This window comes from Verrucomicrobiia bacterium (genome assembly GCA_036405135.1).
In the GTDB taxonomy this organism is placed as follows: domain Bacteria; phylum Verrucomicrobiota; class Verrucomicrobiia; order Limisphaerales; family JAEYXS01; genus JAEYXS01.
This window is the reverse complement of sequence record DASWYF010000018.1, coordinates 1-57,671: the sequence shown is the minus strand read 5'-3', so window position 1 is coordinate 57,671 and position 57,671 is coordinate 1. Positions and strand designations below refer to the sequence as shown.

General features: G+C 56.3%; 40 protein-coding genes (1 of these 40 running past the window's edge). 26 read left to right on the top strand and 14 right to left on the bottom strand.

Annotation, left to right across the window (positions count from 1 at the left end; translation table 11 throughout):
- Both VGH19_08075 and VGH19_08070 read left to right on the top strand, forming a co-directional pair.
- Positions 1-571: the 3' end of a toprim domain-containing protein gene (locus tag VGH19_08075; GenBank protein HEY1171307.1), read on the top strand. 1,259 nt of this gene lie to the left of the window's left edge; the window shows 571 of its 1,830 coding nt (coding positions 1,260-1,830); the start codon falls outside the window, past its left edge; its stop codon occupies positions 569-571.
- A gap of 150 nt (positions 572-721) precedes the next feature.
- Positions 722-1,489 (top strand): SDR family oxidoreductase, encoded by a 768-nt coding sequence (locus VGH19_08070; GenBank protein HEY1171306.1) that lies wholly within the window; start codon positions 722-724, stop codon positions 1,487-1,489.
- A 133-nt stretch (positions 1,490-1,622) separates the two neighbouring features.
- Here the strand turns inward: VGH19_08070 and VGH19_08065 are convergent, their stop codons facing one another.
- From VGH19_08065 to VGH19_08045, 5 genes are all read right to left on the bottom strand, one after another.
- On the bottom strand, positions 1,623-1,964 hold the full coding sequence (locus VGH19_08065; protein HEY1171305.1) for a hypothetical protein: 342 nt from the start codon (positions 1,962-1,964) through the stop codon (positions 1,623-1,625).
- A 12-nt stretch (positions 1,965-1,976) separates the two neighbouring features.
- Positions 1,977-3,110 (bottom strand): response regulator, encoded by a 1,134-nt coding sequence (locus tag VGH19_08060; protein ID HEY1171304.1) that lies wholly within the window; start codon positions 3,108-3,110, stop codon positions 1,977-1,979.
- A complete protein-coding gene (locus VGH19_08055; GenBank protein HEY1171303.1) occupies positions 3,107-5,203 on the bottom strand; it encodes a HEAT repeat domain-containing protein in 2,097 nt (698 codons plus the stop codon). Before VGH19_08055 ends, VGH19_08060 begins: the two co-directional genes overlap by 4 nt.
- Before the next feature lie 258 nt (positions 5,204-5,461).
- The gene (locus tag VGH19_08050; GenBank protein ID HEY1171302.1) at positions 5,462-6,868 is read right to left on the bottom strand and encodes a TonB-dependent receptor; all 1,407 of its coding nucleotides are present in this window, start codon (positions 6,866-6,868) and stop codon (positions 5,462-5,464) included.
- A gap of 1,125 nt (positions 6,869-7,993) precedes the next feature.
- Positions 7,994-8,521: a hypothetical protein gene (locus VGH19_08045; GenBank protein HEY1171301.1), complete on the bottom strand. Its 528-nt coding sequence runs from the start codon at positions 8,519-8,521 to the stop codon at positions 7,994-7,996.
- A 280-nt stretch (positions 8,522-8,801) separates the two neighbouring features.
- Between VGH19_08045 and VGH19_08040 the strand changes: the two genes are divergently transcribed.
- From VGH19_08040 to VGH19_08015, 6 genes are all read left to right on the top strand, one after another.
- A complete protein-coding gene (locus VGH19_08040; GenBank protein ID HEY1171300.1) occupies positions 8,802-11,498 on the top strand; it encodes a hypothetical protein in 2,697 nt (898 codons plus the stop codon).
- A gap of 6 nt (positions 11,499-11,504) precedes the next feature.
- Positions 11,505-11,957 carry a hypothetical protein gene (locus tag VGH19_08035; GenBank protein ID HEY1171299.1) on the top strand — a complete coding sequence of 151 codons (453 nt, stop codon included), beginning with the start codon at positions 11,505-11,507 and terminating at the stop codon, positions 11,955-11,957.
- A gap of 80 nt (positions 11,958-12,037) precedes the next feature.
- Positions 12,038-12,424, top strand: coding sequence for an iron-sulfur cluster assembly accessory protein (locus VGH19_08030; protein ID HEY1171298.1), 387 nt, complete (start codon positions 12,038-12,040; stop codon positions 12,422-12,424).
- A 123-nt stretch (positions 12,425-12,547) separates the two neighbouring features.
- The gene (locus tag VGH19_08025) at positions 12,548-13,168 is read left to right on the top strand and encodes a hypothetical protein (protein HEY1171297.1); all 621 of its coding nucleotides are present in this window, start codon (positions 12,548-12,550) and stop codon (positions 13,166-13,168) included.
- A gap of 226 nt (positions 13,169-13,394) precedes the next feature.
- Positions 13,395-13,994 (top strand): hypothetical protein, encoded by a 600-nt coding sequence (locus tag VGH19_08020; GenBank protein ID HEY1171296.1) that lies wholly within the window; start codon positions 13,395-13,397, stop codon positions 13,992-13,994.
- 553 nt (positions 13,995-14,547) lie between these two features.
- Positions 14,548-17,019 carry a sodium-translocating pyrophosphatase gene (locus VGH19_08015; protein ID HEY1171295.1) on the top strand — a complete coding sequence of 824 codons (2,472 nt, stop codon included), beginning with the start codon at positions 14,548-14,550 and terminating at the stop codon, positions 17,017-17,019.
- Positions 17,020-17,120: 101 nt separating this feature from the next.
- Here the strand turns inward: VGH19_08015 and VGH19_08010 are convergent, their stop codons facing one another.
- From VGH19_08010 to dacB, 7 genes are all read right to left on the bottom strand, one after another.
- Positions 17,121-17,621, bottom strand: a complete 501-nt coding sequence (locus tag VGH19_08010) for a hypothetical protein (protein ID HEY1171294.1) — start codon at positions 17,619-17,621, stop codon at positions 17,121-17,123.
- Between the two features lie 324 nt (positions 17,622-17,945).
- Positions 17,946-21,155 carry an efflux RND transporter permease subunit gene (locus tag VGH19_08005; protein ID HEY1171293.1) on the bottom strand — a complete coding sequence of 1,070 codons (3,210 nt, stop codon included), beginning with the start codon at positions 21,153-21,155 and terminating at the stop codon, positions 17,946-17,948.
- Positions 21,156-21,164: 9 nt separating this feature from the next.
- Complete coding sequence (locus VGH19_08000; protein HEY1171292.1) at positions 21,165-22,289, bottom strand: efflux RND transporter periplasmic adaptor subunit; 1,125 nt, start codon at positions 22,287-22,289, stop codon at positions 21,165-21,167.
- A 31-nt stretch (positions 22,290-22,320) separates the two neighbouring features.
- Complete coding sequence (locus tag VGH19_07995) at positions 22,321-23,742, bottom strand: efflux transporter outer membrane subunit (protein ID HEY1171291.1); 1,422 nt, start codon at positions 23,740-23,742, stop codon at positions 22,321-22,323.
- Between the two features lie 8 nt (positions 23,743-23,750).
- Positions 23,751-24,311: a TetR/AcrR family transcriptional regulator gene (locus VGH19_07990; GenBank protein HEY1171290.1), complete on the bottom strand. Its 561-nt coding sequence runs from the start codon at positions 24,309-24,311 to the stop codon at positions 23,751-23,753.
- 282 nt (positions 24,312-24,593) lie between these two features.
- Complete coding sequence (locus VGH19_07985) at positions 24,594-25,094, bottom strand: hypothetical protein (GenBank protein ID HEY1171289.1); 501 nt, start codon at positions 25,092-25,094, stop codon at positions 24,594-24,596.
- A 114-nt stretch (positions 25,095-25,208) separates the two neighbouring features.
- On the bottom strand, positions 25,209-26,753 hold the full coding sequence (gene dacB, locus VGH19_07980; GenBank protein ID HEY1171288.1) for a D-alanyl-D-alanine carboxypeptidase/D-alanyl-D-alanine-endopeptidase: 1,545 nt from the start codon (positions 26,751-26,753) through the stop codon (positions 25,209-25,211).
- Between the two features lie 50 nt (positions 26,754-26,803).
- On the opposite strand from dacB, the gene VGH19_07975 reads away from it, so the two are divergent.
- Positions 26,804-27,301: a tetratricopeptide repeat protein gene (locus tag VGH19_07975; GenBank protein HEY1171287.1), complete on the top strand. Its 498-nt coding sequence runs from the start codon at positions 26,804-26,806 to the stop codon at positions 27,299-27,301.
- Positions 27,302-27,306: 5 nt separating this feature from the next.
- Here the strand turns inward: VGH19_07975 and VGH19_07970 are convergent, their stop codons facing one another.
- A complete protein-coding gene (locus VGH19_07970; GenBank protein ID HEY1171286.1) occupies positions 27,307-27,672 on the bottom strand; it encodes a hypothetical protein in 366 nt (121 codons plus the stop codon).
- A 141-nt stretch (positions 27,673-27,813) separates the two neighbouring features.
- On the opposite strand from VGH19_07970, the gene VGH19_07965 reads away from it, so the two are divergent.
- Positions 27,814-30,174, top strand: a complete 2,361-nt coding sequence (locus VGH19_07965) for a hypothetical protein (protein ID HEY1171285.1) — start codon at positions 27,814-27,816, stop codon at positions 30,172-30,174.
- A gap of 107 nt (positions 30,175-30,281) precedes the next feature.
- On the opposite strand, the gene VGH19_07960 is transcribed toward VGH19_07965, so the two are convergent.
- Entirely contained in the window at positions 30,282-31,058 is a 777-nt protein-coding gene (locus VGH19_07960) for a tRNA threonylcarbamoyladenosine dehydratase (GenBank protein HEY1171284.1), read from the bottom strand.
- A gap of 272 nt (positions 31,059-31,330) precedes the next feature.
- On the opposite strand from VGH19_07960, the gene VGH19_07955 reads away from it, so the two are divergent.
- The 16 genes from VGH19_07955 to VGH19_07880 all read left to right on the top strand — a co-directional run bounded on the left by VGH19_07955 (position 31,331) and on the right by VGH19_07880 (position 57,441).
- Complete coding sequence (locus VGH19_07955; protein ID HEY1171283.1) at positions 31,331-31,618, top strand: hypothetical protein; 288 nt, start codon at positions 31,331-31,333, stop codon at positions 31,616-31,618.
- A gap of 28 nt (positions 31,619-31,646) precedes the next feature.
- Positions 31,647-31,928: a CopG family antitoxin gene (locus VGH19_07950; GenBank protein ID HEY1171282.1), complete on the top strand. Its 282-nt coding sequence runs from the start codon at positions 31,647-31,649 to the stop codon at positions 31,926-31,928.
- 28 nt (positions 31,929-31,956) lie between these two features.
- Positions 31,957-32,658 (top strand): prepilin-type N-terminal cleavage/methylation domain-containing protein, encoded by a 702-nt coding sequence (locus VGH19_07945; protein HEY1171281.1) that lies wholly within the window; start codon positions 31,957-31,959, stop codon positions 32,656-32,658.
- A gap of 11 nt (positions 32,659-32,669) precedes the next feature.
- Positions 32,670-33,464 (top strand): type II secretion system protein, encoded by a 795-nt coding sequence (locus VGH19_07940; protein ID HEY1171280.1) that lies wholly within the window; start codon positions 32,670-32,672, stop codon positions 33,462-33,464.
- 11 nt (positions 33,465-33,475) lie between these two features.
- Complete coding sequence (locus VGH19_07935) at positions 33,476-34,369, top strand: prepilin-type N-terminal cleavage/methylation domain-containing protein (protein HEY1171279.1); 894 nt, start codon at positions 33,476-33,478, stop codon at positions 34,367-34,369.
- Positions 34,366-35,145 carry a hypothetical protein gene (locus tag VGH19_07930; protein ID HEY1171278.1) on the top strand — a complete coding sequence of 260 codons (780 nt, stop codon included), beginning with the start codon at positions 34,366-34,368 and terminating at the stop codon, positions 35,143-35,145. Before VGH19_07935 ends, VGH19_07930 begins: the two co-directional genes overlap by 4 nt.
- Positions 35,142-35,972, top strand: a complete 831-nt coding sequence (locus tag VGH19_07925) for a type II secretion system protein (protein HEY1171277.1) — start codon at positions 35,142-35,144, stop codon at positions 35,970-35,972. Before VGH19_07930 ends, VGH19_07925 begins: the two co-directional genes overlap by 4 nt.
- The gene (locus VGH19_07920; protein HEY1171276.1) at positions 35,973-39,803 is read left to right on the top strand and encodes a hypothetical protein; all 3,831 of its coding nucleotides are present in this window, start codon (positions 35,973-35,975) and stop codon (positions 39,801-39,803) included. It abuts the gene before it with no gap.
- 48 nt (positions 39,804-39,851) lie between these two features.
- The gene (locus VGH19_07915; protein ID HEY1171275.1) at positions 39,852-49,382 is read left to right on the top strand and encodes a putative Ig domain-containing protein; all 9,531 of its coding nucleotides are present in this window, start codon (positions 39,852-39,854) and stop codon (positions 49,380-49,382) included.
- A gap of 227 nt (positions 49,383-49,609) precedes the next feature.
- Positions 49,610-51,160 (top strand): methyltransferase domain-containing protein, encoded by a 1,551-nt coding sequence (locus VGH19_07910; GenBank protein ID HEY1171274.1) that lies wholly within the window; start codon positions 49,610-49,612, stop codon positions 51,158-51,160.
- 391 nt (positions 51,161-51,551) lie between these two features.
- Positions 51,552-51,761, top strand: coding sequence for a hypothetical protein (locus tag VGH19_07905; GenBank protein ID HEY1171273.1), 210 nt, complete (start codon positions 51,552-51,554; stop codon positions 51,759-51,761).
- Complete coding sequence (locus VGH19_07900; GenBank protein ID HEY1171272.1) at positions 51,730-52,818, top strand: hypothetical protein; 1,089 nt, start codon at positions 51,730-51,732, stop codon at positions 52,816-52,818. Before VGH19_07905 ends, VGH19_07900 begins: the two co-directional genes overlap by 32 nt.
- Before the next feature lie 96 nt (positions 52,819-52,914).
- Positions 52,915-53,724, top strand: a complete 810-nt coding sequence (locus VGH19_07895; protein ID HEY1171271.1) for a ThuA domain-containing protein — start codon at positions 52,915-52,917, stop codon at positions 53,722-53,724.
- A 164-nt stretch (positions 53,725-53,888) separates the two neighbouring features.
- Positions 53,889-55,424 carry a sialate O-acetylesterase gene (locus tag VGH19_07890; protein HEY1171270.1) on the top strand — a complete coding sequence of 512 codons (1,536 nt, stop codon included), beginning with the start codon at positions 53,889-53,891 and terminating at the stop codon, positions 55,422-55,424.
- A 272-nt stretch (positions 55,425-55,696) separates the two neighbouring features.
- The gene (locus VGH19_07885; protein ID HEY1171269.1) at positions 55,697-56,527 is read left to right on the top strand and encodes an alpha/beta hydrolase; all 831 of its coding nucleotides are present in this window, start codon (positions 55,697-55,699) and stop codon (positions 56,525-56,527) included.
- 128 nt (positions 56,528-56,655) lie between these two features.
- Complete coding sequence (locus VGH19_07880) at positions 56,656-57,441, top strand: alpha/beta hydrolase (GenBank protein HEY1171268.1); 786 nt, start codon at positions 56,656-56,658, stop codon at positions 57,439-57,441.
- Positions 57,442-57,671 lie beyond the last annotated feature (230 nt).

Below are 57,671 nucleotides of genomic sequence, written 5' to 3'. Positions count from 1 at the left end.
CCGCGATGTGAACAACCAGGCGGTTTTCGTGCTGAAGGGCAAGCCGCTGAACGTGTGGGATTTGAAACGCGACATCGTCTACAAGAACGATGAGATGTACAATCTCATGTGCGCGCTGGACATCGAGGATAACACGGAGAATGTGCGCTATGAGAAAGTCATCTTGGCGACGGACGCGGACGTGGACGGCTTGCACATCCGCAATCTGTTGATCACGTATTTCTACCGGTTCTTCGACCAGCTCGTGCAGGATGGTCATCTCTATGTGCTGGAGACACCGCTCTTCCGTGTGCGAAACAAGCAGGAGACGATCTATTGCTACAGCGATGAGGAGCGGGAAGCAGCCATCGCCAAGCTGGGCAAGAGCTGCGAGATCACACGATTCAAAGGTTTGGGTGAAATCTCACCGAACGAGTTCAAGCAATTCATCGGCAAAGAAATGCGGATGAGCCAGGTGGAGTACGCGAGCAAGGCGGAGGCGAGCGGCATCCTGACGTTCTACATGGGGCGCAATACGCCGGAACGCAAGGACTACATCATGGAGCATCTGGTGGTGCCGGTGGAAGACTGAGAAAGGGCGAGGTAAGAGGGGCGAAGTGCGAGAGGTGCTGGCACCCCTCATCCTCAATCCTTCTCCCCTCCGAGGGGAGAAGGAGGATTGGTCTTCGATGTTTGTAACCTGGAATTGCCAATGAGCGGCCTCCACTTTAGTTTTATTTTTATGTTCAGCCTGAAAGAGAAGATCACTTTGGTCACGGGTGCCGGTTCTGGCATTGGGCAATCCATTGCAGAGGTTTTTGCGAAGGCGGGAGGCTTCGTCTATGTGACGGATCGCGATGAGAAGGGCGGGGCGGTGACGGTGGCGAAGATCAAAGAGGCGGGCGGTCTGGCGGAATTTCTCAAGCTGGATGTGGCTTCTGAGGAGAGTTGCGCGGAGGTGGCGAAGGCGGTGCATGCGGCGAAGGGGCGTCTCGATGTGCTGGTGAACAATGCGGGCATCGGGCATGTGGGGAATATTTTGCAAACGCAGGTGGCGGATCTGGACCGCATGTATCACGTGAATGTGCGCGGGGTGTTCAATGTCACGAAGGCGTTCATCCATCAGATGGTGGAGCGCAAGTCAGGTAACATAGTGAATCTCGCATCCATCGGCGGCGTCGTCGCGGTGAAGGATCGGCTGGCGTATTGCACCACGAAGTTCGCGGTGGTGGGTTTCACGAAAGGCATTGCACTGGATCATGCGCTGGATGGCATCCGCTGCAATTGCATCTGCCCGGGGCGTGTAGAGACGCCGTTTGTGAAGGCGCGGTTGGCAGAGTATCCCGATCCGGAGAAGGCGTATCGCGAGATGGCTTCCACGCAGGCACTCGGGCGCATGGCGAAGCCGGAGGAGATCGCTTACGCGGCGCTGTATCTGGCGTGTGATGAATCGGCTTTTGTGACGGGGACGGATTTTATCATCGATGGTGGGTGGACGGCGGGGAAATAGGCCGGTTGCACCGGCGGGTCGATATTGGAGAAACTACGAACATCGAACGCCCAACATCCAACATCGAGAGAAAATTAGAGCCTCCTGACGTCGGCTGGGTGAGGGTCCGCCTTGTTACCTCGGCGGCTACGAGTTAGCCCCAAAGGGTTTGGAATTCGTAGAAGATGCGGTCGAGTTCTTCTTTGTGAAGCTGGTTGTCGGTGATGAGGCAGAGGCAGTTGCCGTCGGAACGCATCACGGTGTGGAGGGTGCCTTTTTCAAATTTCCAGTTGAGCTGCGGCACCTGCGCTTTGCGTAATTTAAAAGTCTGGAACACTTCCGCGATTACCTGACAGGTGTTCTCCATTTTCTCGCGGTTCACTCCGTTTTCTTTCGGAATAAGGTAGGTGGTCTTGTCGTTGTAGCGCACGCCAGCACCTAGGATTCCCGCCGCTTGCGTGTTGTCATCCAGCCAGTTGTTGAAGATGGTCAGCATAGAGATGACGGTTTATTTGGTGGCACCAGCCAGCAGGACTTCCGGGGTGACATTGCTGGAGCGGACGAAAACGGTGCAGTTTTTCTGCAATTGAAAAACCATGCGCGTGTTGTTGCCGGGTGCTTCTACGCGATCGCAACGACCTAGGCCTAGGCTGCGTCCAAGATGTTCGGCACGCGTTTGCAGAAGGCGGGCGAGTTCCATCCGTATGTCAGCTTCCGTGGCCTGCCATTCGTAAAGTGCATCGCCTTGATTGGTGCAGATGATGATCTCTTCGATCTTCGGCTGCGGAACGATGGGAACAGTCTTTTGCTGCCGGATGGACGGTGCGGCGATGATCGGCTTCGCAACTGAAGGTGCAGGAGTCGGAGCGGAAGCAGGCTTGGGTTCGGGTGCCTGACTGACGGCGCCGGCTTTGTTCGCCTCGGCCTTCAACTGGATCTCATCACGGACGCGCGCGGCTTCCATGATGAGCATTTCCCACTGACAATTGATCGTTTCCTCGCCGGGGTCGGTGTAGGGCTTCAGGGCAAACTCACCGGTATCAAACGCGAGCAGACGATTGAAGGCATCTTCACCTTTGCTCTGCCCAATATGCGCATGAATGATGTTGCCGTCCTTGATGAAGATGCGGCCCTTGGTGCCCTGCGTGGTGATCTCAAGCACGGAAGATTTGGTGCCGAGACATTCGAGCTGCAAGACTTCCTGCAAACCGACGCGCCGCAACACACCGCGGAAACCATCCTGTTGCTGCACGTCAATGATCTCATTCAACGTGGCGTAAACGGTCTCCATCTGGTCGATGGCCGCGGCCTTTTGCAGATAGAGATCGGCACCGTTAGCGAGGCAGAGGTCGCGATTTGCCGTGTCAACCGAGCCGGTCAAAATCGCTTTGGGAATATTGGGATACTTGCGATGGACGAGTTTCAGGAATTGAAAACCATCCATCACCGGCATGTGCAGATCGATGACAATGAGATCTACGGGACGCTCTTGCAATATCGCCAACGCCTTGCCGGTGGTGGGAGCGATGAGCACTTCCCATGAGCCTTTGGCCCACAGGTTGAAAAGGTTCTCATACATCTCGAGGATGGCCTGATCGTCATCCACGAAGAGAACTCGTTTACGGTGTAAGGGATTGGTCATCCGGCGGCAGCGAGAGTGGTTCTGCGGCGATCCAATTCGAGATTCACATAATGGACGACGCGCGATATGTCGACCGGTTCGAAGCCTACGATTTGGAAAGTGGCGGTCTGTTGGTCGAACTCGAATTGATTCTGAGCAAGGCCGGGCAATTCGAGGATGGCCCCGAGCTGATGATCGGAGACATTATGAGCGCCATCGGCCAAAATGTTCTCCAAGGCACGCGCCGATGCGGCAGCGAGATCGGGATCTTGGCACAGCTCGATCAGGAACGGTGTGGCAGCGGCATCGCGGATCGCGGAGAGGGCGGACTCGGCACCTTGCCAGGAATCCGCATGTTCGTCCTTGGCCTTGATGATGTCCATCAAGAGCGGGATGACCATGCTGCCACCTTGGGCGGCGGATTCCCAATCCTTGACCTCGATGGCGTAGCGGGCAGCCTGATCGGGAGTGCGTGGAGTCCAGCCTGCGGCTTGCAAGGCGAGGGCAGCCATGTGCCGTATCTCTGCGATGTCGTCCGCAAGGCGGGCGGCCAGTGCTTCACCGATGCGGGCTGATTTGATTTTGGAGAGCGCTTTGACGGCAGCCTGACGTGTGTTGCTGGTGCGGCTGGCGGAAGCTTCTGCGAGGGCAGGGATGGCGGGTTCGCCCAAGGAAATGGCGTCGTCCCAGCGTTCGAGCAAGACTAGTTGGCGTCCGCGCAATTCCTGTTCCTTCGTTTCCCAACCGAGTGAGTGCAATGATTTCGCGGAAGCTTTGCGCACGGTCTCGTCTTTATCTTGGATATGTTTGGCGAGGAAATCGGTGGCGCGTTTGTCAGCAAGTCTACCGAGCGCTTCGGCGGCGGCTTGGCGCAGATCGCGATCGGAATCGTCCAGGCACAGGAGGAACGCTTCGAGCGTGGCCTGCTTGCGTGCCTGCATGGGGTCGGCGGCCTTGGAGAGTTTGCTCTCGAGTTCGACCTCTTTCGTGGCTTCGATCTCGCCCATCTTCGAGAGCACTTCCACGGCGGCTTGTCGCACCCAGTAATCCGTCGCTTGCGCACGTTGACGCAAGGCGTTGACCGCGCGTTTGGCTTGCTCGGATTTCTCCCAATCCTTGTTCAGGCGGCGCAACACGCTCGCAGAGGTCTGGCGGATCTGGTCGTGCTCATCGGTGAGCGAGAGAACGAGATGTTCGATGGCGGCGGTATCGCCGATCTTGCCGATGGAGATCACTGCGGCGAGCCGGGTATCGCGATCTTTGTCGTTCAGGCAATTCACCAGATGCGTGATGACGCGGGAATCTTTGAACTTACCGAGGCCCTCGACTGAAGCCATGCGCACATCCCAAGCACTGTCCTTCAAAAGCTTTGCGAGCGGATCGATGGCGCGGGGGTCGCCGAGTTTGCTCAGGGCCTCGATCACGGTTGCTCGCACGCGCGTGTCTTTATCGCGCAGGGCGAGGATGAGCGGTTCTACCGCACGGCTGTCACCGAGACTGGCTAGGCCTTCGACGGCCTTGGCGCGGACGTTGGAATCCTCATCCTTCAATGCTTCGATGAGCGGCTTGACGACCTTAGGATCGCCGATCCAGGCGAGCGCTTCCACTGCCTGCATGCGCTTGTAGTAAACGCTCGTCTTGAGCGTGGCGATGAGCGGCTCGATAGCAGCGCTACCGAGTTCGGAAGCCTTTTCCAGTTTGCCCAAGGCGACCAGTTGCAGCGCTTTCTGCACTTCGTTCGCGGGCGACCAGCCGAGTGAGTCGAGAGCGCTCGCAGCGCGCCAGCGGACGCCACTGCTATCGTCCTTCAATGCGGCGACGAGTGGTTCCATGGCGCGGCGATCACCGATCTCCCGCAGAGCTTCCGCAGCGGCTTCGCGCACGGCGGCTTCGCGGTCATGGAGGGCTTTGACGAGAGGATTGGCGGCGCGTTCGTCCTTGAGCTTGCCTAGGGCAGAAACGGTCAGTCGGCGGACGGCGGGGTCAGCATCGCCCAAGGCGGTGAGCAGGGGGTCCAGCACGCTGATGTCTTCCATAGACGCCAGTTTCTCCACGGCTTTGAGCCGTGTCTTGGCGTCTTTTGACTTAAGCTGCTGTAGCGTCCACCAAAGCATTCGCTGCCCTGTCTCCGATTTATGCCGATGCGATAACCCGCTTGCCGCTAATTGGTTACACAGTATCCCCCGGTTGGCAAGTATGCCCGTCCGTTTGGACCTGTGAAATTCCTAGGACTGAAGATAGCAGGTTTCGTTCTCGTTGCACGCCCAAGTTGCCTTTCCTGCGGGGTTTAGGTGTACAAACAGGCAGTTCGCCCCGTACCCTAGAGCTATTAGGCGATGGTTTTCTCAGTAATGCAATAAAGCTATAAGGCCCTATTTCGATTCTTGGTAGCCGAACAGGCGGCGTTCCTTGATGAGCTTGGCGACTTCTTCCGGCACCATGTTCTCCCAAGCGGGATCATTGGCGCGGAGTTTCGCGAGGCAATCGCGGGAGAAGATGGGCAGGCAGTTCTCGTCGATGTCCCGGAGACCCTCGATGAAGCGGTTCTCCACGAGGTAGGCGTAGAGGTGGCGGAGATTCGGGGCCACGCGCAGGTTGCCTGCCGTGATCATCATGCCGGTCTTCGGTTCCTTGAGCGGATACACGTAGAGCTTCAGGTCGTTTTTGAAGAGGCGACCGAAAGATTCCAGAATGCCGCCTTCGAGATCCGCGTAATACTTCTCGTCGAAGATCTCTTTCAAGCTCGGGACACCCATCGAGATGCCGATCATCTTCTTCGTGTAACGGAAGAGGTAGGAGGCCAGGCGATGGTATTCACCGTAGTTGGAGATGAGGACCGTCTTGCCCAAGGCACCGAGGATGTCCACGCGATCGAGGAAGTCCTTGTGATCGATCTTGTCGCCGTCCGTGAGGTTTTTGAGCGTCATCTCCATGAGGACGAGGACGTCTTCTCCCTGCACTTTCGGTTCCTGCACGAAGAGCGCTTGCGCACTGTTCAGCATGTCGATCGTCACTTTCGTCACGGGGCGGAAGCTGCCGCGCTCCACCATGATCGCCTTCTTGTAGAGGAGATCAGCGGGTTGCACGACTTTGCCATCGGCGGTGAACATCGCGGCCTTCGTGAGGCCGATCTGCACGAGGTGCAACGCCATGAGGCGGTTATCCACACCTTTGAAGGCCGGACCGCTGAACTCGATCATGTCCACTTCCACGCGTTCCAGCGTGAGGTTGTCCAGCAGCGAGCGGATCATGCCTTCCGGCGACGTGTGACCGTAAAGCGCGGCGTGAATGAGATTCACACCGATGATGCCGAGCGCTTCCTGCTCCTGCAGGTTCTCCTTATCGATGAGGCGGACGTGGATGATGATCTGGGATGGTTCCGCACCGGGTTCCGATTGGAACTTGATACCGAGCCAGCCATGCGCTTCATCCTGTCGTGTGTAACTGCGCGCCACGACGGTATCCGCGAAGACGAAGAACTTCGTCGTAGCACCGCGTTTGGCGGAGAGACGTTGGATGAGCAGGTCGTACTCATGATGCAACATCGTCTGAAGACGTTGCCGGCTCACATAACGCTCGCACGCGCCATAGATGGCATCGCTCACGGTCATGTCATAGGCGGACATGGTCTTGGCGATGGTGCCGGAGGCACCGCCCACGCGGAAGAACCAGCGGGCGACTTCCTGGCCGGCACCGATCTCGGCAAAGGTGCCGTATTTGCTGGGGTCCAGGTTGATCTGGAGTGCTTTTTGATGTGTGCTTTGTACTTCTACGCTCATCGTGGTGAGGAACTTAGGTTCGGCCCGATTAAAAAACGAGCCAGAAATGCAGGGCGGGTTGCACCCGCACGCAAATGTAACACTAGTAACACAAGCGGTCACGCCGGTTGCCCTACCACCCATCGGCAAACAGAGCAGGGGACTGAAGCCCCTATTCCATGGCCGGGCAAAGCTGCCGCTTTGCCGTTACATCATTTTTTTATTCTCAATTCCTGATTCAACATTCCCCGAAGTCGCCTTCCCATCTCGTCCGTTTGATGCTCCCTCTTCTCGATGGCATCCTGTTCTGCGGCACTCTAGCCACCAGTCTGCACCTCCCGGATCCGACCCTCGCCAGCCACTCCACAAAGAAACGCAGTCGAAGAACAGAGAATGCTCGCCGAAACACGGCGTTCCCATCTCCCTCTCTTCCATCAATAGATGGAGGAGAGGGCGCGGGGAGAGGAGGTGCTTAGCCCCCTTTCTGCATTCTCCCTTCTTCGTTCTACATTCCTTAAAAGGAACTATGTCAAAGAGCAATGAAACCACCTGACCCCTGTGTTGTATCTGTCTTTTGCTCCCTCCCAATAGGGGAGCGCGAACTTCGCGCTGTCCAAAAACCCGGCTGGTTCCGCAGTGGTATTAGAGATTCCCCGATGGGTCATACAAATCCTACGCCCACCGACGTCCCGTTCCCCCTCCAGCTTACGAGCCCTGATCCAGCACCCGATACACCCGCATATCCTGAAACGGTAGGGCGTTGCTGCCGCGACGCCCTGACCTTTTTTGTCAAGGCACCGTGATAACCAACACCCCACCACCGCCGAAGCCCACGCCTCCCTTTGGGGAAGCCGAACTTCGGCTGGTTCCATAAGGATCGTCACCTCCCCGCCAACGCAGGCACACAACTTCGCACGCGTAAACAATGCATCATCATGCTTGGTGACTTGAGGATTTCGGAGGCTGCTTATTCTCAGACGAGCCAACCACCACTCCTCTCCTTTACCGACAACGAGTTGTCAGCACTGACAAACAATATCAAATCCCCACAAGAAAACCATCACTTTTCGCTAAAATCTGCAGAGAAACCCCAACCTTTTCATCCACAGAAACATACAAAAAACGCCGCATGCGTAAGTGGGTGTTTTATCTTCCGGTATCAATGTTCTCTTTCTTCGCGAACACCTTTTTCTTATCCAAAATCTGCCGCCTTAAATTGATCTGAAATTGCGTCCGCTTCCGCTGCACCAAGCTCTCAAGTTCTGGCAGCGTCAAAAACTTCACGGAAGGACATTCCGGATGCAGGCACACGAATGCAAAGTTGAATTGCGCACCTAACGCTGTGGCCAGATTGAATTCGTTCTCCGTCGCTCCGAAAAAGAATCCCAGCGGATTATCCGGCAGCTTTTTCTTTGTCGTCTTCAATTCTATAAGCGTCACTGCCTTCGGATCCGCAATCTCAACTTCTTTATTAGTGCGTGATGCCCCTTTTATCCGCACCAGGTCAAACGTTTTACGGAAAGCCAGCGACAGCCCCAGCATCTCCAGCAGTTTTTTTCTTCCGATAAGGTCCGGATGAAAGAGGTCTGGCGAAGTGCTCATCACAAACTCCATCCCTTCCAACTCCGTCCGGTTGTTGGAAAGCGTGATCTTGAACGAATGAGCTTTGGCCATCACCCGCAGGATCAACGATCCACCACTTTCAGATCAAGATCAGATGTTCTGTCTCATATGGCGCAGATTCCTCCGTCGTTCCTCCTCACGGCTATCGGCTTTGTTTTCCTGCATGGACAATCACCCCCTTCTGAAATATAAAAATCAGTGTTCACTAAACGACTTTTTCCCAAGGATGCGGAGGAAGGGCGGATTTCAAATCATGAAGATACCGGACAAGGTTAAAGGTTTTGCCACAGCAGGCACGAGGCACTTTTATGCATTATTGCTATGCTTAAGCATGGTAATGGCACCTGCGGGAATTGTTTTCGCTCAAACCTCCGCCTTTACTTATCAAGGAAAACTGACAGATGGCAATCAGCCGGCGCAAGGCAACTATGATTTGAGTTTCAAGTTATACCAGGTGGCCAATGGTGGCGGAAGTGTGGCCGGGCCGATCTCGGTTTCACCTGTCGCGGTGGAGCAGGGAGTATTCAATGTCAGCTTGGATTTTGGATCAGCGGTTTTGAGCGAAGGTAATAATCTGTGGCTGGAGATCGGAGTGCGGCCTCATGGCAGTGCTGATCCGCATGTGATCTTGGCTCCACGCCAGATGTTGCATTCCGCGCCCTATGCTTATCGGGCTCAGGTGGCTGGTGTGTCGATGAACTCGCTGGTTTCGCAGACGGTGGCTCCGGGCGGAGTGACCAGTTCAGCACTGGCCCCCGGTTCGGTGAACAGCGCGCATCTCAGCTCCGGTGCGATTGCTTCGAATCTCGCCAATTCCGGCCAGACCGCTGTGGGCAGTGGCGGGGTGATCATGTCACTCGGCGAGAATGCCAGCTTGGAAGCGGCTGGGTATGTCAAGTTAGGCGAGACTGTCATCCCCGATAGCTGGAGACGCATTCAACCCAACGTTGCACCAGCTGCCCGCCAGGATTCATCCAGCGTTTGGACTGGCAGTGAATTGATGGTGTGGGGCGGAATGACCAACGGAGTGGCTGCCGGAGACGGTGCACGTTTCAATTCCAAATCGCAAAGCTGGCTGGCTTTGCCCTTTTTGAATGCACCGGCAGCCCGCTATGGTCACACGGCTGTTTGGACGGGAGCTGAGATGATTATATGGGGCGGACGCAACCAGTCTGGTCAGGCTTTGAACACAGGGGGGAAATATTCATTGGGTCTGGATGTTTGGAGTTCGTTAAATCTTACTGGCGCGCCACTTGCCCGCTTTGGCCATTCGGCGATCTGGACCGGCAGCCAGATGATTGTTTGGGGCGGGCAGACCGCTGGAGAACAGAGTTTGGATTCGGGTGGCCGTTATGATCCCGCCACTGGTCTGTGGAGCCCGCTTTCACTGGTGAATGCTCCACAGCCAAGGACGGGTCACACCGCCGTATGGACCGGCACCAAAATGATTGTGTGGGGCGGTTGGGATGAGTTCGGCAACTTGTTCGGTACTGGCGGAATTTATGATCTGTCCACGGACACCTGGTCGGAGATGACCTTGGATTCCGCTCCTTCGCCTCGTAAAAATCATACGGCTGTCTGGGCAGGAGAAACCATGATCATCTGGGGCGGGGATTCTAACGCCATCGAAAATTCCGGTGCCCGCTTCAACCCGGTTACGGGGACTTGGATTCCTTTGCCGGTGATTGGCGCTCCAGCAGGTTTGGCAAAACACGGAGCGGTATGGACTGGCAGTCGCATGGTCATCTACGGGGGAGTTGGAGCTGATGGAGAGGCCAAGGGGGGCCTTCATAGTTATCATCCGGCTTCAAATCTGTGGAGCACATCCAGCGTGACCGGTTCACCCTCCGCACGCATACGACCGGCTGTTGTTTGGACTGGTCTGAATATTCTCATTTGGGGCGGAACCGATGTCTCGGGTAATAACCTTGCTGAAAGCGCTTTTCATGATCTTGAGAAAAACGAATGGTCATTGATTTCCAGTGGAGTTTTGCCTGTGTTTACCGGGCCTTGCAGCACTATATGGACTGGTTCAGAAATGTTGGTTTGGAACAATACTTCAGGCCCCGGATACCGTTATGATCCTGTGTTGAACCGTTGGAAAGCCATGTCCATGGTGAACGCCCCCACTACATCCGCACCGGCAAACCTGATATGGACGGGGACGGAATTGCTTGTCTGGGGATTGGCTAGTGTTTCAGGCGGCCGTTACAATCCCACCACGGACACTTGGGCGACGATCTCCTCTGTGGGCGCCCACTCAAGTCGCGCGGGCAGTTCGGTGGTTTGGACGGGATCTGAGATGATTGTCTGGGGCGGGAACAGCATTGTTCCCTTCGCTTCTGCTCTGAGCAGTGGCGCTCGTTACAGTCCGTCTGCCGATCGCTGGACTCCTACCAGCTCTGCGCCGGGATCTTCGCAACGGTCTGAACACAGTGCCGCTTGGGATGGGACTAACATGGTCATTTGGGGAGGAAGATACAGTTATACCGAAGAGATCTTTGTGACTTTTGGACGGCTATATAATCCGGTAACAGACACTTGGAGTAATTTTTCAGGTGGATCCGGTCGCTTTTCCTCCGCCACAGTTTGGACGGGGACTGAAATGATTGTGTGGGGTGGTTGCTCATCCGGTGGGGCCACCGCTACTCCCGCAGGTGTACGTTATAATCCGGCTTCTAATACTTGGACTTCCATGGGAAGAGCGAACTACGATACTCAACTGGCCATCAATCCCTATGGCGAGACGCAGAAGTCAGTGCCCGTCTGGACCGGGAAAGAGATGATACTATGGGGGAATTCCGGCACATCAGGTGCCAATCCCACGGGTTATCGCTATTCACCCGCCACCGATACTTGGGATAAGATGTCTATGAATGGTAGCCCCGGTGTCCGCTTATTCTACGGCGCAGTTTGGACTGGGAAAGAGATGTTGGTATGTGGGGGGACCTATAATTTGAGCACTTACCTCAGCGATCTTTATGCCTATATTCCAAGTCGCTCCATGGTTCTTTATCTCCGTCCATAAATGAGCATGTCGATCCGTCATTTCCTCATTTTTCTGACGCTGGTCCAATTGGCTGCTTTGACTTTCGCGTCTGATATCGCCCTCCCATCCTCGGCCATCTCTAGTGGGGGTGGTAATAGCAGCGGTGGCCCTTATTCGCTATTAGGAACCATCGGTCAGCCTGCCACAATGATTTCCAGTAACGGCCAGTATCGGCTGGATCCTGGCTTTTGGGCTGTCGCCTTGGCTGTCCAAACGGAGGGTGCTCCCGTTCTTTCCATCCAACGCACTGGCAATCAGGTGATTTTATCGTGGAGCAGTTTGACGGATGAATTCGTTCTGCAAAAAACAACCACCTTGGGCGCAAGCCCGCTATGGCAGGATGTTTTGACATCCCCGGTAAGCAATGCTGAATCCCGGTCTGTAACCCTGGCCTTGCAGCCTTGGCACCAGTTCTTCCGCTTGCGCAAGCAACCGTAAACGGCTTTCACCGCCGTTTCCATTCTCCTCAATTCCCGCCCATTGACGCGCTTGCTTATCCCGCGTACGTTTTTCCTGACATGATTGCTGCCAGTGCCAATAAAGCCGCCGCGCCAGCCGGGTTTCGCGTGGGGGATGAGCGCCTGATCAAGGTGACGGATAACGCCGCCCGGAAGGTGAGTTCGCTGCTCACGAAGCAGGGGCGGCCGGAAGGGGTGTTGCGGGTGGCGGTGATCGGGGGCGGTTGCTCGGGCTTGCAGTATAAGATGGATTTGCAGGATAAACCGGCGAATCGCGACATCTTGGTAAACACGGGCGGGATCAAGGTGGTGGTGGATCCCAAGAGCGCGCTGTATGTGACGGGTTCGGAGCTGGATTATTCAGATGCCTTGCAAGACGGGGGCTTTAAGGTGAAGAATCCGAATGCGGCGACGAGTTGCTCGTGCGGCGAGAGTTTCAGTGCTTAGACGGTTTCATTTGCCTGCCTTCGGGCGATGTCAGGCATTCTCAGTTAGTCAGTCAAGTCGTCGGTGAGGGCGCGGGCCAGCCGTATCAAGTTGTAACCTATCTACGCTAGCCAGGCGAAGACCATGACCGATTATTTCGTATTGTTGAATGAACCGCGTCGTCCGTCGATGGATGTCGAGGCGTTGAAGGGCAAGTTTTTGTCGTTGAGCGGCGAGGTGCATCCAGATCGTTTCCATAACGCGGGCGAGGAGGAGAAGGCCGCGGCGAATACGCGTTACACGGAGTTGAACACGGCGTATCGGACCTTGAGTGTCACGAAGGATCGATTGTTGCATTTGCTCACGCTCGAAGCGGGCGCTAAGCCGAAGGAAATCCAGAATATTCCACCCGGTGCGATGGAGTTGTTCATCGAGGTGGGCCAGATTTGCAAGCAGCTCGATTACTTTCTGCTGGAGAAGGGCAAGATGCAGTCGCCGATAGTGAAGGCGCAGCTCTTTCAGCGCAGTCTCGAATGGACGGATGAGGTGCAGGCATTGCAGGAGAGTTTGAGAGAGCAGCAGGATCAGTTGGAGGCTGAGTTGCAGACGCTGAACGCCGCGTGGGAAAAAGCACCGGCTATCGGAGATGCCGCTAGGGCAGGGGCACTGCCGCTCACGCGCTTGGAAGATATCTACCGCAGCTTCAGCTACCTCACGAAATGGAGCACGCAATTGCAGGAACGCTTCGTGCAACTGGCCGTATAAAAGGAGCGCGGCTCTCCGAGCCGCAGCAACATCCGCCAATCAAACAGTGTTAAAAGCAATGCCAACGGGAAATGCTACCACCCTCGCCCCGGGAAAGGAACTTTTCACCAGGCCAAAGTGTGAAAAACTTGGAAGACGTTTCCAACAGTTGAGCCTTATTGCATTGCTACTGCTCTTTACCCCGTCACTTCACGCGGCTGAAACCTGGCCCGACGCCCTCCGCGTCATGCCCCTCGCCGAACACGCGCGCGAGATCAACGAAACGAATTTCGCTCCCCTCATCCTGAATTCGTTCGGCTCGAACACTGTCGTGAAAGGCATCGTTCTCATGCCCGGCGCGACCGATGAATTCTACTTCTTCCATCGCGCCACCACGAAGCTGAGTGCCACGGATACAAACCTTCTCGCCGCACTCATCGCGCTTACGAATCAAAGCCGCATCCGAATCCTCCATCGTCCGCCGTTCCTGCTACTGCATACGGATGAAGACTACGTGGTGCCGAAGCTCGAGGTCACCAGTGATAAAATGGCCGCCCGTCTCCGGGCCACACCTTTTCTCCCGCACATCGTTTATGATGATGTGGACTGGGATTACCTCCACCCGATCATGGCGAAAAAGCTCGATGCGATTTTCTGGCCTCCTCCAAACACTCGCGACTCATGGCACTTCTACCGCCACTCCTTCGCTGGCTGGAATCTGACCGGATGGGAAACCGTGGAAGCCGTCGCGCTTTCCGGCAAAAGCACCTTCCTCCTCCAGCGCTCCTTCTTCAAAGGTCGCCCCCAACTGACCTTCAAGCCCGACCGTCGCAAGTTGAAGAAATGACAGTTTCACGTTCGAGACAGCTCTCTACGTCGCTCACAGATAAGGAATTGGTCCATTTCGACCAGTTTCACGAATGAGATCTGTATAAAAAACGACACCCTGTTTTCATAGGGTAGGGGCAATCAGCGGAAGTTCTCTGTAAGTCCCTCCAAATCAACGTTTCCAGAGGTTGGTACGGCCTGTGCTATCACGAGTATCCATGATGGCAATACAACATTCTGACAACTGGAATGAAGTATTCAAACCTACCGTTCGCATCACTTCGATGCGCGCTAAAAGGCCCATCTCACGTCCCACCTCCGACGCCGGGTTCGAACCGTCGTTCTTCTAAACGTTGAGTTGTTGCCTGGCGGTTGGCGAAAGCCAACCGCCAGTTTCTTTTTCACGATAGCCTCATGGTAGTGGGGCAGGCGCCTTCGCCTGCCTTTGGTCGGACAGGCGCCCCCGCCTGTCGATTCGATCTCGCGTGTCTGTTGGTGTCCATTCGTGGTTCTCCTCCCCAAACAAAATTGTCGTAATCCCATTTCTGGTGCATACTACAGGTAACACCCTTATGCGGAACACGAAGATCACTCTTCTAGGGCTTCTGGGCATTCTGGGATGTAACATCCAAGGTTTTGCCGGTGAGGCGGACATTCATCTCCCCAATCTGCAAGATGTCGTCTTTCCCTTGCCGGGCTTCCAGCTCGGCGGCATGGCCATCTTGTACTCCGGACTCGTCGTCTGTGCGCTCGCTACATTCTATGGTTGGCGACAATACCGCCAGATCGACGCCTTGCCCGTCCACCCGCGCATGCGCGATGTCTCCAACATCATCTGGGAGACGTGTAAAACGTATCTGTTCCAGCAAGGCCGCTTCCTCTCCATGCTCTGGCTCCTCATCGCCGCGTGCATGGTTTATTACTTTTTCTTCCTGCAAGAGAAAGGCATTGGTGCCGTGCTGCTCATCTTGTTCTGTTCCATTCTCGGCATCTTGGGCTCTTACGGAGTGGCGTGGTTCGGCATCCGCATCAACACCGTGGCGAACAGTCGCGCGGCTTTCTCCGCGCTGACGGGCAAGGCGCTGCAAACATTGAATATCCCGTTGCAATCCGGCATGAGCGTCGGACTCTTGCTCGTCAGTGTGGAACTCTTCTTCATGATCTGCATCCTCGCCTTCCTGCCGAAAGATTTGGTTGGCGCCTGCTTCATCGGCTTCGCCATCGGCGAATCCCTCGGCGCCAGCGCACTCAGAATTTGCGGCGGCATCTTCACGAAGATCGCAGACATCGGTGCCGACCTCATGAAGATCGTCTTCAAACTCCCTGAAGATGATCCGAAAAATCCCGGCGTCATCGCCGATTGCACCGGTGATAACGCAGGTGATAGCGTCGGTCCCACCGCCGATGGTTTCGAGACCTACGGCGTCACCGGCGTTGCCCTCATCGCCTTCCTGGCTCTGGCTTTGGTCGCCGCGCCCGCCATCTGCGGCACGCTCATCATCTGGCTCTTCGCCATGCGCATCCTCATGGTGATCACCTCGCTCGTCTCTTATTTCGTGAACGACCGCTTAAGCCATTCAAAATTCAGCACGCAAAAAGATTTCGATTTCGAAGCCCCGCTCACCAGCCTCGTCTGGATCACCTCCATCGTCTCCATCGTGGTGACGTTCGCTGCGAGCTGGCTTTTGCTCAGCAAACTCGCCGGATTCGAAGAGCTCTGGTGGGTGCTCTCCGTCATCATCAGTTGCGGCACTATTGCCGGGGCGGTGATTCCCGAGTTCACCAAGATCTTCACCAGCACTCACTCGAAGCACGTGAAAGAAGTCACGAACGCCTCTCATCACGGCGGTGCTTCGCTCAATGTCCTCTCCGGTTTTGTTGCCGGTAACTTCTCCGCCTTCTGGACCGGTCTTGTCATCCTTGCTCTGATGTTTGTTGCCTACCTCATGTCACAACATCACGCCATGCTTGGTATGATGCCGGAGAAATACGCCTTCGCTGCGCCCATCTTCGCCTTCGGCCTCGTCGCGTTTGGCTTCCTCGGCATGGGCCCCGTGACCATCGCCGTGGATAGCTTCGGCCCTGTCACCGACAACGCCCAATCCGTCTACGAACTCAGCCAGATCGAAGCGCAACCGGGCATCGCGGATGAGATCAAAAAGAACTTCGGCTTCACTCCTGATTTCGAGGGCGCGAAGCATCAATTGGAAAAAGGTGATGGAGCAGGGAACACCTTCAAGGCCACTGCCAAGCCCGTGCTCATCGGCACAGCGGTGGTGGGCGCCACCACCATGGTCTTCGGCATCATCCTTTTACTTGAGCAACTCTACGGAAACGTCGTGCCGCGCCTCAGCCTCGTGCAGCCCGAGATCATCCTGGGCCTCCTCATGGGCGGCTCCGTCATCTACTGGTTCACCGGCGCATCCACGCAAGCCGTCGTCACCGGTGCCTATCGTGCCGTCGTCTTCATCAAAGAAAACATGAAGCTCGATGCCACCACCGCCTCCATTGCGGACAGCAAGAAGGTCGTCGAGATTTGCACCGTCTACGCACAGAAGGGCATGGTGAACATCTTCATCGTCATCTTCTGTTTCTCCCTCGCGCTGCCATTTTTCAGCCCCTACTTCTTCATCAGTTATTTGGTCGCGATGGCCTTCTTCGGCCTGTTCCAAGCCGTTTTCATGGCGAATGCAGGTGGCGCTTGGGATAACGCCAAGAAGATCGTAGAAGTGGACCTGCGCATGAAAGGCACGGAGCTCCACGCCGCCACCGTCGTCGGCGATACCGTGGGCGATCCCTTCAAAGACACTTCCTCCGTCTCACTCAATCCCGTCATCAAATTCACCACGCTCTTCGGTCTGCTCGCCGTGGAGATCGCCGTGACCATGCAGAATCAAACGCTCAAATACGGCATCGGCATCGTGTTCTTCCTCGTGGCGCTATTCTTTGTTTATCGCTCCTTCTACAACATGCGCATCCCGGAAGCAGATATGGGGACAGAGGGCGAAATGGTCATCGGCGCACCGGATGATAAGTTGGAATAAAGACGCGATCTTGAAGAAACAACAGAAGCCTGCCGATGCCCTGGCTTCGGGTTAATGGGGCCTTACAGGCGACATCGGTCCCGATCAGTCTCGGAACTGGTTCACAGCGATTTCCACTGCATACTGTTGCCGTGACGGGGGGCGGGTGCTTTGACCTTGAAGAAAGCCGTGGCTCCAGGCGGTTGCGACATCCCGGCAAAACTCGCTTCGTTGAAACTGCTTCCCGAAGATGCATTGATCCAATGGGACGCCTGCTCCAGACTCGTGAACAGCATCGCCCGGTAGCTTGACGACATCGCTTCGATATACTTCTGAAATGTAACGGCCGATGAATGGGTCGGGATACTGGTGATGATCGCCACGCGATGCGTCTGATCTGCACCGGCATTCCGCGTCATCGTCTCCACGAGCGAGCAGATTTGTGTATTGGCTAGAAGTATCTCGCAACGCTGCCAGTCCCAGACTATCGTCATACCTGCTTGGTAAAGCGGGTGATTCAGCAAGCCGTTGAGGGCCACGCAGAAGTCCACATAGTCGCAGCAGCCTTGGCCAGTGAAGTAGGCTGTCCGGCGGGAGGTATCAAGATCAAATGAGAAACTCATAATAACACCGGTGCTTTGGGTTGGTTGCAGTTAATACCTGTTTTTTATTTGGCGCAACCCGCAATCCCCTTAATCACCCAAAATGCCTATGTAACCAAATTGGACACCCCGGGGCAAATTTTGAATGCCCCGCAAATGCCTGGTAACGTGTGTTTTGAGAAGGTTGATGTGGGTTTCTGCCCGGCTGCACTTACAACCTGCTGGACAATCTTTCCGGGGATGTCGTTAAGCCTGAGGAACTAAACAATAATTTCTATTCTAAAAACTAAAACGGCGGCCAGGACTGATCTTGGCCGCCGCTTCTGATTATATGCTTTATAAGTGCTAGGCAGACGCCTCCGGCGAAGCGTCGGGACTCGGCTGCACAGGCGTCGCAGCTTTGCTGGTCACGGTCTTTTTCTTCGGGCTGATGAGGATATACACCACCGGCACGATGTAGAGCGTGAGGAAGGTGGATGTGATCATGCCCGCCACCACCGCCACACCCAGAGGACGACGGCTGACGGATGCTTCACCCAATCCCATAGCCACCGGCAAGATGCCGATCACGGTGGAGAACGCCGTCATCAAGATCGGGCGCAAACGCGTGCGACCGGCCTCAAGCATGGCATTCACGGCGTCCATGCCTTCTTCCATCTTCTGGTTCGCGAATTCCACCAGCAAGATGGAGTTCTTCGTAACCAGTCCCAGCAGCAGCACGATGCCGATGAGGCTGTACACATTCAACGTCATGGAGGGGATCTCCGGCAGATTCGTGGTGAGCCACGCGATCGGTTTCGGCAATGCCTCCAGCGGCGCGTAGAATTTGATCACCGCGAATTGGTTCACCATGCTCAGCAGGAAGATGCCGCCGAACGCGCCGAAGAGCGCGAGGGGCAGGGCGAGCATGATGACGAACGGATGGCGCAAACTCTCGAACTGCGCCGCCAGCACCATGTAAACGATGAGCAGTGCGAGGATGAGCACCTGGATGGACTCCGTTGTGCCGGACTTGATCTCGTCCGCCTCCCCGTCCCAGCGGTATTGCACGCCGGGCGGCAGAGACTTGGCGAGGATCTCTTCCGTTTTCACCACCGCTTCACCGAGCGACATGCCTTGTACCTGTGCAGCGATGGTCACGGCACGTTGACGGCCGAAACGATTGATCGCATTCGGCGAGCCTTGCTGCTTCTCCACCACCACGCTGGAAGCAGGGATGAGCTGCCCATTGCTGGAGCGGAGGTAGATATCCTCCAAGCTCGCCGGCACCAGACGGCCTTCCCGCTCAAGTTGCGCGATGACCTTGTATTCCTTGCCCTTTTGATTGTAGCGCGAGACATCCAGACCACCCCACATGAGCTGCAAGGCTTCGGACGCTTCGCGCACGCTGATGCCGAGATTCGCGGCCAGATCGCGGTCGATATTGATCGCGAGCTGTGGCTGCTGGAAGTTCAGGTTCAAGCGCGGTTGCGCAAGGAAGCCAGCCGCAGCCAGTTCGGCACGCACCTGATTGCCGACGACTTCGAGCTGTTCCAGGTCCCCGCCCTGCAAGACCAATTGGTATTGCTCGGCCGAGAAACCGGTGGACTTGGGCAGCACCGTGATCGCCTGCACGCCTTTGATCTCGCTGATCAAACGCGTGAACATGGACCCCATTCCGCCCGGGCGTGCGATCTCGATGGCGGATTTACGTTCTCCATCCTTCAACTGCACGAACATGATGCCGAAGTCCGGTTCACCTGGCGCACCACGGGCGAGGGCGACCGCAGAGAACATACCGACCGTCTCGGGATATTCCTTAGCGATCCTCTCGGCCTGTTTCACGAACTGGTCCGTGTATTCGCTGGTCGCGCCTTCCGGGCCGAACATGATCACGAACACGTAACCTTTGTCGTCATCCGGCAGGAATTCCTTCGTCAGTTTCGTGTAGAGGCCGTAGGTGCCCAAGAGCGTGAGCAGGGCCACGAACACGACGAGGAACTTGCGCTTCACCGCCCAGCCAAGTGAACGGTGGTAGACGCGATCCCACGAACTGAACATGCGCTCCAGGAAGTTATACACCTTGCCATGCGAAGCGGGCTCATGCTTCAAGATACGGGCGCACAGGGTAGGGGTGAGCGTCAGCGCCACGAAGGCCGAGATGACGACGGAACCCGCCGTTGCGACTGCGAATTCCTTGAACAGAATGCCCGTCGTACCGGATTGGAACGCGATCGGCAGGAACACCGCGACCAGTGTGATGGTGATCGCCACAACGGCCGTGGTGATCTCCTTCACGCCTTTCAGCGCTGCCTCCATCGGCGTCATACCGGCTTCGATATGACGATAGATGTTCTCCAACACCACGATCGCGTCATCCACGACGACACCCACCGCCAGCACCATCGCCAGCAGCGTGAGGATGTTGATGCTGTAGTTCAGCACGTAGAGGATCATGAACGTGCCGATCAATGAGATCGGCACGGCGATCATCGGGATGAGCGTCGAGCGGAAGTTCCTCAGGAACGCGAGCATGATGATGAGCACCAGCACAAAGGCGATGAGGATCGTTTCCTGCACCTCTTTGATGGACTGGCGTACGAAAGTAGAGGAGTCGTATGCGATGGTCGTCTCCACGCCGGTTGGCAGGAAGGGCTTGATGCGCTCGACTTCCGCTTTTACGGCATCCGCGACTTCCACGGCGTTCGCCTCGGATTGCTTCACGATACCCAGACCCACGGCGGGGCGTTGGTTGTAACGCGCGATCGTACGCTCTTCTTCCACGCCCATCTCTATCTTCGCAACTTCAGCCAGACGCACGGGGGCGCCGTTCTGATAGCGCACGATGAGCTTCTCGAACTGCTCGGGACGGTTCAATTTGCCGAGTGTGCGGACAGACATCTCGCGGTCGTAGTTCTCCAGGCGGCCGGAGGGAAGCTCGATGGAGTTATCACGGAACAGGCGGGTGATGTCTGAGGCGGTCACTTCGCGGGCCGCCATCTTCTTTGCATCAAGACGCACACGGATGGCCTGACGCTTTTCCCCGCCGAAGTTCACACCACCCACACCGGGCAGCGTTTGCAGACGGTCCTTGAACTGGCGTTCGCCGATTTCCGTCAGCTCCAGCGTGGAATAACGGTCGCTATATAGGGCTATCCAGAGAACTTCCTGCGCATTGGCGTCCTGCTTCGCGATGATCGGCTCCTCGATGTCTTCCGGCATCAACTGGCGCGAGCGGGCGATACGGTCGCGAACATCTTGTGCGGCCACGTCCACCTGGCGGTCCAGCTCGAAACGCACCGTGATGATGCTGACCTCTTCACGGGAGATGGAGGTGAGCGTCTTGATGCCGGGGATCGTGTTGACCTCCTGCTCGATACGCTCGGTGACCTCGGATTCCATGACCTCGGCGCTCGCACCACGATAAACCGTGGTGATGGTGACGATCGGCGGATCCACGTCAGGCAATTCGCGCACCGGGAGGCGCAGGTAACCGACCACGCCGAAGAGCACAATCAAGAGATTGAGCATCCACGCGAAGATCGGCCGACGGATACAAAGTTCAGGCAGTGACATACGACAAAGTTATTTGGCAGCCGGGGAATTGGTGGCAGGAGCAGCAGCCGGAGCCGTTGCAGGGGCATTGGTGCCTTCCGCCGGAGCATCCGGGCTGTGCACCACGTTGGCACCATCAACAAGTTTCTGGGTGCCGCTTACGACGATCTCTTGCGTGACGACGAGGCCGGAGGCGATCTCCACCTTGCCGGGCATGCGCACACCGAGTTTCACCGGTTGCACGCGAGCCGTGCCATTGGTGACGACATAGACGGAAAAGGATTCCAGACCGGCGACGAGTGCGCCTTCCGGAATGACCACGCCATTATCGCGACGGCCTGTGACCAGTTCCACACGGGCGAACATGCCGGGCTTGAGCAAGCCTTCTGCATTCTCCGCGAGCAAACGGATCTGCGCCGTGCGCGTGGTGGCATCGACTTCGGGATTGATGAGATCCACCTTGCCGGTGAACACCTTGTCACCATATGCACCCACGCGGACGCGTGCTTCCTGTCCCACTTTCACATGAGCGAGCTGGCGTTCCGGGATGCGGAAGGTGATCTTCACCTTGGAGAGATCCACGAGCGTGACGAGAGTGCCACCTGCGTTGACGAATTGCCCCAAGCTCACCATGCGCGGACCGGCGATGCTATCAAACGGCGCGTAAAGTACGCGATCGGCGAGGCGTTCTTCCTCCACCTGACGCGTGGCCTTGCGCACATTCACCTGGCTGGCGAGTTGGTCCACTTCCTGTTGGGAGATGGCCTTCGTGCCCGCGAGTTGTTTGGCGCGATCAGCGTTTTGGCGGGCGAGGTCTTCCTCAGCCTTCACCTGGGCGACTTGCGCGGCTTCCTTGCTGGAATCCAGCTCGAACAGTTTCGCGCCTTTCTTCACCAAATCACCTTCTTTGAAGAGGATGGTCTGGATGAGGCCGGACACCTCCGGCTTGATCTCGACGCGTTCATTGGCCTCGATGGAACCGACGGCAGTGACGGTATCTTCCACAGCTTCGATGACGGGCTTGCCGAAGATCACGCCGGTGGGCGGTTGCGGCGGTGGGGCATCACCACCAGATTGCTTGCACCCGGTCAGGACCAGACCGGTGACCGCGACGAGCGGCAACGCGAAAAACAGGGAACGGGCAGGTTTCAACATACGGTGTGTTTTCAGGTTCAAAATTCAGAAATTATTCCCAGCCACCGCCGAGGGCCTTGATGAGCCGGACGGTGCCGAGGACTTGTTCATTCGCTACACGGACACGCGCCAGCTCATTGATGAGCCGGGCGTTTTCAGAATCGATCACTTCGAGGAAGTTGATGGAGCCAGCGCCATAACGATCCAGCGAGAGCTTCGCCGCAGAGGTGGCAGCATTCGCGGCTTCATTGCGGGAATGCGCTTCGCCGCTGAGGAATTGCAGGGCGGAGAGGCTGTCCTCCACTTCCTTGAACGCGACGAGGATGCTTTGCTTGTAGTTTAGCACGCTCTCTTCATACGTCGCGCGCGTGCGCTCCACGTTCGCTTTGTTACGACCACCGGCGAAGATTGGAATCGTGACGCCCGGTCCGAGTGACCAAGTGCGGCTGTTCCAATCAAAGAGATCGGTCAACTCACCGCTCAGATAACCGCCACCGGCTGTGAGGCGCACAGAAGGGAAGCTCGCGGCTTGCGCGATACCGATCTGGTGCAGCTTCGCTGCCATATCACGCTCAGCAGCCGCCACGTCCGGACGACGCTCCAGCAAGCTGGACGGCAAGTCGGGCGCGATCTGCGGGATCTTCGCCGGTCCTTGCGTGACTTTGACTTCGAACTTCGAAGCCGTCGTGCCGCAGAGCAGGGCGAGCGTGTTGATGATCGCCGCACGATTGCGTTGCGCAGCACCAAGGTCCGCTTCCGCCGAGGCGACTTCCACTTTCGCGCGTTGCACTTCAAATTCACTGCCGATGCCTGCGCCAAGGCGTTGATCGAAAATTTTCAGCGCTTCCCGACGCAACTCGATGGCGCGATTCAACAATTCGATCTCACGATCCAGCGATTGCAGCGCGAAGTAGTTCAATGCCACATCTGCTTGCAGACCGAGCAACACCGTCTGATGCGCGGCCACGGAGCTGAGCGCGAGTTGCTGCGAATACTGGAACGAGCGCTTCACCTTGCCCCACAGATCGACCTCGTAGCTGAGATCGAACGGCACCGTCCATTGCGACTGCGTGAAGCTCGGCACGGGGAAGGGGATAGGCGCGGGCGCATTCGCGGACGTGCGATAGCGCGCCCAGTTTGCGCCGCCATTCACCGAAGGATAAAAGCTGGAACGCGAGACGCGAGCGTTCGCGCGGGCTTGCTCCACGCGTTGGAACGCGGCTTGGAGGGAGAGGTTATCTTCCGCTGCCTTCGCTTGCAGTTCGTTCAGGGCGGGGTCGTTGAAGACTGTCCACCATTCACCACGTGGCACGTGGTCCTTCGGCTCGGCGGTCTTCCAGCGCCAGGCTTCGGGGGCTTCCACCTTGGGGCGGGTGTATTCGGGACCAAGTTTGCACGAAGTGGCAAGTATTCCAGCCACCAAGGCCATCGTGGCGGCAGAAAGCTGACGTCGGTTCAATACCTTCTTGGGCATAAAAGGGACTAGTTTTTAAAGCGGATCTGGACCGTCTGATCGGACATGGCGAGCAGCTTCGCATGAAAGCGCGCACGCTGGGCATCGTCCAAGGGGAAGATTTGCAGCATCTCCAGGAGCCACAAACCATCGGCCGCCATCATCACCATCATGGCGTCATCAAAATCGACATCGGAATCCTGGAACTCCTTGAACACCCGGCGATAATGGGCACGCACGGGATCAAGCAGCTTGGGATTGTTCGCCCCGGCGGCGAGGAGGGGAGCGCAGGTCTCACGCATGCCGCCTTCCACCTGAAACGCGGCATCCACATATGAGCGCAGTTTCATGGCAGCATCACCACCGGCTTGGAGAGCAGCTTCCGCCCGTTGGGCTTCGCACTTGCCCACTTGGCGAGCAATCATGGCTTCCAGCAGGGATTCTTTGGTGGGGAAGTTGTAGAGCAAGCCGCCTTTGGAGATACCAGCCCGTTCGGCCACCGCATCAAGGGTCATATGGACAGCACCGGACTCCCGCACGACCGACTCAGCGGCGTCGAGAATGGCGTCCTTGGAACTTGGGCGGCTCATAACTTTACTTACCAGACGGTAGAAAACCGTCTAGTCGGTAAAGTTTCAGCTAAGTAAATAAGAGTCAAGTGTCTGATTTAAGATTTTTTGAAAGGTTGGGGAGAATGGCGAGAGCAAAATTTGCTAAGTGCGTAGGTAGGGCGTGTCTGTCCTCAGCGCTCCCGCCGTCAAAGCCTGCGAGTTTCAAACGTCAAAGGCCGTCGTAACGACTGCAACTTACAAGTAGAGATTTTGAAGTCTGAATATGCGCAAGGCCCTGAATTTCTTAGCCATGGCTGAAGGCTAAGAAGTTGAAGCCGGGGGAGGTGTTTGCGTTAGATGATAAAATTTTGCGACTAATTTATCCATCTTAGCCATCTTGCTTTTCATGACTTCCATTCGTGCGTCTCGTATTTTTAAGCAAACTTGGAAGGCCTCAGCAAAGTCCTCTTTACGCCCAAGTGAATCGGCAGATTTAGCAAGCATCCCTAATGCTATAATCCAATCTCTTTGGCAGGCTTCCAAAAATGATGAGACTTTCTCGGGACTATGTTCATCTAAACTGTCGCCTATCCCATCTTGATAACGACAAATAGAGTCGATTGCATCCATTGCTTTAAATCTCATTTCTTTCGATCCAGTACAGAGAAAAAACACGAAGAATGCCTGTAATAATTGTTCTTTGGGATATGGCAATAGTTTTGCATCAACAGGGAAAATTTTTGGAGTCTCTTCCCTCTGCATCATTGCTCCATATTTTTCTACCATTTCTTTCCAGTGGTTATTGATGAAATCTATGTCCATATGTTTTCCCTCGCTTCTTTTTGATATTAAAAACGCTAGCGAGGTGCTCAGTATTCGTGCAAGGAGAAACCGATGGATTAGGCAATCGGTTCCACTGACTTATGCTATCCAGCACTACTTCACCGTCTTAAACCCCGACTCCGCCAACCACAGGACAATCTGATCCAGATCATTCCGTGCCGATGGTCCATTCACCGGCGCGATGTGTGCGTTAGAGAGTAGGGAGAAGACGAAGCGTTCGCCGGTGCGATTGGTCACATAACCGGAGAGCGCATTCACATAACGCAGTGAACCGGTCTTTGCCTGTACGTTGCCTTCCGCGAGCGTGCCTTTCATACGCAGACGCAACGTGCCATCTTTCCCTGCGATGGGCAGTGAATCGAGGTAAGCGTCCTTGTAAGTATGCTTGGCCATGTATTCGAGCAACTTCACCGTGGCGCGTGGCGTGACGAGTGCGCCGCGTGAAAGGCCAGAGCCTTCTTCGATCAATACATCGCCAGCGGTCACACCGATCTTTTGCATGAAGGCACTCATGCGACGCACGCCGATGTCTTCAGTGGTGGCGGATAAATCTTTCGCGTGATCCGCATGACGCGCGGCGACTTGGAGGAGGAGCAGTTGCGCGTAGAGATTTTGTGAGGGCTTCATCATGTGCTTCACCAGTTCTCGCATCGGCGGGGAGGAAACGCTGGTGAGTTCGATCAAATCATCCGGCTTGCTGAGACTGCCCGCTTTGTCATCCGCGGTGATGCGGCGCACGTCGCCTTTCACTGGGATGCCACGCTTGATCAGCGCATCTTTCACCGCTTGCGCGAACCACAGGGCAGGGCGGGGCACGGTGACGGCTTCTTCCACGGCCTTGCCGCCCAAAGGCACGCGACCCGTAACGGTAACAAGGTTGGAGCCCGGCTCACGCGTGACAGTAATGGAAGCGCGCGCATTCGTCGCGGCGGTCTGCACGCGATTGATGAATTGCAGCAAAGGTGTGAACGGTTTCAGTTCGATGTGCGCAGTATCGCCCAGTTTTTTGCCGGGCGTGATGGCAAGGTCCACGGTGTTGTCTTGATACGTGCAGGCGGAGACTTCGGCACCGTAATAATATTGCAGATCATCCCACGTCCACGCATTGCCGAAGGAGGGACCGCGAAAGAAGCTTTCATCGGCCACGATGTCGCCATGAATGCGCTTGATGCCAGTAGACACAATCGCGTCGATAAGCGGGCGCAATGCAGCTTCGCGATCGCCCTCGTGGAAGCGGGAGGAGAAAGAGAAATCACCGCGTCCGATGATGACGAGGTCGGTGCTTAACGTGCCGCTCTTGGAAGGTTTCTTTTTTGCGGCGATAGAAGTGATGATGCGGTAGTCCGGTCCTAATTCCTCCAAAGCCAGCGCACCTGTATAGAGTTTGTTGTTGGATGCAGGTTTCAGGCGTTTCTGCGAATCATGCTCAAACACCAGCTTGCCCGTATCGAGGGATTTGATCTGGATGCCCCATTGGGAGGAGGCGAAGCGAGGTTGCTGCACGAATTGCGTAAGGCGTTGTTTGAGCTGGTCGGATGAGGTGGCGGAGTTTGTCTGTGCTTGCGCCCGCACGGCATTGAACCAGCAGAGACAGGTGGTGATCAGCAGGGCGGAGAAGACTTGGCTTGGGTGACGCATCACGCAGAAGCATTTTGCCAAACGCGTCCGGATGCAATATTGGATTGTGTGTGGACGCGATCGAGCCGCCTGACATACATCATTTGAATGCCGCCCGGGGCTGGTTGGAACTGGGCAATGCGGAGGAATCGTGGCTTGAGCTTGAGGAGATATTGCCGCGTTGGAACGAACATCCCGATGTGCTAAACCTCCTGTGGGATCTTTATGCAGCAGAGAAAGCCTGGCCCAAGGCGCTTGCAACCGCACGCCAGATGGTCACGCGTTATCCCGATAGCGTCGCCGGTTGGATCCACCAATCCTACGCACTACATGAGATGAAGCAGACCATGGAAGCGCGGGATGCGCTTTCAAAAGCGGTCGGCCGTTTTCCAAAAGAAGGCACCATACCTTACAATCTGGCGTGCTACGAGTGCCAGCTAGGGGAGATCAATACGGCCAAACGCTGGCTGGCCTTGGTGGAAAAGGTCTTGGGAAAAGAAGTGCTGAAGGAGATGGCCACAGACGATGATGACCTGCAGCCTTTGTGGGATTACGTGAAAAGCTTGTGAAAACTTTAACTGGCTTGGGGTGAATCCAAAGCCAAGCGATCTCGCCGCCATTTCTTTAGGGAGAGAACCACAATCAATCCCCACATCGGAAAGACGAATGCCGGATGAGTCATGACGGTTTCTATCTGTTCTTTGCTCCAGTTTTGAAACAGGAAGAATTGCAAGAGGAAGATTCCCGGAATGATTGCGATGATTGTCAGCCCGTCGCGGCGGGAGACAGGCTTTTTCATTTCGCTCCGTGTGATCAACAACAGGCTGGAGATGGCGATCAACGTGTTCGCTTCATTGCTGCTACCACTAACGAACAACCCACAAGCAACCATGATCGCGATAACCCAAAGGGCCATGCGAAGTGGACTGATGGTACTCATAAAAGCGATGTTGAACCAAAAACCTCAAATAGTCAAACCGGCGATCTGAATGTCTTTTCACTTGGCAGTTTTGCGTGCGGCGGCTTTGTTATGAGGAACATGTTCACCGTTGTGAGTCACTTGCGGTTCCGCCGTTATTGCGTGAGCGCCATCCTTTTTGTGTTGGTGGCGGGCAGTTCATTTTTTCTGCTGGCTGCCGAGAATGAGAAGGGGGAATCGAAAGGTAAGACGAAGAACATCTACGCGCCGCGTCATGACCCGGCGGATATGCCGTTCCGCAATGCGCCGATGAGCAAGGCTGTCCGCAGTGTGGTGGTGCCACTCTCCACGAATATGCACGTGGCTTTCGATACGGAACTCCTGCGCACACATGTGGCTTGGGAAGGGGAGACACTGAACCTTTGGGGCGCGGTTTATCACGGTGCGAAGGACCGGTTTTATTGCGACTATAATGGTAAAACGCTCTGGGAAGAACCGCCGGTTTTTCCCTGGCTGATCCGTGAACTGATGGCGAACCGGGGCTATGAGGATGTGGTGCCGAAATCCCGTTACCTCGGGTTGAGCACCAAAGCTGGCGGCACCACGCTCATGTATGAGCTTATAACTGGTGAAAAAGAGGTGATACGCGTGCATGAAACTCCAATGCACCGGCCGGTGATCGGACCGGGCACGGTGGAGAGACGCCTGGAGATAAGCCCGACCAAACGCAGCCTCTCTTTTGCCGCGCATGTCAGCAAGCATCCGCTCATCACTAATGGGGTGCCAGCCGGGATGTTCGTCTTTGACCGCGGTACCAATGTGCTTCTGGTGACGGCCCGCTCCAGTGCCAATCTGAAATTGGAAACCCGTACGGAGCCCAGCGCCTATCCGATGTATGTATGGCGTGAAAACAAGAACGACAGCGTGAGGGATATGGTCCCTGGTTCAGGCGAGGAGACGCGGATCTATGTGCGCATCCCTGTGCATCGTCAATCCATCGCGGTCGAAGTCTTGAGCTTGGTGGCGGACAATTTGGCGGATGCACTGGCCCGCCTCGAAGCCATCCCGAAGACGGAGCTGCAATTGCCTGCCATGAGTTTGCCGGACAGCAAGGAGCCTGCGCTCATGTCTAGCGCGGTGAAAGTCGTTCCCAGTGCGAAAGGTTTCGTGCTTCCAGCAGGGGATGCGGCGTACAAGCTGGAAGCGTTTCCGCTGCCGCCGGAGATCGAATTGTTGGTGACGGGAATGGACTTTATGCCGAATGGCGATCTCGTGGTGTCCACGTGGTTGGGAGATGTCTACATCGTTGAACAGGCGCAAGGCACTCCCGGTGGGGCGAAGTATCGCCGTTTTGCCCGGGGGCTCAATGAGCCGGGCGGGGTGAAGGTCATCAACGGATTCATTTATGTCGTCCAGAAGCAGGAGCTGACCCGTCTCATCGATACGGATGGAAATGGCGAGGCAGACCGTTTTGAATGTCTGAACCAAGGTTGGGGCTTCACCGGGAATTATCATGACTTCAGCTTCGGTCCCGCGAAGGATAATACCGGTAACTTGTACGTGATGCGCAATGGCAATCGCGGACTGTATGAAATTCCTAACATGGGCTGGTGCCTGCAGTTAACGCCGGATGGGCAGACGCTCGCTCCGTTTTGCGATGGGCTACGTTCACCGAATGGCTTCGGCACGTATCAGGGCGATATCTTCATGACAGAGAACCAGGGCAACTGGGTGGGCGTGTGCAAGCTCACTCACATGCAGCAAGGCAGGTTTTTCGGATTTCCCTCTACCAAGCCTTCGCCGAAAGAAACGCACTTCGATGCCCCGAAACAATTTGATCCGCCAGCCGTGTGGTTCCCTTACAGCCTCGCGAAATCGGTCAGCGGCTTTGACACGATTCCTGAAGGCTTCGGGCCTTTCACCGGGCAGTTGATGGTGGGAGATTTTCAGAATGCCATCGTGATGCGGGTGGCGTTGGAGAAGGTGAATGGCGAGTGGCAGGGGGCGGTGTTTCCGTTCGCGAAAGGTTTTGGTTCCGGCGTGAACCGGCTCGTGTTCGGCCCGGATGGCAAGCTGTACGTGGGTGGGTGCAAGAACAAGGCTTGGGCGGCGGTCGCACCCAAGGAGTATTCACTCGATCGCGTGAGCTTCACGGGCAAGACACCGTTTGAAGTGAAGGATGTGAAAGCGTTGAAGGATGGATTTGAACTGACCTTCACGGAGCCTGTGGCGGCTGATACCGGTGCTCTGGCGGACAGTTATGATATGGTCCAGTTCGGCTACCACTATCATCAGAAGTATGGTTCGCCGGAATTGGATCACGAAGGGAAGGAGAACAGCTCCACCGGCATCAAGGTGACCAAGGCCGCGCTCTCTGCAGACCGCCTGAAAGTGAAGCTGACTGTGGATGGGTGGAAGACGGGTTACGTGACGATGGTGCGTTGCCTGGATGTGGCGAATGATGACGGGAAGAAACTTAGGCACGATACATTCTGGTACACGTTGAACCAGATACCGAAGTAAAATCTTAAATCCCAAGCTCCAAACGCCAGAGAAACTTCAAACATCAAAATGAAGTCTCCGGTTGGTGTTTGATAGTTGGAGCTTGGTGTTTTGGATTTGGGATTTCTTCAGGCTTTCTGCGCCAGTATCTTTTCCACCAGCTTCGCTGCGGCGGCGAAGCCGAAAGCTCCGGTGACGAACGTCGCCGCACCATAGCCGCTTTCGCAGTTCATTTTCGTATCGGTGCCTTCCTCGCGGACTTCGCAGACGGAGCCATCGCTTTGCGGGAACATCGGCTGTTCGGGAGAGAATACGCAATCCACCTTCATCGGTTTTTTACCGCCGGGAAAACCATAGTTCTGGCGGAGGAGTTTCCGAGTCTGTTGCAGGAGCCGGTCATAGGTCGCTTCGCTGAGATCGGCATAACGAAGTGCGGTGGGATCACGGCGGCCACCCGCACCGCCTGAGACGACGATGGGTATGTTGCGCTTATGACATTCGGCGATGAGCAGGGCTTTGTGCTTGAGACTGTCGATGGCGTCCAAGACGCCGGAGTAGGAGATGGCCAGAAGCTCTTCGGCAGTTGTGGCGGTAAAGAACTTCAAGGTGGCATTGACCCGGCATTCGGGATTGATGGCGAGAACGCGTTCCTTGAGGACTTCCACTTTAGGTTGGCCGATCTTGGAGGCGAGGGCAGGGAGCTGACGATTGGTGTTACTGATGCAAACCTCATCCAAGTCAATAAGGGTAAGCTCGCCTACACCCGTCCGTGCCAAGGCTTCGACTGCCCACGAACCGACACCGCCAACGCCAACCACACAGGCGTGAGATTGACGCAACCGGTACAGCATTTCACGCCCGTATAAACGGGCGATGCCACCGAATCTGGCTTCGTAGTCATTCATGGAACACTGGTCACTGCCAATAGTTGTGAGGAATCATCCTCAGCCGCAGGCACTTCACAAGGCAGAATTTAAGGGGTTGCATGTCGGGTAAGGGCGTGAGAAGACATACCCAGACTGGTCTAAGTATCTGGCAGGGCGATTGCTAGCTGGATTTTGGCGTTTCCCGTTTCCCAAGGTTATTGAGCATTTTGCAAGTTGACAGTTTGGCAATCGGGATGTAAATACATTGTAATCACATTGCATGGGCGATTCATATACGAACCACATAGTGTATGGAATTTGATTGGAACAATCCGTCGTTTGAGTTCACCGAAGAACTGACTCAGCGAGATATCGAAGAATCCTTTGAGGATCCATTTGCAGTACGTCTCATGCCCGACTCGCCCCGCTTCTCCGTCCAATCGCGCTATTTCAACTTGGGCAAGGCCACTCGCGGTAGCGGCATTTTCAGCGTCTACCGGACAAACGGCAAAATGATCCGGGTCATACTGGCCCGCACATTTGTGCCGGAGGAACAATTCTTTTATCAACGCAAACAGGAACAGGTTTTGGCGAAGTGAATAACCGCCGATACCAACCCGATATACCATGAGCCTGCACGCCATCACAAACTGGGAAGATGTGCCGCTGTTCGACCGCGAAGAGGCCGAGGCGGATTTTTGGGCCAGTACGCGGGCCGATCTCCGGCTCATGGAAACGTCCGTGGTGCCGTTCTCCGAATCATCGGAGTCCGTCACCATCACCTTGCGTATCGACCCGCGCATGCTGGCGCGCATCAAGCGTTTGGCGCGTTCCCGCTACTTGAACTACCAGAGCATGATCAAGCAGTGGTTAAGCGAGCGGATGGAGCAGGAACTGGGAGAGCGTTGATTTCGATTTTGATCTGAACACAGGCAACATGAAGCTGAGCCAAAAACACGGGAAAAACAGGGGAGCGTTCACGCTCATCGAGATGCTGGTGGTGATCGCCATCATCGGTATCCTGGCGGGGATCACGTTTCCTGTGGTCAAGGGAGTGATGGTCAAGCGTGCCAAAGCCGGTGCCAAGGCCCAGATCGAAAATCTGGACACGCTTATCAATTCCTATCACGCCCAGTTCAACAGTTACCCGTTGGACAATCCGGACCTGAGCCTGCCCAAGCGCAATGCCGTGCATCCGCTCTATTACGAGCTGATGGGTTCCACCTTCAATTCTACGATGAGCCGTTATGAAACGGTGTCTGAAAACATCTTGGAAAATGAAGTGCGCAATCACTTTAAACAGGATGGCCTGCGCAACGTGACGCATGATGCGAACAACCCCGAGTCTCCCAAGTCCAAGACCTTCCTTGAATCCCTCAATTCCACCGATGTGGAGAGCCTCCGTACGATTGACGGGGCGAACATCCGTCTCCTCAAAGCCCGCGTGAAAGACGTGGAGATGAACATGATCACGAATGCCAGCGGATCCTTGTTCAATCCTGTACGTTATGTCTCCACGAATCCGACGAACAATCAGGGGCGGTTCGATCTGTGGATCGAGTTTGAAGTGGGCGGCAACCGTTACCGGGCCAGCAACTGGGAGAAGGACGTGATCACTTTGGAAAGAGCGCCGCAATAATGATTTTGAACATGAAAGCAAAAGTGAAATTTTCGGGCATGAGGGGAAATACTCGCGGCTTCACGCTGATCGAGATGCTGGTGGTCATCGCCATCATCGCCATTCTGGCGGGCATGTTGATCCCGGCCTTGAGTAATGCCAAAAAGAGAGCCCAGATCGCACGGACCAAGAACGAGATTTCACAGTTGGAACAGTCCATCATCGCGTTCAAGGCCACCTATAGCATCTGGCCGATGGATGCGGACAATCGCGGTGCGGGCCAGCCGGACTTCACCTATGGCACCTCAGGATTATTACTGCCGGACAGCTCGCCAGAGTACACCGGCTCGGATGTGGTGGTGAACAATTTCGTGGGGCGGCAAACCAATAACGCCGCGATCATGCCCATCCTCATGGGGCAGGCGCATACGATGCACAACCCCAATCACCTGAACAACCCGCAGAAGAAGGAATACATCAATCCCAAACGCGCGTCCGCAGATCGTCTGGCCGGTTTGGGACCCACGGATAACGTATACCGTGATGTGTGGAAGAATCCCTTTTTCATCACCATTGACGCGAACTATGATGGTGTGACCCAGGACGGCTTCTACTCCCGCATGGGCGTTTCGCTCAAGGACCCGAGCGTCACCACCGATCCCAACGGTCAGAACGGTCTCTTCAGCAAATCCGGCAATCCCAGCAATAATGATTTCGTGTTCCGCGGGCCCGTGATGATCTGGAGCAAAGGGCCGGATGCCAAATCCGATCCGAACATCTCCGCTGATGCAGGTGTGAACACGGACAACGTCCTGAGCTGGAAATAAAATAAGATCCCATGAACGTCGCTCTCAGCAAACAATCGGACAAGGGCGGGGTGCAGAACCCGGCCGGGGGACGCCATCTGCGTGCCTTCACCTTGATCGAGTTGCTGGTGGTGATCGCGATCATCGGTATTCTGGCGGGTTTGGCGGCGCCGATCGTTTCGCGCTTCGGAGCGGGAGACAAACTCTCGGCAGGCGGTCGCCAGTTGCTGGATGATCTGGCTTTGGCCCGCACCAAAGCGATGGCCACGCGCTCCACTGTATATGTCGTGTTCCTGCCGGATGACATCCTCAACATCAATCTGGCTGCGTTGCCTTACTCCACCAATTTCTTGGACCGGACGGCGGTGACGAATCTTTCCGGCATGACATATAGCGGGTATGCGCTCTTCTCGGAACGTTCCGTTGGGGATCAGCCGGGCAGTTACACACCGCGCTATCTCACCAAATGGAAAGAGCTGCCCCCGGGAGTCGTGGTGCATCCGTATCAGTTCATCGAGAGCCCGGCTCTGCCGATCAGGACGAACTATATCAGCGGCCAGTATGTCACCCCTTTCAGCTACCGGAATTTTCCTTTCCCAAGTGCGGAAACGCCGGCGACCTTCCGGCTGCCATACCTTGCCTTCAATTCGATGGGGCAGCTCGTGGGCGGGCAGAATTTCCGTGTGCAGGTGTCTGAGGCCCGCATCTCGCGCCAGCGCGATCCGGCCTTGGGTGACAGCCTGATTTATTCGCCCCTGTTCCCCTCAGTCATCCGTCCAGATGCACCGACGGTTGTCTTTCGTGAATGGGAGACGAACGGCATCAACCAAGGTGTCAATTATACAAATGTCACGATCTACGCGCACGAGATCGAGATCAACTGGCTGACGGGCCGCGGCAAATTCCTGCAGCCCCAGATACAATGAAGCTGACATCACATAAGAGCAGCCTCCGCTTGCGGCAGGGCACGCTGGCCTTCACGATGGTGGAGGTGGCGTTGAGCCTGGCTATCATCGCATTCGCGATCGTCGCGGTGATCGGCATCCTGCCCACGGGCATGCAGGTGCAGCGGGACAACCGCGAGCAGACGATCATCAACCAGGACGGCCAGTTCATCTTGGAAGTCATCAAGAACGGTATGACTAATGTGAACGTTCTGGCGCAAAACTTGGAATGGATCGAATCTTATACGAACATCCCTCCTTCCACCGTGGTCGGCCTGGAAGGCCGTTACCAGCGCTCTGACCTTTTAAACGCGACCATCGCGACCAATGTGCTCGCCTATCGCATCGCAGGCATCCTGAGCACGCCACGTTTCGTGATCGATACGAATACACCGAGCGGGTACGTCAGCAATTGGGTACAGGCCAAGTTCGTGGCCAACAGCGGACCGCTGGCTGACCGCCTGACGGAAGATCCGGTCCGGGGCACACGTGATTTTGCTTTCAGCTACCTGGTCACCGTGGATATCGCTCCGATGATCCTCTCGACCAATTACATGACCAATTCAGGCGCAGATGTGAGTGCTGCGTTTCAGGCGAATCTCTATAACTTGCGCGTGAACCTGAGCTGGCCTGTATATCCTAACAACACGGTGGGCAATGGACGTAAGAGCTTCCAATCCATCGTCTCCGGAAAACTGGAGCGTGATATCAACGGGTTTTTCCGCTTCCGTCCCAACGAATTCACCGGACTGCCATGAACCTAGCCGTCACCAACCATATTCGCCGCCAAGTCCGCCAGCGCGCTCTGACGCTGCTGGAGCTCATGGTGGCCATAAGCGTGCTGACGATCATCATCTTCGGTCTCTACTCGATGTTCGACCGGACGCAGAAGGCGTTCTTGGAGACGACCACGCAGAAGGATGTGCTGGAAGGCGGGCGCAATTTCATGGAAATGATGGTGCGTGATCTGGAGCAGATGCATGCGGCCAACATCTACGGACGGACGAACCTCTACATCCACCCGATCGTCCTGAGCAGCGGCAACCAGATCAACGGCTTCCGCCAGAACTCGATGGTGGGCAGCAATCTTTTCACAAATCTGGTGCAGGAGTTTTTCTTCCTTACCAAGACATCGCAATGGACGGGCATCGCGTATTATGTCGGGCAGACCTCCACTAATTATGGTGATGAGATGCTCTATACGAATCTCGGGGTGGGAACGTTGCGCCGCTATTCCTACACCACGAACGATTACTATCACAATTCAAGCGATTTGTTCGCCAACTACTATACCAACAACAATCCGAATGCGGCCCAGCTGGTCGCTGATGGGGTGATCCATCTCGCTTTGCGGGCTTACGATTCGTACGGGTCCAATGTGGATACGTCCAATTATTCGTTCACGAACACCTTCCTGCCAGCCTATCTGGAACTGGAAGTGGGAGTGCTGGAGCCGAAGGTGCTGCTGCAGGCACGCAGTATGCCGAACCCCAGCGTGCAGAGGGCATTTTTGCAGGAAACAACCAACCGCTCCAGTGCCGTACATATATTTCGCACGCGCATCCCGGTGCGGAACGCCAACTAAATGAAACGTCGTCAACAAAGCGCCGTCGCCCTGGTCACCACGTTGATCATGCTTTCGCTGATCACGTTCACGGCCGTGGTGTTCCTGGCGGTCACCATGCGGGAGAAGGATAACGTGATCGTGTCCGAGGACATGATGGACGCCAAGACGCTCGCCGGTGTCGCCCTGGCTGAAGCACAAACCGAGCTGGTGGCCCGGATGCTCGCCACCACGAATCCGTATCTCTATGACCTGATCGTCTCCGAGACCACCGTCCCGTACCGGCTGGACACCGCGAATCCGGTGCCGGAATCCAATGTCACGAACTTCATCAGCCAGCTCATCTATGATGCACGTCCTCCGGTTTATGTGCGGACTAATCTGGCTGATTCCACCCAGCCTTGGCAGCACCGCTTCTGGCTGGATTTCAACCGCAACGGCTTCTTCGAGCCCACCGGCTGGCTGGCCGAGACGAATGAATTCGGATCAGCGACAGGAACGACAAATTATTACGTGGGCGATCCGCAGTGGAAAGGCATTTTCCAGTTCTCGATGCCTACCAATTTCGGTGGTGAACGCCGGCTGCACTCCAGCAGCAACAAGTTCGTGGGGCGCATCGCCTGGATGATCGTGCCCTACGGCAAGAGCCTGGATCTGAATTACCTTCACAATGAGGCCAAGAAGATCACGCCGGTGACGAGCTTTTCCTCCAGCTTCCGCCGCAACCAAGGCGTGGGCAGCCATGAGCTGAACCTGGCGGCGATGCTGGCGAACATCAACTCCAACGTCTGGGCGGCACCGAATGTCTGGACGACGAATATCAGCCTGCTGGCCGCACCGTTTTACGAATATTATACCAACTATACCGTCGCCAATCGCGGCTTGGCTTTCATCGATGCGAAGGCGCTGCTTTCCTACCGCAACCCAAATTTCAACAACCTGGCTTCCGTTGATTATTCATACGGCACCGTGGGGGATTACGCGATCACCAATGATTTCATCGACCACTATCTGTATGCGCAGCCGATGATCGGGTTGCGGTTGCCGACATTAGAATACGATGTACCTACGGATTCGTGGCCGGGCGGTGCGAATACGAATCCGACATCGATCGCCTATTTTGATTTCAACGAGCTGTTTGTCCGCGGGCGTCCTTATTCCTCAGGTGCGGTCACGCCCACGCCTCCAATGACTAACGATTTTACCACACGGTTGCTGTTGGTTGGCACGAATGTATCCACATATGATCGTTACACGATCCCGCGCATGCTGTCCCAGCTCGGCACGGTCAGCTCCATTCCGCCAGGCGAGAAGGTGCATCTGAATTACGACAACCGGCAGCCGAACTCGCCCACGGCATTCATCGGCTGGGAAGCGACCAATTTCTTCAATGAAACGGCGGAACGCCTGCTGCGGACCAATTTTAACATCTCGCTGACAGATTACGCGCACACCAACCACATCGAGATCTATCCGACCAACCGTTACACGGCGGCGGTGCATCGCATGCTGCAACTGACGGCGAACATCTTTGATGCGACCACGAACCGGAACATCAGCGGCTATCCTTATTTCCCCACAGTCTTCCGGCCGATCTTCACGAATTATAACAACGTTGTCTCCATCGTCCGTTATGAGGAGGTCACCAACACGGCGCCGGTGAACTATCCGTATATCACGCGGGAATTCGCCAGCACGAACATGGCTTATGTGGGGCAGGTGATCACGAACAACATCTGGGGCGTGCCGTGGGTGATCGGGGTGAAGAAGGGATATCCGAATTTCAACGAGTTCGCGCTGCGTTCGGCGATCCAGGTGAGCCGCCGGCTCGAAGTGTTGAAGGCGAACACGAATACGCCGGTGACATTACGCCAGACGAACCAGTTGTTCGTGCTGGGTATCTCCAATCTGCTCGGTGGCGAGATGTGGAATCCTTATACGAACGCCTACCCGCGCAACTTGGACATCCTCGCGCGTCTGGATGTGTTCGCGCATCTGACGAACCAGTTCGGGGCCATCCGCAGCCGCTCATTTGCGATGGCGACGAATGCCTCTTTCGCCGCCAACGCCTGGACCAGCAACGCGTTCTTCCTGCCGTTCTACACGAATTACGTGTTCCTGCCGGACGCGCAATTCTTCAATTCCTCCGGCCAGTTCGTCACCATCTCGAACGTGGTGGGCACGAACGTCGTTTATGAGCGTGGGCAGCAGTTCTATGTCCCGCGCTGGGGCCTGAGCATGTCCAACCGCATGTTCGCGGCGATCATGGACCGGGATTCCGACCGGGTGGTGGATTTCGTGAATTACGACAGTTTCACGTTCGGCGTGGAGGATGTGATGGCCAACCTTGTCAATGCCGACGCCTTCCCCGGTCAGGCCGGGTTGGTGGATGCCGGGCTTTTGCATGAACTCTTCGATACCAATCGCATCGGTGGCACCACCAGCAATCATGTGACCCGCGGTGTGCTCAACCAGATCTATGTCTCCTTGGGCAGGAACACGCTACAAGGGCGCGCGATCTCCCAGCAGGATTGGAACAACTACGGACTGCAAAGCCAGTCGCAGATGGACAAGCTGCTGGGAACAGCAACGTTCCAACGCTTCATGGGCCAGCCGGTGACCGGTGTGGCACCGTATCACTCCAACCCGAATGGCAACCCGCTTTATTACGTGCGCATGCCCAGCAGTACGAACATGCAGACGCCTTTCACTGCCGTGGCCAAGATCGTTTTCACGAACTACTGGCAGGCAAATGACCCGCTCGTCCATTACACGATGGAAGACATGGGGGACCAAGGCGGTGTTAACTTGCTGCCGTTCCTCATCCGTCCCAGCTCCGCACCACTGGTCACGAACAACCTGAACTTCGTGAACGACCGCTATCGCCCATGGGGTGTGCGTCAAGGCCGGGGCCGCAGCTCGGTGTTGCCGTATGATGAGCCGATGCCGATCGATTACACTTACGAGTACCGCGTGAAAGACCCGCAGATCCGCAAGGCGGACGACTGGGATTTCCCGGGACAGAAGTTCGCCAATATCGGCTGGCTGGGCCGGGTGCATCGTGGCACGCCCTGGCAGACGGTGTACATGAAAGCCGGTGCGATCCCGGACCAAGACCCGAATTACGACTGGAGACGTTGGGCTTACAACCGTTTCACCCATCCTACGAATGACTGGGTCCTGCCCGATTTCTTCACGACGGCCACGGATGTCCGCTCGGTATCCGGCTTGCTTTCAGTGAACCAGACGAATTATGGAGCCTGGGCCGCCGTTCTGGGGGATGTGCTCGTGCTTTCGAACACCATGGATTTTAACAGCTCAGCGAACCTGACGAACATCGGCACGGCGACGCTGACTTACACAAACTTGCTGCTGGACCCGACGGGCACCCAGCTCCGCGAGATCGTGGACGGCATCAATCTGACGCGTTCCACGCGATTGGCCAATCTCGGTGGCGGGCTGGTCACGACCAATGCCTTTGTGCGGATGGGCGACATACTCTCTGTCCCGCAATTGTCGGTGGGAGACACCCCAAATGATAAATCTCCGTACTTGAGCTTATTTGACAGCAACATGCTTTACGGTGTGCACGACGTGGCGATCGAACGGATACCGCAGCAGATACTCTCCTTGCTGAAGGTGGATGATATGCCCCGCGTGGTGGTCTATTCGTGGGGCCAGGCGCTCAAGCCGGCGGCAAACTCCGTAGTGCTCTCCGGCCAGTATCGTGGTATGGTGACGAACTACACTGTGGTGAGCGAGCACGTCACACGCACCGTGCTGCGGATCGAGGGTGGTCCGCGCAATCCGCGTGCGGTGGTGGAAAACTTCACCGTCATCCCGGCAGAGTAGTAGGGCAGTGGACAGTGTGAGAGTTGACAGAAATTTTTTTTGACGAATATGCGTAAACTAACTCCAGCACGGTGGGCGACCGGCCTCGTGTTGCTGGCCTTGACGGCAGCGGTCTGGTGGCAGTGGCGGACCGCGACAAATGTGCAGGGGCCAGTTCCACCAGTTACTTCGCAAACGGCAGTCACGGCACCGGTGGCGATGGGGCCTTTGCTGACCGCCGCACCTGCCAGCAGCCTGCGTCTGCTGGGGACCAACGAACCGGTCGTCCCGTCGGATCCCGAATTTCCCTACCGTCTGCGCAACACGCAGGCCACGATGGACCAACTGGTCCGCAATGACCGCGCCATTTTGCTCGGAAATGCCTTCATCGATACCGGCTTGAAAGCCCGTCTGGACATCCCTGAGCATCTGAAGGCCAAAACCGATCCGGGCAGTTACATTGTGCAAAGCCGTGGCGTCATCAATGAATCGTTCCGTCGCCAGCTTGAGTCGGTGGGGGCGGAGATCGTCGCCTACATCCCGAACAATGCCTACCTCGTGCAGGTGAATGCAGACGGAGCCAAGAAACTCGCGAGCATGAGCTGGACGCGGGCTGTGCTGCCCTACGAGCCTTACTACAAGATCCAGGAGACACTGCTGGAATCAGCCGTGAAAAAGGCGCCGGTCCCCATGGCTTCCAAATTGCGCCTGACGTTCTTCCCCGGCGATCTGCAAATCGCCCGCCAGGAAGTAGAGAAACTGGGCGGCACGGTATTGAGTGAGGACCGCTCTCCCTTCGGTCCCCAACTGGTCGTGCAACCGCAGAAGGATTCACTGGCAGCACTCGCGTCCTTGCCCCAAGTGCAGACGATCGAGCGGCAGATGCGCCGCGTACCGATGAATGACCTGACCCGGGAACGCACCGGTGTGGCGAGCAACAGTGTCACCGCCAACGGCTATCGCGGTCTGACAGGCACAAACATTTTGGTGAGCATCAATGATTCCGGCGTGGAGACGAATTTCGTGGGCCTGTATGGCCGCGTTTTCCCGGGATTCAATACGCTGTCCAACGATCTGCGCGGCCATGGCACGCATGTGGCCTCGATCCTCGCGGGTGATGGAGCCGGTGCTCCGACTGGCCTGACTTATCCCTTCATGGGCTCTTTTAGCAATGATTTCCGGGGTATGGCGCCGCAAGCGATGTTGCTTTCCCAAGACTACCGCAACCTGTCTGACTTTCAGTTGAGCGAATATGCCGCCCGGACGAACTGGCTCTCGCCTCGTACCACGTGGATGTCCAACCGCAGCACCAACACGCTCATCGCCAATAACAGTTGGGGATATGAAGAGTCATTCGAGTATGATTCCAGTTCCGCCATCTTTGACGCGGCAACGCGCGATGCGATCCCTGCCATGTCGGGATCACAGCCGGTGCTCTACGTGTTCGCTGCAGGAAATGACGGGTTCGGTGGCGACAACGGTTTGGGCGGTCTGGCCAACAGTGTTAGCAGTCTGGCGGCCGCCAAGAATGTCATCGCCGTGGGCGCATCGGAGTCTCTCCGCTTCATCACCAACGAGGTCACCATCATCGACACCAATCTCAGCGTCACGAATATCATCGCATGGTGGGAAGGTACTACGGACAGCAGCAATGAAGTGGCATCCTATTCCGGACGCGGTAATACCGGCATCGGACGCGAGGGCCAGTATGGCCGGGCCAAGCCCGACCTGCTGGCGCCCGGCTCCATGATAATCTCTGGACGCTCGCCGACATGGGATGAGGCGGCTTACTATAACCCGACGGTAATCCTGGATAATACATTCACCAACGTGGTGTTGCAGCCGGGTGCCATAAACTCGTTCGGTCTGTTCCTGCCGAATGGTACCACGAGCTTCACGATCGAGGTGCTGGACACGGTCGGCGGCACTTTGGCCGTCCCTAATATCGACATCTACGCCAGCCAGACGGATGTGCAGCCTTCTTCCAATCCGCTCAATCTGCTGGGCCAGACTCCGCAGACGGTGAACATCACCCCGGCAACCACCGGCATCTGGTATTATGACTTGGAAAATGTTGGGGCGACTGCTGTGGCGGTGAACATCCGTGAGACCATCCGGGTGACGAACAATCTGGGCAATTACTTCCAGGTGCTCAGCAATAATTTGAATGGCCCGCTGGCGCCCAATTATCGTTTTGAGGTCGGCACGAGCATGGCGGCTCCCGTGGTCTCCGGCATTCTGGCCTTGATGCAGGAATTCTTCGAGCGAGAACTGGGGGAGACGAACAACAGCCCGGCGCTTTACAAGGCAATGCTCATCAACAGCGCCCGCACGCTCTCACAAACCTACGGCTTTGAGACGCGCAGCCTGATCAATTACCAAGGCTGGGGTTTGGTAAACCTGCCGAACGCCTTGCCGCTGACGATGGCTTCCAACATCACGCGGACCACGTGGCCGATCCAATATTTTGACCAGTGCCCGACGAATGCGCTGGCGACCGGGCAGACCCACACACGGAATCTTACCGTAGCTCCGGCTGCGCGGGCTTTCCCGTTGCGTGTCACGTTGGTTTGGACCGATCCGCCGGGCAATCCCGCCGCCAGCATCAAGCTGGTGAACGACCTGGATCTGGTGGTGAGCAACAAGGTGACCCAGGAGGTCTTTTACGGAAACGATTTCCCCTCCGGCAATATTTATTCCTTGGGCAATTACAGCACGACCAATGGACAGGCGGACTTCGTGAACAATGTGGAAAATGTTTACCTGCCGGGTGATCTTTCGGCGGATTATGCGATCTATGTGACCGCACGCCGGGTCAATGTCAATGCGGTGACAGATCATCCCGATGGCGTGGTGCAGGACTATGCGCTGGTGGTCTCCACGGGCAATACACTGCTGAATGGTGCGCTGCAACTGGATCAAAGCCCGACCTTGTCTCAAAACAACAATCCGGCGGTACAGTTTTTCACAAGCAGCACGAATAATGTGCCTTTCATGGGGCAACGCGTGGGGGCGAATCCGCCGCTCATCACGACCACGAACGGCATGAATGTGCAATGGAATTTCTACGTGTTCACCAATAACACGACTTTCCCATACGTCTCGTTCGTTTCCTTCCTTTCACCGAACCTCGCGGGAGATCCGCGTGTGAACACCTATCGCGATCCCGGAGCGGACATCGATCTTTATGTCTCCACCTCATCGGATCTCACGAACTTAAACTCAACGGTGGTAAACGATTGTTTCAACAACAGCATCTATACATCGCCGACATCTGGCGGTGCTGTGTCTACCCGCCGTGGCGGGACGGAGTTTGTTCTCATTGAAAATGCTCCACCGGGACAGGTGTATTACATTGGCATCAAGGCGGAGGACCAGAAGGCGGCGGAATTCGGCTTCTTGGCTCTGGCCACCGAAGATCCTCCGTACACTGATAATGGCGACGGCACGTATGATATCGAATTTTTCCCGGTGCCGGCGGAGATTCCAGACGGCAATCCTGAGAAACCGGAGGGTGTGCAGTTGTTCGGCATCGTGCCGGACACTTTCAACATCCATCGCGTCATCGCCACGAACACCATGTATCACGACCTCTACGGCGATCTGGTGGGTACATTGGAGCACAACAATGTCCTGGTGACGTTGAACAATCACACTTTCTATTCTTCAACCAACCAGGGCGGCAATCTGACGTTGGTTTATGATGACAGTGACGAGGGGGATGTCGTCGGCGGGATCGCTTCTGATGGACCGGGTTCGCTGAACAATTTCATCGGAACGGATGCTTCCGGTGTATGGATGTTCACGATGATCGACAATGCCCCGCAGTTCGTGGGCAATATCCAGCGGTTCACTTTGCACATTGAGGAAGAGCAGGACACGGATATCACTGTGGGTGGAACAGAGATCACGTTCGGTCTGCCGCCGGGAAGGTCTTATTACACCGGCATCAACATTCCGCCAGGTGTGGTGAAAGCAGAGTTCTCACTGGTGCCCACACCCGCACCTGCGACGACGGGGCTATACGTCCGGAAGAACGGTCTGCCGAACGGCACGGCAGGTCTCTATGACTACGGGGTTTCAGCTTCCATGCCATTGATCGTGCCATTTGCGATCAGCACGGCGGACATACCGCCCTTGACCGCCGGCCAGTATTACATCCAGATCCAAAATCAGGATGCTGTGTTCGTGACATACACGCTCCGGATTGATTTCACCTACGACTTGGCTGCCGCAGCGCAACGCACGACGCCGCAGCGGAGCGTGGTGATGATCAGTGACGACGCGCAAACGGCTACCAACCAATCGGAGATCAACGTGTCGGCGGCCGGTGAGGTGGCCGGTGTCCGTGTCGGTGTGCGCATCGCACATCCGCGTCCGTCAGATCTGACTTTGCGACTGACGTCGGAGGATCGTTCCGTGTTGCTGGCGGAGGCCCGTGGTGGCGTGGTGAACACTGCCGGCTATGGCTTTGGCACAAATGAGAACCAGATCATCTACACGCACTTCAGCGAGGATACGAGCGTGGCGAAGCAGATGCTCAAATTCGTGAACCCGCTGGTGGATGTGAATTTTGTGCCGTTCGTGACACCATCACTGGTGATGGAGAACGAACTGGAAGACGTCGGCAGCCAGACGATCACGGTGGTGCATGGCAACACCTACACTTCATCGGGACGCCTGATCGACACCGGACAAACGGATGGTTTCATCCGGTTCCGTTACATGTTCTATTCGGCGAACGACAGTCTCAGTCTTTACGACTCGACGGGTAATCCGGTGCCCACAGGCAATCCGAATCCGAATTACCTTCTGAACAGTGTGAACAATGATCCTGCTTTGACGATTGCTCCGACAGAAGTCGATATCTCGACTGACACCATAACAGATGGCGCGGCTGATCCGCGGATCGTTGATGGAGCGGAAGTATCCTTGTTCGGTGGTGGACCGGGAGGCGTGTCCGCCCGCGTGCGTTACTTCATGGTCAACACCGTTGGCAATACATCCTTCCAACTCGCCACAACTGCGGGCGGTACTCCGATAGATATCACCAGTTTGCCACCGGGCAATTTCCCGCTGTATTTCTGGCTGGTGACGCCGCAATACGCCTACACGACCACGGATCAGCTGTTGAACATCATCATCAATGAGCAGATCAGCACTCCGGGGACAGGCTGGGATTACATCATTGAACTGTTTGATACGGGTGGAATGCCGGTGAATCCACCGACGGCACAGACTGCCGACCAGGTGTTGAACAGCGTGGTTTACGCCGGAACCAATCTCTATGTGGCCGGCATCACAGAGGGTAATGCCAACAACGGCATCTACGCCCGCTTCGGCCTGCCGATGCAGACGGGACAGACGCCATTTGAGTCAGTGAACTGGCCGGACAACGCGGGTGGTACCCATTTCCGGGATCTGGTTTACTCGACGAATGGCTCGGTATATGTGGTGGGCGATTCTTTCTCCGGCGCCACAGACAATACCGGCGGCACTGAGACCAAGGGTGTGGTGGTCCGCTTCCCTCCTGTGGGATTGGACAACTCCACGCCCATGGGATCTACCTGGGCTACGTCCATTCCGGGATTGATGGGTGTGGAAGGTCTGGAAGAGATGCACAGCGTGACGGTTAATATGGAGCGCACCGGCCCCATGACGGTCACGGAATACGTATATGCGGCTGGTAATGCGCAGGGCGTCAACAGCCCAGCCCGTTTGAAGCTGGTTAAACTGGATAGTGCAGGGGTGATCGACAGTGCTAGTCCTTTTGAGGATGACACCGGCGCTACGACTGTTTCCGCCGGACGCGGCGTGGCCGTGCTAACGAATGTTCTCGCGGGAGCTCAATCCGTCTTTGTCGCCGGATTCAGCGATGACGACGGCACGATGCGGCCAGTGATCATCAAGTTCACGACTGGACTGGTGGAGCTTGGCCGACAGGCGCTGCCAGTGGTAGGCCAGTTCAACAACTTGATCGCTTATGACGATTATTTGTATGCCGTGGGTGTGCAAGACGCGGTGAGCGGTTCCGCTGCGAACTTCCTGATCGTGAAATATGATTACAACTTGAATGTGATCTGGTCCACGGCTGGTGACATCACGTATGATCTGGGGGATGAGGATATCCTCTACGGATTGACGGGTGCGGGCGACCGGCTGTATGCCGTTGGTTCTACCCGGGCATCCAGTGCCAGCCCGACGGATGGCGTGGTGTTGGAAGTGCGTCTGAGTGACGGTGCCTTGGTCACGCGCCCTTCAGGATATGCCGGGGTCACGCAATTCAATGGTACGGCGAATGAGGCGGACAGTTTCCGGGATGTGACCATGGAAGGCTCGGACATCTATGTAGTGGGACTTACCACCCGTGTGACCGCAGGCGATGAAGATACCATCATTGTCCGCTACCATGTGAAGGATGATTACCTGCCTGAGGAATCGCTGGACAACTTCATCGGTGATGTTGCCAACGGGGTATGGCGCCTGGAGGTGATCGATACGCGCACGAACGGCACGGCGACCGATTTCGTGCCGCGGATCGTGGATTGGGAATTGCAGATATTCCTGGCAGACACGAACACGACCACGTTCCGGCTGGATAATGCCGTGGATTATGTGGGAAGAGTCGATGGTGGCCAGACACAGTATTTTGTGATCAACGCCCCGATGACTGCGGCTACGGCCACGCATACGCTGACCGACGATACAGGTGGTGGATTGGGACTGGAGTTGTATTACGATCAAACGGGCCCGCCGGTGATAGGAAGCCCAACTACCAGCCTGTTGATGACGACTCCGGCGACCCCATCAGCTTCAGTGGTGTTGGATAGTGTGTCAGCGCCGCCGCTTGTGCCTGGGCAGCGTTATTTCCTGGCGGTGGTCAATCCCAATCCGACAGGTAACATCAACAGCTACACGCTGAATGTGACTTTTGACAGCACGGCCACGACATTCCTGGCGGCAGGCAGCACCAAAGCAGGCAGCTTCTCGGATGTGCCGAGCATTTACCGGTCATACAGCTTCTTCATCACTGCAGCGGATAATGCGGCCTCGTTCGAGTTATCGAACTTGACGGGTGATGTGGAGGTGTTGTTGAACCGCGGCAGTCCGGCCACGGACAGTAATTTCGACATCTCCACCACCATCACGGGAACGGATTACGGTGTGATCGCCATCACTCCTACTACGACGATGCCGGATGTTTCGGGTTTCTGGTATGCCCGTGTGAAATCGTTGAGTGGAACGGGGACCACCTATGATGTGCGCATCATGCCGCCGAACCGTGCGCCAGTCGTGGAAGCGATCGCAGATGTGACGATGGGCGAGGATGAGACCTTGCAGGTGCAGGTGTTCGCAAGTGACACGGATGTGCCGGTGAACACGTTGAGCTATAGCTTTGCCAACGCCGTGCCTGAAGGCATGACGATTGATCCGGTTTCCGGCCTTGTCCTGTGGACTCCTGGTGAAGCCTTTGGTCCGGGCAGCTACAACGTCTCCGTGCTGGTGCAAGATGATGGGGCACCGTCAAAGGGCACGACAGTCAGCTTTGTGGTGAATGTCACGGAAGTGAACAGTGCGCCAGTCCTGCCAGCGGCTACGTTCTCAGCCAGTGAAGGCAGTCTTTTCATGGCGACGATCACGGCTACGGATGCCGACTTGCCCATGAACGCGCTGACCTATTCCCTGAGCAGCGCGCCCGCAGGCATGACGATCAATTCCACCACCGGAGAGATCACGTGGACTCCTTCTGAATCACAGGGCGGGGTGACATATAGTTTCGTGGTCTCCGCCGTGGACAACCAGACGCCTCCGTTATCCGCCTCGCGCATTTATCAGGTGGCGGTGGCTGAGGTGAACAGCGCCCCGGTGTTTTCGAACTTGGGCACGCAGACCATCAATGAGCAGGTGGCGTTCTTCCTGGAAAACATCGCTTCTGATCCTGACCTGCCGGCGCAGACGCTGACATATCGTTTCACCAGCAGTGTTCCGGCTGGCATGACTTTGGATACCGCCACCGGCCGGATTTCATGGACACCTGATGAAACGCAAGGTCCAGGAAATTACAGTGTGACGGTGGAAGCGGAGGACAATGGCAGTCCGTCCTTGAAGACGCAGAAAGTCATCAACTTCGTAGTGAACGAGGCGAATCTTGCGCCGACATTGGCGGCCATACCGACACAGAGCATACCTGAGATGCAGGCGTGGTCGTACCAATTGGAAGCGGCGGATGCCGATCTGCCGGCGCAGACGTTGAGTTATTCGCTCGTTTCGGCTCCTTCTGGAATGACGGTTTCCAGCACAGGACAGATCTCGTGGACCCCGACCGAAGCACAAGGGCCGAACACCTACAGCGTGACCGTGCTGGTGACTGATAATGGCAGTCCGGCCCGTTTGGCGAACCGCACACTCTCTGTCACGGTGACGGAAGGGAACTCTGCTCCGAACGTGAATGTGATCGCAGATGTGGAAGTGAACGAGTTGACAGCACTGAGTGTGCAAGTAGTGGCGACGGATAGTGATACTCCGGCGCAGACGCTGGCTTACAAGTTCACGGGAACGGTCCCGACTGGGCTGGTGATCAATTCCTCAAGCGGTGCCATCACGTGGACGCCGACAGAGGCGCAAGGCCCGGACAGCTATGTGGTGACGGTGGAAGTGAGCGATGGTACGGCAGCGACCACGCGCAGCTTCACGATCACGGTGAAGGAAGTAAATGTGGCACCGGTGGCGGGAACAGTTCCGAATGTGACGGTGGTGGAGGGCCTGCCGGTGCGATTGGTCTTCACGGCCACAGATGCCGATCTGCCAGCGCAGACGCTGACTTACAGCCTTGAAGCCGGGGCTCCAGTCGGCGCGACCATCAATGCAAGCACGGGTGCCTTTGAGTGGATCACCTCGGAAGCTTCGCCGAACAACAACGTGGTGGCGGTCAAGATCACGGATAATGGCGTGCCGCCGCAAAGTGTCGTTAAATCGATCAACATCACGGTGGTGGAAGTGGTGACAAACGTGGTGGACCTGACATCGGGTGTGGCGGTGACGAATCTGTCCCGTTACACCAACGGAATCGTTGCGGACATCTATCATCTGAATGTGACGGGTGCTCCTGGCAAGCTGTTGTTCGAGGCGTTCAATCTGACGGGTGACGGTGACTTGCTGATACGCAAGGGAGCGCATCCGACGGCAACGGTGTTCGATCATAGCAGCACGCTGGTCGGGACGAATCGTGAGCAGGTGGTCATCGAAGGAGCCGACCTTTCTGGTGAATGGTTCGCCACAGTGGTGAACCGCGAGAGCACCAACATCACCTACAGCATCTCCGGCACTGTGCCGTTGCAAGTGGCTGGTGGTGCACTGTTGGTGAGCACTGAAGGCATCAAGGTGGAAACACCGGTGTTCAATGCGGGTGATACAACGCCAGAGTTCTCCTGGACGGCGGTGCAGGGTGAGAAGTATCAGGTGGAGGTTTCCACCGATCTGACAAACTGGACGCCTCTAACGAGCATCGTAGTGACCGGGACCACGGCGACGTTCAAGGATCCGACGCCGTATACGGATTCGTTGCTGCGGTTCTATCGCATACGGCAGTTGCCGCAATAATCTTCGTGTGTGTGTTCAAGGGCGTTCCTGTAATGGGAACGCCCTTTTTTATTGGTAGACGAGAAACATGGGACATCGAAAGGGGAAGGTCAGAGTCTTTTTACGTCGGCTGCTATGGATGGAAGGGCAAGGACGAGAATTGTTACGATGCAGAATGTGATGATTGGTCTTTAATTCAAGTGGGGGAGGTGTTCAAAGTCAGTGCGCGGTAGTGAGACCATATAAGTATGAAGAGTGATGGGAAAGATTTGAGCAAAGAGTTGTACAAGCAGCTGCGTGCCTTTTCGTGTGTGGAGCTTTGGAATGTGGAGGTGCCGCGCTTTGACAAGGCGACGCCGGCGGAGCGGTCGGCCCGGGTGTCATTGATACGGGCCGTGGGAGTGGTTTTTGCAGAGCACGGTTCTATCAGTCAGAAGACGCAAGTGCGGGAGTGGTTGAAGGGATTACTGAATGATCCGGCGGAGAAGATCCGGCGTTACGCGATGGCGGCCTTGCCCAAGCTGGGGGCGGGTGAAGGGGAAGAGGCGGAGCTGTTGAAGGTGCTGGATAGGGCGTCAGGTGAGAGGGAGAAAAAGTTCCTTGGCCGTGCGCTGGGGAAAATCGGTGGTGAGGCGACGCTGCAGGCGATCAGGCAGCAAGGCGATGATTCGCTAGGACATGCGGCTCTCAAAGTGCAGGCGAATGTGGCGCGGAATCAGAGTCCGACTCACATCCAGCTTGATCAGAAGCTGACGGCGTATCAGGGCTTGCTGATCCATCTGCGTGGACGGCGTGGTCTGGAGCAGTTCATGCGGGCTGAGGTGGAGGAGAAGCTGAAGCGGAATGCGAAATTCCGGATGACCGATGTGCGGTCGGGGTTAGTGGCCCTGATGCCTGTCGCTCCGTTCACGTTGGCAGACATCTATGCACTGCGGTGTTTTGGATCAGTTGGTTTCGTGCTGGGTTCAGAGGAAAAGAACGAGCAGGAGGATTCATGGGAAGCGTTGGCGCAGATCATCGGATCAACATACGCGCAGCGCATCCTGACGGCGTTCACAACGGGTTCTTTGCGTTACCGTCTGGATTTCGTGGGGAAAGGGCATCAGCGAGGTGCAGTGCAGACCGTTGCCAATCGGGCGTATGCGCTTAATCCTGGTGTGATCAATGATCCGCAGGAAGCGCCGTGGACGATCTCGGTATATCCGCAGGGAAGGAGGCGCCTGGTGGAGTTGAGCCCGAAGTCCGCGAGTGATCCGCGTTTTACTTATCGGCAGCAGGATGTGCCTGCGGCATCTCATCCGCCATTGGCAGCGTGCCTGGCGAGAATGGCAGGGCGTGAGGAGCATGAAGTGGTTTGGGATCCGTTTTGCGGTTCAGGAATTGAATTGATCGAGCGTTCTTTGCTGGGTGGTGTGGATACGGTTTACGGTTCTGATCTGAGTGCAGAAGCGGTGGACATCACGGAGAAGAATATCGCGGCAGCGAATCTGAAACTGAAGCAGGCGAAAGTGGCGTGTGTGGATTTTCGGGATTTCGCGAAGCAGGAGTTAGGACCAGAGAGCGTGAGCCTGATCATCAGCAATCCGCCATTGGGCAAACGGGTGCCGATCCCGAATCTGCGGGGGTTAATCTATGACCTCATCGATGTGGCGGCAATGGTGTTGAAACCGGGCGGGAGACTGGTGTTTGCAAATCCGATACCGATGGAGAATCCGCCCCGGTTATTGAAGCTAAGGACGCGGCAGGTGGTGGACTTTGGCGGGTTTGACTGCCGGGTGGAGAAATACGTGAAGAGTTAACCACAGATTCACACAGGTGGAAAAATGAGTTTGAGATAGAGCTGATGATGGGGTGGTTTTGGCACTATAGAAAATTTTTATAGCGACCATAAAAAGTAGTATTTTTCTGATGGTAGGTTTCGAGGTATGGTTATGGCAGGTAATGAACAGGAGGAATTGGAGATGGTTCGGAGAAATCTAAAATCGGGCGGGAGAGGGGCTTCGATGGATTTTTGCGTATCAGATATTTCGTGTTGTTGGAAGTTGCTGCGGGTCGGAGACCAGCGCTCCAAGCCAAGAGGAGGCTGGACAGGCGGTGGCGCTGGGCGCATCTTGACACTGCCCCCATAATGAGTTGGTAACGGTTCCGATCCTGGGTGCAAAGGGGCAACCACGAACCAAAGGAACACGGATGAAGCCAGAACCCAAGCGGCCTTTGACCTTACGGGAGATCGAGCAGGAAGTGGAAGCCGAAGGCCGCGAATGGACGCGCCAACGACTCCAAAAAAGATTGCAAGAGGAAGCCGACCGTCAGGGCGGCGTTTTTCCCCCACAGCGGCCAGCCGCTGGTGCATCGTCGCCAGCGGCGGATGCAGCTGCGGACCGTGGTGGGCGTGGTTGAGCTGCAAGTGCTCTACGGGCAGGCGGCGACGGACGGGCACTGGGGCTGTCCGGTGCGGGAACTCTGGGGCCTGACCCGGCATCAACAGCTGAGTCTGGCCTTGGAGGACAAGCTGGCCTTCACGCTTACGGCTACCTCCTCCTATGAAGAAGCGGCGGCGGTGGCAGCCAAGTGGGGCAGCCCGGTGAGTGACGCGGCTTTGCACGCCCTGACCCAGCGGTTGGGGACGCGGGCCGAAGCCCACACGCAACGGCAACTGGCAGCGGCACCGGTGGAGCGCCAGCCCGAACGGGCGGCGACGAAACTGGGGGTGCTGATGCTCGACGGCTGGCAGGTGCGCCAGCGCGGGCCCGGCTGGGGTCAGCGTAAAACCCAGCAAAACCGGGTGGAGTGGCACGAATGGAAGACCGGCGTGTATTACCGGCAGGAACAGGCTGGCCGCACGGCGGGCGGACGGGGCGTGCTCGCCGACAAGGTGGTGGTGGGCTGGCAAGGCGAGCCGCAGGAGTTTGCCCGGCGGCTGCACTGGGCGGCCCAGCGCGAAGGACTGGGACGGGCCCAGGCGCGCTTGACGGTGGCCGATGGTGCCCCGTGGATCTGGAACGTGGCGCAAGACCGCTGGCCGGGCGCGACCGAGGTGCTGGACTTCTATCACGCCAGCCAGCATCTCTGGGCTTTGGGCCGGGCGCTAAACAAGGATGACGAAGTGGTCGCGGCTCAGTGGGTGGAACCACGTCGCCATAAGCTGCGGCACGGTGGGGAGCGCAAGGTGCTGGCCGAGATCGCCGCCTTAAAGGTGCCCAAAGGTCCGGTCGGAGAAGTGGTCCAACGCGAACAGAACTATCTGGCCACGCATGCCCACCGGATGAACTACCGGACCCTCCACCAACGCGGCTGGCCCATCGGCTCGGGCACCGTTGAGTCGGCCTGCCGCCAGCGTCAGTGCCGCTTCAAACGGCCCGGCCAGTTCTGGACGCCCAAAGGCATGCGCCATCTGGCCGCACTCTCCGAGGCACGCCATAATCACCACTGGGATCAACTCTGGTTCACTACCTAATCGGGGGCAGTGTCAACATGCGCCCCTACGAAAGAGGGGGTGAAAAACGAGCTTTTCAGGAGGGGGCTTCGGCTTCACACTGGCTTGCATCAATCCATGAAGACGTCTTTTTTGCGGTCGTTGTTGCTCACTGTGGCGTTGTTTGCTTCTGCTTCGGCGGCGCTGGCGGCGGAGCCTTTGAAGGTGCTGATGATCACGGGCGGGTGCTGCCATGATTATGAGAACCAGAAGAAGATCCTGAGCGAAGGCATCGCCAAGCGGGCGAATGTGAAGTTCGACATCGTGCATGAGGGGCCTGGTCCGAGCGACCCGAAGGCGCGGGAGCACATGATCAGCGTTTACACGAATGCCAATTGGGCGAAGGGGTATGATCTCATCCTGCACAATGAGTGCTTTGGCTTTGTGACGAATGTGGCATTTGTGGAGGGCATCGCGGCACCGCATAAGGCGGGCACTCCCGCCGTGTTCCTGCACTGCTCCTCGCACAGTTATCGCAATGCGCAGACGGATGCCTGGAAGGAAGCGGTGGGCATCACCTCCATGAAGCATGACAAGAAGCGCGAGTTCGCCGTGAAGACGGTGAAGGCGGAGCATCCGGTGATGAAGGGTTTCCCTGCGGATTGGAAGAATCCCTCGGCTGATGAACTGTATGAGAACGTGAAGGTCTGGCCGAACACGGTGCCGCTCGCGATGGCTTATAGCGAGCAGTCGAAGAAGGATCATGTCGTCATTTGGGTGAATACATACGGCAAGGGGAAGGTGTTCAGCACCACGCTCGGGCATGAGAACAAGACGATGGAAGACCCGGCTTACTTGGATCTGGTGACGCGTGGGTTGCTGTGGGCTTGTGGGAAGTTGAATGAGGATGGGACGCCGAAGAAGGGATATGGTCCGGCTGGGAAATGACGAATGACCAAGCCCTAATGACGAAGGAACCGGTTGCAACGGCAGGCCAATGATTTGGGAAACATCGAACATCCAATATCGAACTCCGAACATCGAGAGAGGAAAGGGGTAAATCCCAAATCCAAAGCTCCAAGCTCCAGAGAAACTTCGAAACTCAAATTAGCATGAAAAGAACACTCATCACGTTGTCGTTGTTAGCGGGGGCACTTCAATTTGCCAGTGCGGATGTCCGTCTGCCTGCCATCATCAGTGAACACATGGTCGTGCAGCAGGATGTGTTGATACCGATCTGGGGGTGGGCGGATGCGGGGGAGCAGGTGACGGTGGAGTTGGGCGGGCAGATCAAGACGACGACTGCCGATGCGAAGGGTAAATGGCTGGTGAAGCTGCCGAAGCTCAAAGCTGCTGAAGGTCTGACGCTGGTGGTGAAGGGCAAGAACAAGCTCTCGGTGAACGATGTGCTGGTGGGCGAAGTCTGGATCTGCTCCGGGCAATCGAACATGGGGATGACCGTGGCTCGCAGCAAAGACTTCGATGCTGAAAAGAAAGCGGCGCAGTTCTCGCAGTTGCGCATGTTCACCGTGGAAAAGGCGGCGAAAGCGGAACCGCAGGAAGATTGCAAGGGACGTTGGGAACTGACCACGCCGGAGAATGTCGGCTTCTTCTCCGCGGCCGCATATTTCTTCGGGCGAGAGATCCATCAGCAGATGAAGGTGCCGGTGGGCCTCATCAATACGTCTTGGGGCGGCACTTCCATTGAGGCTTGGACGAGCATGGAGGCGCAATCGAAGCTGAAGGAATATCCGGTCATCGCTGAATCTTGGGTGAAGCAGACGGCGACGCCTTATGATGAGAAGGCGGCGATGGAGCAGTACAACAAGCAGGTGGCGGCACATCGTGAAAACGCGAAGAAGGCCAAGGCGGCCGGCAAGGCGGCTCCACGCGCACCGCAGAAGCCGACCGATCCGCGCTTGAACCAGAATTATCCGGCGAATCTTTACAACGGCATGGTGGCTCCACTGGTGCCTTACGCGTTCCGCGGTGGCATCTGGTATCAGGGCGAGAACAATTCCAACAAGAGCTTTGCAAACATTTACGGTCTGCAACTGGAGACTTTGATCAAAGATTGGCGCACGAGGTTTGGTTCGGATTTCCCATTCGCCTGGGTGCAATTGCCTGACTTTCGCTCGCCGCAAAAAGATGTGGTGGAGCCGAGCGGTTGGGTGACGGTGCGTGAGGAGATGTTGAAATCTCTGAAGATTCCGAAGACGGGCATGGCCATCACGTTGGGACTCGGTGAAGAAAAGGATATCCATCCGAAAAACAAGCAGGACGTCGGCAAACGCCTCGCGATGTGGGCGCTCGCCGATGTGTATAAGCAGAAGGGCGTGGCGTCATCCGGTCCCCTGCCCTCTGGCGACAAGGTGAAGGGCAACGAGATCGTGATCTCCTTCAAACACACGGACGGCGGATTGAAAGCGGAAGGCGGCGAGCTGAAAGGCTTTGCGATCGCCGGTGAAGACAAGGTGTGGAAGCAGGCGCAGGCGAAGATCGAGGGTGACAAAGTGGTGCTGTCGCATCCGGACATCAAGAAACCGGTGGCGGTGCGGTATGCGTGGGCGGCAAACCCGGTGTTCAGTCTCTACAATGGTGCAGGCATTCCGGCGACGCCATTCCGGACGGATGATTGGGAGAAATAGCTGCACAGAGATCGATGCCATAGGCAGAGCAGCGGAAAAACTGCCAGAAAGTGCATAAGGCTCCCGTCGGCAGGACAATGCGTCAACCGGATGCTGTATTATCAGGAGGCGTTATTCGTGTCCTGATGATTCGTTTTTTTCATCCAGTAAAGCAGGGATGACTGTTGCAACAATTACCAGGCTAAGGCTAAAAGGAGCGGGTAATGCTTTGGGGACGGGTGGGTTCAATTCAGCCAACGTGAACATTTCGTTAATCTTTAACCTAACCGCATATGAGCTACATCACCACCAAAGACGGCACGGAGATCTATTACAAGGATTGGGGGCCGAAGGATGGTAAGATCGTCACGTTCAGTCATGGTTGGCCGCTCTCCTCGGATGCGTGGGAGGCGCAGATGTTTTTCCTCGCCTCACACGGTTACCGCTGCATCGGGCATGACCGGCGGGGGCATGGGCGATCCAGCCAGCCGTGGGACGGCAATCACATGGACCAGTATGCGGATGATGTGGCGGAACTGTTCGAGAAGCTGGATGTGAAAGGTGCCGTGATGGTGGGCCACTCGACGGGCGGCGGTGAAGTGGCGCGCTACATCGGGCGTCATGGCACGAAGCGCGTGGCGAAGGCGGTGCTGATGGGGGCGGTGCCGCCGATCATGTTGAAGACAGAGGCGTATCCGGGCGGATTGCCGCTGGAAGTGTTCGATGGTTTCCGCGCGGCTTATCTGAAAGATCGGGCGCAGTTCTTTCTGGATGTGGCGAGCGGACCGTTCTTCAATTTCAACCGGCCCGGAGCCAAGGTTTCGCAAGGGTTGATCCAGTCCTGGTGGATGCAAGGTATGATGTCCGGTCACAAGAATGCGTATGATTGCATCAAGGCGTTCTCAGAAACGGATTTCACGGAGGACTTGAAGAAATTCGATGTCCCTACGCTTATCGTGCATGGGGATGATGATCAAATCGTGCCAATCGGCAACTCTGCCCTGCTCTCCGCCAAGTTGGTGAAGAATGCTACGTTGAAGATTTATCCCGGCGGCTCACACAGCCTGGGTGATACGAGCAAGGACCAGTTCAATCAAGACCTGCTGGAATTCATCCGCGCCTAGAGCCGTCTGGAAAAAGCCAATGTATACGGGTCTAAACCCGGCACCCCTCACCCCGGCCCTCTCCCCTCCAAGGGGAGAGGGTGTTCATATCACAAATTTTTCTACCCGTAATTCTAATTCCCATAGTCATGAAAACCATTCTGCTCGTCCACGGCCTGTGGGTCACACCTTCGAGCTGGGAAAGTTTCCAGCATTACTATGAGGCACGCGGTTACCGGGTGATCGCTTCGCCGTGGCCGGGTATCAAGGGGGATGTGCCCGCCATGCGGCGTGATGCCTCCAGCCTGAATGGAATCGGCATCGCGGAGGTGATGGCGCATTACATCAGCATCATCAAAAGCCTGCCGGAACCGCCGATCATCATGGGGCATTCGTATGGCGGGCTCATCACGCAGTTGCTGATCGACCAAGGTTACGGCTCGGCCGGGGTGGCGATCGATTCCGTGCCGCCGAAAGGCATCCTCATCCTGCCATGGTCCACTTACATGGCGCTGACGCCGGCGTTTCTCAAGCCCGGCACGTTCAAAGGAACCTTCCTCTTCACCTTCGAACAATTCTGGCGGGTGTTTGCCAATTCACTCACGGAGGCAGAAGCGCGCGCGGCTTATGAGCAACAGGCGATACCGGCATCGGGTCGCGCTATTTTCCAGGCGGCGTTGGCGAATATGACGCCTAATGCGCTCTCCACGATCAATTTCAAGAATGGCTCGCGCGCGCCGTTATTGATGATCGCGGGGGAAAAGGATGTGATCATGCCAGCGGCGTTGAATCGTAAAAACTTCCACAAATACCAAGGGGCATCCGTGACGGAGTTCAAGGAATTTCCGGGACGCAGTCACTACATCATCGCGGAAAAAGGCTGGGAAGAAGTGGCAGAGTATGCGGTGACGTGGGCGGAGAAAAAGGCAAAGTAATTCACGTCCTAGGAGATGCGTGGAAAACAACATTTTTCACGCAAACCACAAATTCTTTCCATACGATTTCAAGAAACACACACTTCGCAGGTTCTTCGCTGTTTTCAGTGGAATGGGTTCAGTGCTGGGGCAGGCGGAGTTTGCCTGCGAGGAAGTAGAGCATGGTGATGAGGTAGGTGGAGGAGCGGTAACCACGCGCTTTGCGGCGGGTGGCGCTGAAGACGCTGTTC

Excerpts from the sequence above, each read along its gene's own strand:
- VGH19_08015 (HEY1171295.1), top strand. The coding sequence starts at position 14,548 with ATGCGGAACACGAAGATCACTCTTCTAGGGCTTCTGGGCATTCTGGGA.
- VGH19_07925 (HEY1171277.1), top strand. The coding sequence starts at position 35,142 with ATGAACCTAGCCGTCACCAACCATATTCGCCGCCAAGTCCGCCAGCGC.
- VGH19_08070 (HEY1171306.1), top strand. The coding sequence starts at position 722 with ATGTTCAGCCTGAAAGAGAAGATCACTTTGGTCACGGGTGCCGGTTCT.
- VGH19_08005 (HEY1171293.1), bottom strand. The coding sequence starts at position 21,155 with ATGTCACTGCCTGAACTTTGTATCCGTCGGCCGATCTTCGCGTGGATG.
- VGH19_07890 (HEY1171270.1), top strand. The coding sequence starts at position 53,889 with ATGAAAAGAACACTCATCACGTTGTCGTTGTTAGCGGGGGCACTTCAA.
- VGH19_08055 (HEY1171303.1), bottom strand. The coding sequence starts at position 5,203 with ATGCTTTGGTGGACGCTACAGCAGCTTAAGTCAAAAGACGCCAAGACA.
- VGH19_07940 (HEY1171280.1), top strand. The coding sequence starts at position 32,670 with ATGAAAGCAAAAGTGAAATTTTCGGGCATGAGGGGAAATACTCGCGGC.
- VGH19_07985 (HEY1171289.1), bottom strand. The coding sequence starts at position 25,094 with ATGGACATAGATTTCATCAATAACCACTGGAAAGAAATGGTAGAAAAA.
- VGH19_07895 (HEY1171271.1), top strand. The coding sequence starts at position 52,915 with ATGAAGACGTCTTTTTTGCGGTCGTTGTTGCTCACTGTGGCGTTGTTT.
- VGH19_07945 (HEY1171281.1), top strand. The coding sequence starts at position 31,957 with ATGAAGCTGAGCCAAAAACACGGGAAAAACAGGGGAGCGTTCACGCTC.
- VGH19_07900 (HEY1171272.1), top strand. The coding sequence starts at position 51,730 with ATGCAGCTGCGGACCGTGGTGGGCGTGGTTGAGCTGCAAGTGCTCTAC.
- VGH19_07885 (HEY1171269.1), top strand. The coding sequence starts at position 55,697 with ATGAGCTACATCACCACCAAAGACGGCACGGAGATCTATTACAAGGAT.
- VGH19_07990 (HEY1171290.1), bottom strand. The coding sequence starts at position 24,311 with ATGAGCCGCCCAAGTTCCAAGGACGCCATTCTCGACGCCGCTGAGTCG.
- dacB (HEY1171288.1), bottom strand. The coding sequence starts at position 26,753 with ATGCGTCACCCAAGCCAAGTCTTCTCCGCCCTGCTGATCACCACCTGT.
- VGH19_08025 (HEY1171297.1), top strand. The coding sequence starts at position 12,548 with ATGACCGATTATTTCGTATTGTTGAATGAACCGCGTCGTCCGTCGATG.
- VGH19_07915 (HEY1171275.1), top strand. The coding sequence starts at position 39,852 with ATGCGTAAACTAACTCCAGCACGGTGGGCGACCGGCCTCGTGTTGCTG.
- VGH19_07995 (HEY1171291.1), bottom strand. The coding sequence starts at position 23,742 with ATGCCCAAGAAGGTATTGAACCGACGTCAGCTTTCTGCCGCCACGATG.
- VGH19_07960 (HEY1171284.1), bottom strand. The coding sequence starts at position 31,058 with ATGAATGACTACGAAGCCAGATTCGGTGGCATCGCCCGTTTATACGGG.
- VGH19_07955 (HEY1171283.1), top strand. The coding sequence starts at position 31,331 with ATGGAATTTGATTGGAACAATCCGTCGTTTGAGTTCACCGAAGAACTG.
- VGH19_07935 (HEY1171279.1), top strand. The coding sequence starts at position 33,476 with ATGAACGTCGCTCTCAGCAAACAATCGGACAAGGGCGGGGTGCAGAAC.
- VGH19_07950 (HEY1171282.1), top strand. The coding sequence starts at position 31,647 with ATGAGCCTGCACGCCATCACAAACTGGGAAGATGTGCCGCTGTTCGAC.
- VGH19_07930 (HEY1171278.1), top strand. The coding sequence starts at position 34,366 with ATGAAGCTGACATCACATAAGAGCAGCCTCCGCTTGCGGCAGGGCACG.
- VGH19_08040 (HEY1171300.1), top strand. The coding sequence starts at position 8,802 with ATGGTAATGGCACCTGCGGGAATTGTTTTCGCTCAAACCTCCGCCTTT.
- VGH19_08060 (HEY1171304.1), bottom strand. The coding sequence starts at position 3,110 with ATGACCAATCCCTTACACCGTAAACGAGTTCTCTTCGTGGATGACGAT.
- VGH19_08045 (HEY1171301.1), bottom strand. The coding sequence starts at position 8,521 with ATGGCCAAAGCTCATTCGTTCAAGATCACGCTTTCCAACAACCGGACG.
- VGH19_08020 (HEY1171296.1), top strand. The coding sequence starts at position 13,395 with ATGCCCCTCGCCGAACACGCGCGCGAGATCAACGAAACGAATTTCGCT.
- VGH19_08065 (HEY1171305.1), bottom strand. The coding sequence starts at position 1,964 with ATGCTGACCATCTTCAACAACTGGCTGGATGACAACACGCAAGCGGCG.
- VGH19_07920 (HEY1171276.1), top strand. The coding sequence starts at position 35,973 with ATGAAACGTCGTCAACAAAGCGCCGTCGCCCTGGTCACCACGTTGATC.
- VGH19_07970 (HEY1171286.1), bottom strand. The coding sequence starts at position 27,672 with ATGAGTACCATCAGTCCACTTCGCATGGCCCTTTGGGTTATCGCGATC.
- VGH19_08010 (HEY1171294.1), bottom strand. The coding sequence starts at position 17,621 with ATGAGTTTCTCATTTGATCTTGATACCTCCCGCCGGACAGCCTACTTC.
- VGH19_08050 (HEY1171302.1), bottom strand. The coding sequence starts at position 6,868 with ATGAGCGTAGAAGTACAAAGCACACATCAAAAAGCACTCCAGATCAAC.
- VGH19_07910 (HEY1171274.1), top strand. The coding sequence starts at position 49,610 with ATGAAGAGTGATGGGAAAGATTTGAGCAAAGAGTTGTACAAGCAGCTG.
- VGH19_07880 (HEY1171268.1), top strand. The coding sequence starts at position 56,656 with ATGAAAACCATTCTGCTCGTCCACGGCCTGTGGGTCACACCTTCGAGC.
- VGH19_07905 (HEY1171273.1), top strand. The coding sequence starts at position 51,552 with ATGAAGCCAGAACCCAAGCGGCCTTTGACCTTACGGGAGATCGAGCAG.
- VGH19_08035 (HEY1171299.1), top strand. The coding sequence starts at position 11,505 with ATGTCGATCCGTCATTTCCTCATTTTTCTGACGCTGGTCCAATTGGCT.
- VGH19_08030 (HEY1171298.1), top strand. The coding sequence starts at position 12,038 with ATGATTGCTGCCAGTGCCAATAAAGCCGCCGCGCCAGCCGGGTTTCGC.
- VGH19_08000 (HEY1171292.1), bottom strand. The coding sequence starts at position 22,289 with ATGTTGAAACCTGCCCGTTCCCTGTTTTTCGCGTTGCCGCTCGTCGCG.